General features: G+C 64.2%; 49 protein-coding genes and 2 pseudogenes (2 of these 51 running past the window's edge). 26 read left to right on the top strand and 25 right to left on the bottom strand.

Features of this window, described 5'->3' with window-relative positions:
• The 3 genes in view from AC4FS3_RS09205 to AC4FS3_RS09195 are tightly spaced (at most 11 nt apart) and all read left to right on the top strand, a layout consistent with a single transcriptional unit that may run on beyond the window.
• Positions 1-70: the 3' portion of an ABC transporter permease gene (locus AC4FS3_RS09205; RefSeq protein ID WP_491020299.1), read on the top strand. Its footprint begins 905 nt before the window's first position; only the last 70 of its 975 coding nucleotides appear in the window; its start codon lies off the left edge, out of view; the stop codon is at positions 68-70.
• Between the two features lie 11 nt (positions 71-81).
• Complete coding sequence (locus AC4FS3_RS09200) at positions 82-1,095, top strand: Gfo/Idh/MocA family oxidoreductase (protein WP_491020298.1); 1,014 nt, start codon at positions 82-84, stop codon at positions 1,093-1,095.
• 2 nt (positions 1,096-1,097) lie between these two features.
• Positions 1,098-2,057 carry a sugar phosphate isomerase/epimerase family protein gene (locus tag AC4FS3_RS09195; protein WP_491020297.1) on the top strand — a complete coding sequence of 320 codons (960 nt, stop codon included), beginning with the start codon at positions 1,098-1,100 and terminating at the stop codon, positions 2,055-2,057.
• Positions 2,058-2,201: 144 nt separating this feature from the next.
• Here the strand turns inward: AC4FS3_RS09195 and AC4FS3_RS09190 are convergent, their stop codons facing one another.
• The 7 genes from AC4FS3_RS09190 to AC4FS3_RS09160 form a co-directional block, all read right to left on the bottom strand.
• A complete protein-coding gene (locus AC4FS3_RS09190) occupies positions 2,202-3,245 on the bottom strand; it encodes a branched-chain amino acid ABC transporter permease (RefSeq protein ID WP_491020296.1) in 1,044 nt (347 codons plus the stop codon).
• The gene (locus AC4FS3_RS09185; RefSeq protein ID WP_491020295.1) at positions 3,242-4,120 is read right to left on the bottom strand and encodes a branched-chain amino acid ABC transporter permease; all 879 of its coding nucleotides are present in this window, start codon (positions 4,118-4,120) and stop codon (positions 3,242-3,244) included. The genes AC4FS3_RS09190 and AC4FS3_RS09185 overlap by 4 nt, the downstream gene beginning before the upstream one ends.
• Before the next feature lie 3 nt (positions 4,121-4,123).
• Complete coding sequence (locus tag AC4FS3_RS09180) at positions 4,124-4,834, bottom strand: ABC transporter ATP-binding protein (RefSeq protein ID WP_491020294.1); 711 nt, start codon at positions 4,832-4,834, stop codon at positions 4,124-4,126.
• Complete coding sequence (locus AC4FS3_RS09175) at positions 4,831-5,616, bottom strand: ABC transporter ATP-binding protein (RefSeq protein WP_491020293.1); 786 nt, start codon at positions 5,614-5,616, stop codon at positions 4,831-4,833. Before AC4FS3_RS09175 ends, AC4FS3_RS09180 begins: the two co-directional genes overlap by 4 nt.
• A gap of 2 nt (positions 5,617-5,618) precedes the next feature.
• Complete coding sequence (locus tag AC4FS3_RS09170; RefSeq protein ID WP_491020292.1) at positions 5,619-6,947, bottom strand: ABC transporter substrate-binding protein; 1,329 nt, start codon at positions 6,945-6,947, stop codon at positions 5,619-5,621.
• A gap of 30 nt (positions 6,948-6,977) precedes the next feature.
• The gene (locus AC4FS3_RS09165) at positions 6,978-8,075 is read right to left on the bottom strand and encodes a class II histone deacetylase (RefSeq protein WP_491020291.1); all 1,098 of its coding nucleotides are present in this window, start codon (positions 8,073-8,075) and stop codon (positions 6,978-6,980) included.
• A 108-nt stretch (positions 8,076-8,183) separates the two neighbouring features.
• The gene (locus AC4FS3_RS09160) at positions 8,184-10,898 is read right to left on the bottom strand and encodes a winged helix-turn-helix domain-containing protein (RefSeq protein ID WP_491020290.1); all 2,715 of its coding nucleotides are present in this window, start codon (positions 10,896-10,898) and stop codon (positions 8,184-8,186) included.
• Positions 10,899-11,226: 328 nt separating this feature from the next.
• Between AC4FS3_RS09160 and AC4FS3_RS09155 the strand changes: the two genes are divergently transcribed.
• Positions 11,227-13,509, top strand: coding sequence for an FdhF/YdeP family oxidoreductase (locus AC4FS3_RS09155; RefSeq protein WP_491020289.1), 2,283 nt, complete (start codon positions 11,227-11,229; stop codon positions 13,507-13,509).
• 32 nt (positions 13,510-13,541) lie between these two features.
• On the top strand, positions 13,542-13,817 hold the full coding sequence (locus AC4FS3_RS09150; RefSeq protein WP_491020288.1) for a hypothetical protein: 276 nt from the start codon (positions 13,542-13,544) through the stop codon (positions 13,815-13,817).
• 6 nt (positions 13,818-13,823) lie between these two features.
• Here AC4FS3_RS09150 and AC4FS3_RS09145 read toward each other — a convergent pair whose 3' ends face one another.
• Positions 13,824-14,210 (bottom strand): type II toxin-antitoxin system VapC family toxin, encoded by a 387-nt coding sequence (locus tag AC4FS3_RS09145; protein WP_491020287.1) that lies wholly within the window; start codon positions 14,208-14,210, stop codon positions 13,824-13,826.
• Positions 14,207-14,455 carry a type II toxin-antitoxin system Phd/YefM family antitoxin gene (locus tag AC4FS3_RS09140; RefSeq protein WP_491020286.1) on the bottom strand — a complete coding sequence of 83 codons (249 nt, stop codon included), beginning with the start codon at positions 14,453-14,455 and terminating at the stop codon, positions 14,207-14,209. The genes AC4FS3_RS09145 and AC4FS3_RS09140 overlap by 4 nt, the downstream gene beginning before the upstream one ends.
• A gap of 157 nt (positions 14,456-14,612) precedes the next feature.
• On the opposite strand from AC4FS3_RS09140, the gene AC4FS3_RS09135 reads away from it, so the two are divergent.
• The 9 genes from AC4FS3_RS09135 (at position 14,613) to AC4FS3_RS09095 (ending at position 25,373) form a co-directional block, all read left to right on the top strand.
• The gene (locus AC4FS3_RS09135) at positions 14,613-15,212 is read left to right on the top strand and encodes a dimethylsulfonioproprionate lyase family protein (protein ID WP_491020285.1); all 600 of its coding nucleotides are present in this window, start codon (positions 14,613-14,615) and stop codon (positions 15,210-15,212) included.
• A gap of 15 nt (positions 15,213-15,227) precedes the next feature.
• Positions 15,228-16,214: a fatty acid desaturase gene (locus AC4FS3_RS09130; protein WP_491020284.1), complete on the top strand. Its 987-nt coding sequence runs from the start codon at positions 15,228-15,230 to the stop codon at positions 16,212-16,214.
• Entirely contained in the window at positions 16,180-18,687 is a 2,508-nt protein-coding gene (locus AC4FS3_RS09125) for a hypothetical protein (RefSeq protein ID WP_491020283.1), read from the top strand. The genes AC4FS3_RS09130 and AC4FS3_RS09125 overlap by 35 nt, the downstream gene beginning before the upstream one ends.
• Positions 18,688-18,694: 7 nt before the next feature.
• Positions 18,695-20,923 (top strand): MGH1-like glycoside hydrolase domain-containing protein, encoded by a 2,229-nt coding sequence (locus AC4FS3_RS09120; protein ID WP_491020282.1) that lies wholly within the window; start codon positions 18,695-18,697, stop codon positions 20,921-20,923.
• 101 nt (positions 20,924-21,024) lie between these two features.
• Entirely contained in the window at positions 21,025-22,095 is a 1,071-nt protein-coding gene (locus AC4FS3_RS09115) for an ABC transporter substrate-binding protein (protein WP_491020281.1), read from the top strand.
• On the top strand, positions 22,092-22,994 hold the full coding sequence (locus tag AC4FS3_RS09110) for an ABC transporter permease (protein WP_491020280.1): 903 nt from the start codon (positions 22,092-22,094) through the stop codon (positions 22,992-22,994). The genes AC4FS3_RS09115 and AC4FS3_RS09110 overlap by 4 nt, the downstream gene beginning before the upstream one ends.
• Before the next feature lie 4 nt (positions 22,995-22,998).
• Positions 22,999-23,778, top strand: a complete 780-nt coding sequence (locus tag AC4FS3_RS09105) for an ABC transporter permease (protein ID WP_233092526.1) — start codon at positions 22,999-23,001, stop codon at positions 23,776-23,778.
• Positions 23,765-24,799, top strand: a complete 1,035-nt coding sequence (locus AC4FS3_RS09100) for an ABC transporter ATP-binding protein (RefSeq protein WP_491020279.1) — start codon at positions 23,765-23,767, stop codon at positions 24,797-24,799. The genes AC4FS3_RS09105 and AC4FS3_RS09100 overlap by 14 nt, the downstream gene beginning before the upstream one ends.
• Before the next feature lies 1 nt (position 24,800).
• Entirely contained in the window at positions 24,801-25,373 is a 573-nt protein-coding gene (locus tag AC4FS3_RS09095) for a cysteine hydrolase family protein (protein ID WP_491020278.1), read from the top strand.
• Between the two features lie 30 nt (positions 25,374-25,403).
• Here the strand turns inward: AC4FS3_RS09095 and AC4FS3_RS09090 are convergent, their stop codons facing one another.
• From AC4FS3_RS09090 to AC4FS3_RS09025, 14 genes are all read right to left on the bottom strand, one after another.
• Positions 25,404-27,263, bottom strand: coding sequence for a family 2A encapsulin nanocompartment cargo protein cysteine desulfurase (locus tag AC4FS3_RS09090; protein WP_491020277.1), 1,860 nt, complete (start codon positions 27,261-27,263; stop codon positions 25,404-25,406).
• Positions 27,238-28,167, bottom strand: coding sequence for a family 2A encapsulin nanocompartment shell protein (locus tag AC4FS3_RS09085; protein WP_249498595.1), 930 nt, complete (start codon positions 28,165-28,167; stop codon positions 27,238-27,240). The genes AC4FS3_RS09090 and AC4FS3_RS09085 overlap by 26 nt, the downstream gene beginning before the upstream one ends.
• Before the next feature lie 129 nt (positions 28,168-28,296).
• On the bottom strand, positions 28,297-29,253 hold the full coding sequence (gene epsC / locus AC4FS3_RS09080) for a serine O-acetyltransferase EpsC (protein WP_491020276.1): 957 nt from the start codon (positions 29,251-29,253) through the stop codon (positions 28,297-28,299).
• Positions 29,254-29,308: 55 nt separating this feature from the next.
• Positions 29,309-29,752 carry a rhodanese-like domain-containing protein gene (locus tag AC4FS3_RS09075; RefSeq protein WP_491020275.1) on the bottom strand — a complete coding sequence of 148 codons (444 nt, stop codon included), beginning with the start codon at positions 29,750-29,752 and terminating at the stop codon, positions 29,309-29,311.
• 304 nt (positions 29,753-30,056) lie between these two features.
• Complete coding sequence (locus AC4FS3_RS09070; RefSeq protein ID WP_491020274.1) at positions 30,057-30,992, bottom strand: serine O-acetyltransferase; 936 nt, start codon at positions 30,990-30,992, stop codon at positions 30,057-30,059.
• Positions 30,993-31,034: 42 nt separating this feature from the next.
• Positions 31,035-31,709, bottom strand: coding sequence for a hypothetical protein (locus AC4FS3_RS09065; protein ID WP_491020273.1), 675 nt, complete (start codon positions 31,707-31,709; stop codon positions 31,035-31,037).
• Entirely contained in the window at positions 31,706-32,374 is a 669-nt protein-coding gene (locus tag AC4FS3_RS09060) for a carboxymuconolactone decarboxylase family protein (RefSeq protein WP_491020272.1), read from the bottom strand. Before AC4FS3_RS09060 ends, AC4FS3_RS09065 begins: the two co-directional genes overlap by 4 nt.
• Positions 32,367-33,026, bottom strand: a complete 660-nt coding sequence (locus AC4FS3_RS09055) for a carboxymuconolactone decarboxylase family protein (protein WP_491020271.1) — start codon at positions 33,024-33,026, stop codon at positions 32,367-32,369. Before AC4FS3_RS09055 ends, AC4FS3_RS09060 begins: the two co-directional genes overlap by 8 nt.
• 226 nt (positions 33,027-33,252) lie before the next feature.
• The gene (locus tag AC4FS3_RS09050; RefSeq protein WP_491020270.1) at positions 33,253-34,467 is read right to left on the bottom strand and encodes an SfnB family sulfur acquisition oxidoreductase; all 1,215 of its coding nucleotides are present in this window, start codon (positions 34,465-34,467) and stop codon (positions 33,253-33,255) included.
• Positions 34,464-35,630 carry an FMNH2-dependent alkanesulfonate monooxygenase gene (ssuD, locus tag AC4FS3_RS09045; RefSeq protein WP_491020269.1) on the bottom strand — a complete coding sequence of 389 codons (1,167 nt, stop codon included), beginning with the start codon at positions 35,628-35,630 and terminating at the stop codon, positions 34,464-34,466. Before ssuD (AC4FS3_RS09045) ends, AC4FS3_RS09050 begins: the two co-directional genes overlap by 4 nt.
• Positions 35,631-35,758: 128 nt before the next feature.
• Positions 35,759-36,571, bottom strand: a complete 813-nt coding sequence (locus tag AC4FS3_RS09040; protein WP_491020268.1) for a MetQ/NlpA family ABC transporter substrate-binding protein — start codon at positions 36,569-36,571, stop codon at positions 35,759-35,761.
• Positions 36,572-36,597: 26 nt separating this feature from the next.
• Positions 36,598-37,257: a methionine ABC transporter permease gene (locus tag AC4FS3_RS09035; protein ID WP_491020267.1), complete on the bottom strand. Its 660-nt coding sequence runs from the start codon at positions 37,255-37,257 to the stop codon at positions 36,598-36,600.
• Complete coding sequence (locus AC4FS3_RS09030) at positions 37,247-38,299, bottom strand: methionine ABC transporter ATP-binding protein (RefSeq protein ID WP_283178944.1); 1,053 nt, start codon at positions 38,297-38,299, stop codon at positions 37,247-37,249. Before AC4FS3_RS09030 ends, AC4FS3_RS09035 begins: the two co-directional genes overlap by 11 nt.
• On the bottom strand, positions 38,296-39,699 hold the full coding sequence (locus AC4FS3_RS09025; RefSeq protein WP_491020266.1) for an LLM class flavin-dependent oxidoreductase: 1,404 nt from the start codon (positions 39,697-39,699) through the stop codon (positions 38,296-38,298). The genes AC4FS3_RS09030 and AC4FS3_RS09025 overlap by 4 nt, the downstream gene beginning before the upstream one ends.
• A gap of 499 nt (positions 39,700-40,198) precedes the next feature.
• Between AC4FS3_RS09025 and ssuD (AC4FS3_RS09020) the strand changes: the two genes are divergently transcribed.
• A complete protein-coding gene (ssuD, locus tag AC4FS3_RS09020; RefSeq protein WP_491020265.1) occupies positions 40,199-41,374 on the top strand; it encodes an FMNH2-dependent alkanesulfonate monooxygenase in 1,176 nt (391 codons plus the stop codon).
• A 13-nt stretch (positions 41,375-41,387) separates the two neighbouring features.
• Positions 41,388-42,800: an FAD/NAD(P)-binding protein gene (locus tag AC4FS3_RS09015; protein WP_491020264.1), complete on the top strand. Its 1,413-nt coding sequence runs from the start codon at positions 41,388-41,390 to the stop codon at positions 42,798-42,800.
• A gap of 73 nt (positions 42,801-42,873) precedes the next feature.
• Here the strand turns inward: AC4FS3_RS09015 and AC4FS3_RS09010 are convergent, their stop codons facing one another.
• Both AC4FS3_RS09010 and mgrA read right to left on the bottom strand, forming a co-directional pair.
• Positions 42,874-44,142, bottom strand: coding sequence for an SfnB family sulfur acquisition oxidoreductase (locus tag AC4FS3_RS09010; protein WP_491020263.1), 1,269 nt, complete (start codon positions 44,140-44,142; stop codon positions 42,874-42,876).
• A 234-nt stretch (positions 44,143-44,376) separates the two neighbouring features.
• Positions 44,377-45,426: an L-glyceraldehyde 3-phosphate reductase gene (gene mgrA, locus AC4FS3_RS09005; RefSeq protein ID WP_491020262.1), complete on the bottom strand. Its 1,050-nt coding sequence runs from the start codon at positions 45,424-45,426 to the stop codon at positions 44,377-44,379.
• A gap of 405 nt (positions 45,427-45,831) precedes the next feature.
• Between mgrA and AC4FS3_RS09000 the strand changes: the two genes are divergently transcribed.
• The 10 genes and pseudogenes from AC4FS3_RS09000 to AC4FS3_RS08955 all read left to right on the top strand — a co-directional run.
• Complete coding sequence (locus AC4FS3_RS09000; protein WP_491020261.1) at positions 45,832-46,464, top strand: 3'-5' exonuclease; 633 nt, start codon at positions 45,832-45,834, stop codon at positions 46,462-46,464.
• A gap of 690 nt (positions 46,465-47,154) precedes the next feature.
• Entirely contained in the window at positions 47,155-48,147 is a 993-nt protein-coding gene (locus AC4FS3_RS08995; protein WP_491020260.1) for a BMP family protein, read from the top strand.
• Positions 48,148-48,153: 6 nt separating this feature from the next.
• On the top strand, positions 48,154-49,554 hold the full coding sequence (locus AC4FS3_RS08990) for an amidase (protein WP_491020259.1): 1,401 nt from the start codon (positions 48,154-48,156) through the stop codon (positions 49,552-49,554).
• Complete coding sequence (locus AC4FS3_RS08985) at positions 49,551-51,068, top strand: ABC transporter ATP-binding protein (RefSeq protein ID WP_491020258.1); 1,518 nt, start codon at positions 49,551-49,553, stop codon at positions 51,066-51,068. Before AC4FS3_RS08990 ends, AC4FS3_RS08985 begins: the two co-directional genes overlap by 4 nt.
• Complete coding sequence (locus AC4FS3_RS08980; RefSeq protein ID WP_283178934.1) at positions 51,058-52,107, top strand: ABC transporter permease; 1,050 nt, start codon at positions 51,058-51,060, stop codon at positions 52,105-52,107. The genes AC4FS3_RS08985 and AC4FS3_RS08980 overlap by 11 nt, the downstream gene beginning before the upstream one ends.
• The gene (locus AC4FS3_RS08975; protein WP_491020257.1) at positions 52,104-53,048 is read left to right on the top strand and encodes an ABC transporter permease; all 945 of its coding nucleotides are present in this window, start codon (positions 52,104-52,106) and stop codon (positions 53,046-53,048) included. The genes AC4FS3_RS08980 and AC4FS3_RS08975 overlap by 4 nt, the downstream gene beginning before the upstream one ends.
• Positions 53,049-53,057: 9 nt before the next feature.
• A complete protein-coding gene (locus tag AC4FS3_RS08970) occupies positions 53,058-54,353 on the top strand; it encodes an amidohydrolase family protein (protein ID WP_491020256.1) in 1,296 nt (431 codons plus the stop codon).
• Between the two features lie 229 nt (positions 54,354-54,582).
• Positions 54,583-56,020 (top strand): annotated as a pseudogene (locus AC4FS3_RS08965) (dihydroxy-acid dehydratase domain-containing protein); the annotation flags it as partial.
• Between the two features lie 25 nt (positions 56,021-56,045).
• Positions 56,046-56,255: pseudogene (locus AC4FS3_RS08960) on the top strand (gfo/Idh/MocA family oxidoreductase); the annotation flags it as partial.
• Positions 56,256-56,685: 430 nt separating this feature from the next.
• On the top strand, positions 56,686-56,961 hold the start of the coding sequence (locus AC4FS3_RS08955; protein WP_491020255.1) for a substrate-binding domain-containing protein. It continues 303 nt past the right edge of the window; only the first 276 of its 579 coding nucleotides appear in the window; it begins with the start codon at positions 56,686-56,688; its stop codon lies off the right edge, out of view.

Genomic DNA, 56,961 nt, shown 5'->3' with positions numbered 1-56,961 from the left:
ACTGGGGCTGATCGTGGTGGCGGCAGCGCTTGGCGACCGGCTGCTGCGGCAATGGGCAGTGAAACGGTAGGAATGACACAGATGGTTGTAAGAATTGGGATCATCGGCGCAGGGATGATGGGCGCGGATCATGCAAAGATCTTCGCCGAGGATCTGGCGGGGGCAGAACTGCGGCAGATCGTCGATGCCGATCCGGCCCGCGCCCGCGCCCTTGCCGGCCGCTTCGGTGCGGAGGCCGGCACCGACCCCGGGGCGCTGATTGCAAGACCGGATATTGACGCGGTGCTGATCGCCAGCCCCGATTTCACCCATGCGCCCCTGACGCTGGCCTGTCTGAAAGCCGGCAAGGCGGTTCTGTGCGAAAAACCATTGTCGCCTCTGTCCGTCGAATGCCTGCAGGTGATGGAGGCTGAGATCGCCGGGGGTGTGCAGCGGGTGCAGCTTGGCTTCATGCGCCGCTTTGACCAGTCTTACCAGGAGATGCGCGCGGCGCTTTGCGACGGGCTGATCGGGCGCGCGGTGATGATGCATAATTTCCACCGCAATGTCGAAAACCCGGCCGCCGATTTCACAGCCGATATGGCGATCACCAATTCCGCGCCACATGAATTCGACGTGGCCCGTTTCGTGCTGGGAGCGGATTATGTCGCCGTGACGGCCTTCACGCCGCAGCTCGCGAGCGGCAAGGTCGGCCCCGTGGTGATGGTGCTGGAGACGGATCAGGGCCAGGTCGTCACCATCGAGGTGAATAACAACGCCGCTTACGGCTATGACGTGCGCGGCGAGCTGGTCGGGGAAACAGGTGCGGTTTCGCTTTCTGCCCCACTGCATTCGCGCATCGACCGCGGCCTGCAACAGGTCACCACCTATGCCGCCGACTGGCGCCCGCGCTTTGCCGAGGCCTATCGCCGTCAGAACCGCGCTTTCATCGACTTTGTCCGCAGCGGGGTCTTTCCGGCGGATGGGGCCAGTGCCTGGGATGGGTATGCCGCCTCGGTGATTGCCGAGGCCGGGGTGACCTCGCTGAAAGAGGGGCGACGGGTTGTCGTCGAAATGATCGCGCAGCCGGAATTCTACCGCAAAAGGACAGACTGACCATGAAGCTTGGTTTCGTAACGGACAGCCTCGGCGGTGACAGCTTTGAGGGCGTGCTGGAGACGGCGGCCCGTCTCGGTGTCGCGGGGCTGGAGGTCAATACCGGCGGCTGGTCGACCGCGCCGCATTTCGACCTTGCGCTGATGGCGCGCGATGCGGGCGCACGAAAGGCCTTCCTGAAGGCCTTTGCAGATCGCGGGCTGGAGCTGATCTGCCTGAATGCAAACGGCAATCCGCTGCATCCGACCGAGCCGCATCAGGCGGAATGCCTGCGCGACACCATCCGTATTGCGGGCGATATGGGGATCACGAAGATCGTGACCATGTCGGGCCTTCCCGCCGGGCGCGAGGGCGATCTGATGCCGAACTGGGTGGTGGCAAGCTGGCCGCCCGAGACGCAAAAGATCCTCGAATGGCAATGGCAGGAAAAGCTGATCCCGTTCTGGAGCGGGATATCTGATCTGGCGACCTCCTCGGGCGTGTCGCAGATCGCGCTCGAGATGCATGGCAATCAATGCGTCTATAACGTGCCCTCGCTTCTGAAGCTGCGCGACGCAGTCGGGCCGGTGATTGGCGCCAATCTCGACCCGAGCCATCTGTTCTGGATGGGGGCCGACCCGCTGGCCGCAGCCGGGGCGCTAGGGCCGGCAATCTTCCATGTCCATGCCAAGGATACTTTCCTCAACGCGCCGAAACAGGCCACGACCAGCCTGCTGGAAAACGGCGGTCTGATGGATATTCCGGCGCGCAGCTGGTCTTACATCACGCTTGGTTTCGGCCATGGCGAGGAATGGTGGCGGCACTTCTGCTACCGGCTGAAGATGGCGGGTTACGATGGCTGGCTTTCGATCGAGCATGAGGATGTGCTGCTGAATTCGCTCGAAGGGCTCGGGAAATCCATCACGCTTTTGCGCAATGTGATGCCCGCGCGCGATGCGGATTTCCGGCCACAGGCCATCTGACTTCCCGGGATCCGGGCGCTTCTTTCCCCGGCCGGGCTGCTCCCTTTGCCCGACCCATGGCGGGGGCCTGTTCCTCACGGGCCCCCGCTGCCCGCACTGGATTGCCCGCCGATGGGGGACGGTGATTTTCCCGGATCCGGATGGTCAGACCGGCCCGGTATGAGGCGGGGGCGCAGGTGATGCATCCGGTCTCTGACCGCGCCCCTGGTCGCGCCTTTGGCCGAACCTGAAGCGGATCCCGGCAAGCCCTTTGGGAAAAAGGATCACGCAGCCCGCCAGCACAAGCCCGATGCCGATCTCGCGCCAGTCGGACACTTCGCGCAGCCCCTCATCGGCCCACATCAGCAGCGCGGCCCCGATCAGGGGTCCCCAGGTGGTGCCAAGCCCGCCGACCACGATCATCGCAAGGATGAAGAGCAGCATTGCAAAAGCGAAGGCGGTCGGCCCGACCACGCCGAAATGCGCGGCATGAAAGGCGCCGGCAAGGCCGGTGAAAAAGGCGGAAAGGCCAAAGACCCAGAGCTGATAGCGCATCCGCGAGACGCCGCGTGCCAGCGCAAGGCCGGGATTGTCGCGCAGGCCCCGAAAGGCCAGTCCCAGCGGGCCATGGATGATCGCGATGCAGAACAGCTGCGCGGCAAGCAGCAGCACCAGCCCGGTATAGTAATGCCCGACATACCATTTCGAGCCGAAAAGATCGCGAAAGCCCAGATCCCCGAACCGCGAAAAGCCGCGCGCGCCGCCGAACAAAGGCAGGCAGCCCGAGGCGGGGGTGGTGAAACAGGCGGTGTCATTCACGACCAGAAGGTACATGACCTGGCCGATTGCCAGTGTCAGCAGCGCCACATAGGGGCCTTTCAGCCGCAGGCAGGCAAAGCCGATCACCAGCGAGACCCCAACCGTCACCAGGGCCGCCAGCAGCATCGCGGCGGGCAGCATCAGCCCGATATAATAGGCCAGCATCGCGGTCGCATAGGCACCGACCGCGAACAATGCCATCTGCGCCAGCGAAAAGATCCCCGCGACGCCGAGGACAAGGTTCCACTGGCTCGCCACCACCGCCCAGATGAAAAACACCGTCAGTTGCGTCAGCACATAGCGGGTGCCGGTCAAAAGCGGCACCGCCAGCATCAGCAGAAACAGCACCAGCGCAATCACGACATCGCGTCTGACAGGAGACCGGATCATAGCCGCACCACTTCTTTCTGGCCAAAGACGCCCTGCGGTCTCCAGATCAGCACCGCGATCACAAGGCACAGAAGGATCGCGAAGGCATATTGCACGCCGAAAATGTATTGGATGACTGCCTCTAGCATGCCGATGGCAAAGGCGGTCAGCGCGGCACCCGGCACATTCCCCAACCCCGCCACGACACAGATGATGAAGGCTTTCAGCATCGGGTCCGCCCCCATATTCGGCAAAAGCCCCGACATTGACGAGATCATGATCCCCGACAGCGCCGCCAGCGCGCCCGAGAGCATCAGGATCGTCAGGTAGATCCGGCGGATCGGCACCCCCATCAGCTGCGCCGCATCGCGGTTCATCGAGGTCGCCCGGATCGCCCGCCCGAGGCGCGAGCGGTTCAGCATTCCCGCCACCAGCACCAGCATCAACAGCGCCGTGACAAAGATCAGCACATTTTGCCAGGGCAGGTTGACCTGGCCGATCATGATACCACCTTCAAGCTTAAGGCTCTGCGCCTGGGGTTGCGGGCCAAAGGTCTTGAGGATCACGCTTTCCAGCATCAGCCCGATGCCGATGGTCGCGATGAAAATGCGGGTCTCGAACCCTTCGCCGCCCAGCATCGGCCGCGCGGCGGCGACAAAGATCAGCCCGCCCGCGATCGCCCCCGCCGCCATTGCGGCCAGCGCGGCCAGCGGCGCAGGCCAGCCCATCGCCTGCATCGCCCACATCGCGATATAGCCGCCAAGCGCCAGCAGACCGCCTTGCGCCATGTTCAGCATGTTCAGCGCGCCGTAGATCAGCGCAAGACCAATGGTCGAGACCGCATAAACCGCCCCCAAAGTCAGGCCGGAAATCAGGATCTGGGTTGCAACATCCATGGCTCAGCCCCCCAGATATGTGGCGAAGATTTCCGGCGATGACAGGAATTCCTGTCCCGTGCCCGACCAGGCAAGGACGCCATTGTCGAGAAGATGCATCCGGTCGGCCATATCGGCGATGCGGATGGCGTTTTCCTCGACCACCAGAATGGTGCGCCCCGATTTCGCCAGCGCCTGCACCAGTTCATAGATCTGGTCAATCACGATGGGGGCAAGCCCGAGAGAGGGCTCATCAAGCATCAGGATCCGCCCGCCCGCCATCAGCCCGCGCCCGATCCCGACCATGCGCCGTTCACCACCTGAAAGGGTAGAGGCGGTCTGGGTCTGACGGTCCCTCAGTTTCGGCAGCAGCGTAAAGACCTCATCAAGGCGGCGCGCCTCGTCGCGCGCGGCTTCGGGAAGGTAGGCACCCATCCTGAGATTATCGAGCACCGACATGCCCGGAAACAAGAGATCGCCCTGCGGTACATGGATGATGCCTGCCGCGACAATGCGGTCGGGCCGCGCTCGGGTCAGCGCCCGGCCGTCCAGGCGGATCTCTCCGGCGCGCGCCCGGGCAAGCCCCGAAATCGCGCGCAGAACCGTGGTTTTCCCATGCCCGTTCGGGCCGACAAGGGCCGCGAATTCGCCCTCTTTGATCGTCAGCGAAATACCCCGGATCACCCGCTGCACACCATAAGCGACTTCGAGGCCGCTGATCTCCAGAAGGCTCATGCGCCCACCCTCCCGAGATGACCGCGCAGCCGCTTGGATGCGCCGGCCCCCAGATAGACATCGACCACGGTGGCATCTTCGACCAGCCCGCCGGGCGGGCCTTCGAAAATCTTCTCGCCGTGATGGAGGATCATCACGCGCTCGGACAGGCCCACAAGGAACCGCATCACATGCTCGATCAGGATGATCGTCACGCCGCGCGCTTTCAGGCGGCGGACGCAGTCCATGATCACATCGGTTTCGGCATGGGTCAGGCCGCCGACCGGTTCATCCATCAACAGGATCTTCGGATCGGTCGCCAGCGCCGAGGCGATCATCAGAAGCTTGCGGTCTATCACCGGCGCCTGTCCGGCCAGGGTTCCCGCACGCGGCCCGAGACCCACGAAGTCCAGCGCCTGATCGGCTGCATCGCGCATCTCACGCGAAAGCCGCAGCCCGGGCATCGCCCGCGCGCGCCGCCCGAACTGCGCCGCCAGCCGCACATTGTCGCGCAAGGACATTGAATCAAAGGCCGCATTCAGCTGAAAGGTCCGCGCGAGGCCGTGCTGGCAGATGCGGTCGGGGGCGTCAGCGGTGATCTCTTTTCCAGCCAGCATCACCCGCCCAGCGGTCGCGGGCGAAAGACCCGAGAGCACGTCAAACAGCGTGGTCTTGCCCGCGCCATTCGGCCCGCCGATCCCCAGCACCTCGCCGCGCCGGACCGTGAAGTCCAGCGCGTTGACAGCTTTCAGCGCACCATATTCTTTGGTCACCCCCTCGCAGTCGAGGATCGGCTCGGACACGGTCATTTCAGCCAGGACGGTTTCACATAGGGGCCGGTCGCATAGGGCCAGGGGGCGATCAGCTTACCGCCCACGGCCGCATCCTGGATTTGCAGGAACTGATGCGGCATCCCGAGCGAGGGGTCGTTGACCTCAGTCGGGAAGGCGCGGGCGGCGTTGTTTGCCGGGTTCATCCGCGTGGTGCCACAGACGCCGCGATAGATCAGGTTTCGCATCCGGTCGGCGACCAGGCGGTTCTGATCTGGATTGTCCGGCTCTCCCGATCCGCCCGCCAGCGCCGCGCCCACGGCCCAGAGATACGCGCCATCATAGGGCTGCGCGCCGGAATTATGCCCGGCAGTCTCGCCAAAGCGTTCCTTGTAGCGTTTCTCGAAATCGAGCCCGATCTCATCCTGAAGATCGCCCACCAGGGTGGCATAGATCACCCCTTCCGAGGCCTTTCCGGCAATCTCGCGGAAGGCGGGAACCATCGGGCCATATTGCATATAGATCAGCGAATTCGTGGGGTTGGGGGCGAATTGCACCATGAATTGCGCCAGATCGGCGGGGAAGAAATGGGTGATGCAAATCACTGCAGGCGGGTCTTCGCGCAGTTTCGCGAGCGTCGGCCCCCATTCCGAGATCGGCACGGAAACCGTCTCGAACATGGAAATCTCCCAGCCATATTCGGCGGCGCGTTCCTTGACACCATTGGCGATATTCGCGGCATAGACGCCCGCCGAAAGGATCACCGCCATCTTGTTATTGGGACGCTCGAACTCCTTGTTCGCCTCCAGCGATTTGAGGAAGTCGAGGAAACCCGGCCCGTACCAGTATTCCGCAGCACAGCCCTGGAAGGAGCCGAAATAGCGTTCGGGGTCGGATTCAATGAGGCTCGTATGGCCAAGCGTCGCGTCATAATGCACATAGATGATGCCGCTGTCGGCGATCACATCGGGGATCGCCGAGCCCGAGCCGACATTATAGCCGTTGATCACCGCATGGACGCCATAGCGGTCGATCAGACGCTGCACGGCCTGGACATTGGTCGCGTCACCCATCTGCTTGGTGTCTTCGAACTGTGGCTCCAGCGGGCGGCCCAGAATGCCACCAAGCGCGTTGATCTCGTCACAGGCCATGATCAGACCGTTGCGAAATTCGACCCCGTCAGCGGCGGCGAAATCCGTCAGGGGGGCCGCCTGGCCGACCGGGATCGCGCTTCCCTGCGCGCGGGCGCCGTCATTCATGCCCGCAAGCATCGCGCCCGCCGCGCCGCCAAAGCCCGCGACGCCCTTGAGGAAAGTCCGCCGCCCGGGGATCACATTGGGGGCTGCCAGTTTCAGCGTTTTCATGATCATTTCCCTGTTGTTTTATATGTGTTTTTATCCGATCGCGTCGAGCAGGGCCGCCGCCCCGGCAATCATCGCGGCCTGATGTGGCTGCAATTCCTGCTGGCCCCAGCCTGCATGTTCGGCCCAGGGATCGGTGACATGGGTGCGGATGCCGCTCATTTCTTCCAGCACCGCAAGGCCGCAATAGGGGGCATACATCGCCGAATAACCGCCCTCATGCGACATCAGGAGGCGCCCGCCGCACAGCCGGTCTGCGGCCTCCATCAGCATGGCGGTCATCTGGCGATAGCCTTCCGAAGTCACCATCATCCGCCCCATCGGATCAACCGCGCAGGCGTCAAACCCTGAAGGCACCACAATCAGATCGGGCCTGTAACGCTCAAGCGCGGGCAGGACGACACGGCGGAACGCTTCGATATAGGCGCCATTGCCGCAGCCCGGCGGCAGCGGGATATTGAGGTTGTAGCCCTCGCCCTTGCCGGTGCCGCGCTCGGCATGCAGGCCGGAATGGGTCGGGTAGAGCCGGTCTTGGTGCAGTGAGATCGTCAGCACATCGCCGCTGTCATAAAACGCATCCTGGGTGCCGTTGCCGTGATGGACATCCCAGTCCACCGTCGCGACGCGGCCCAGACCATGCGTGGCCTGGGCATGCATGATCGCCACCGGCACATTGCCGAAAAGGCAGAACCCCATGCCGATATTGCGCTCGGCATGATGTCCAGGCGGGCGCACCAAGGCATAGGCATTCTGCACCTGGCCCGTCAGCACCGCATCCATCGCGGCAATCGTGCCGCCCGCCGCAAGCAGCGCGATGTCGAAACTTCCGGCGCCAAGCGGCGTGAGGTATGAGGCATCGCCCCAACCCGCCTCGCTTATCGCTTTGATCTTCGCGATATGGTCGCGGGTGTGAAAGCGGGCGATCTCATCCTCGGTCGCGGGGCGCGGTTTGATCGGCGCGAGGTAATCCAGCAGGCCAGAGACCTCGAGCAGATTGCGGATCCGCCGCTTGGTTTCGTGGTTTTCGACATGTTCGCCAGGCTGCACCGTCAGGCCTGGCGGGAAAACCAGGTTCCAGTTCTGGGTATTATGCCAGTGATACAGCTCATGCGACACGAGGCCGGTGGTCATCGCGCGTTTCTCCCGCCCAGTGATTCTCAGGTCTTGCGGGGAGGAGGCTAGGCGAGGGTCAAAGGGGACGCGCCTCCCTTAGGGGTGGGGGGCGGCGAAAAATCTTCACTACCCTTTCGGGTGGGGGCCCGGGCGGTCTCCCCTGGCCGACAAAGCCAGCACGGCCTGGATGCGGCTGGAGACACCGAGCTTGGAGAAAATATTCTTCAGATGCCATTTCACCGTATCCATCGAAATCGCAAGCTGTTCGGAAATCTCGCGGTTCGAAGCCCCGGCCTGCAAGGCCGCCGCGACCTCGGCCTCTTTGGGCGACAGGAGCGGTGACGCGGCCTGAGCCTGTGGCCCGGTTGCAGTTGCAAAGGGAGACAGCCGGGAATGAAGGCCCGTGACAAAGGCGGAAAGCGCCACATCGCGCGACCAGGACGGGATGCGCGGCCTTGCCCAGTCCATCACCCGCGCCAGCGCTGCACCCTCATCGAGCAGGCTGCGCAGCGCACCCTGGCGAAAGGCGGTCTCGACTGCTTCGGAAATCGCATTCAGCGCCGCCATGCGCTCGCCCGCGTTCAGCGCGGCGATGGCATTCACCGCCTGAACCTGCACCAGCCGCCTGAGCCGCCCCGAATAGCGCAGCCGCCCGACGATGCCGGTCAGGCGCTCATGCGCGGCGGCGGGATTGTCTTCGGCGATCAGAACCCGTGAAAGCGCGATCTGTTCCATCTCATGCGCGGTCGAAGGCGCGCCGGGGCTCTCACTGCTGTCTTCGCTGACGCCGCGTGCCAGCAGCACCCCCCGCGCCAGCGCCGCATTGCCGCCGGCCAGCAAGAGCCGGACATGGTCATTCAGCGCCGCGGCGACCAGCCGGCGGTAATGGTTGCGGGCGCCGGAAACCTCGGCCTCGGAAAGGATCGCGATTGCGGCTGCCGTCTCGCCCCGCGCCGCCGACAGCCGCGCGGCAGAGAGGCGCACCGTCATCTCATGGACCACAAGGCCAAAAGCCTCCATCTCGCCGCGATGGTCGGCCAGGTGTCGCGCGGCGGCGTCGAGATCATCGCTTTCATAGGCAAGCTCGGCCTGGAAGACCGCGGCCATCGCCTCGGCATAAGACCCCGCGCCAAGCGCCTCGCGTGCCATATCGGCGCCAGAGGCGAAATGCTGCCGCGCGATTTGCAGATTGCCGGCGGATTTCTCGATCAGCCCGAGGATCAGCTCGGAATAGGCCATACCGAAGACCGATCCTGCCTGTTCATGCGCCGCGCGGCCCCGGCTGCAGGCGAGGCGCGCGGGGCCAAGGCTGCCCAGCGAATATTCGCAAAACCCGAGCACATTGTTCAGCGTGCCGCGCAGGAAATGCTCCTGACGTGGCAGGCCGGGCAATAAGGCCAGCGCCATCCGCCGCGCCCGGGCAGAGCGTTCTCCGGCAGAAAGCGCCCCCACCCCCAGCACCTGCATCTCGGCCCAGAGCGCGGCATGGGTCTCGCGCGGCAAAGCTGCGTCAGACTGCATCTGGCGCAGGAGATCGCGGGCGGCGCGCACGCAGGTCAGTGCCCGGCGTGGGGCGCTGGAATGGAAATAGACCCAGGCCTGGGCCAGCAACAGACGCGGGCGGCTGTCATTCACCCCCGGCGGCAGCCGTTCCAGCCAGGCGCGCAGCCGGGTGATCTGGCCGAGCTTGACCGCCGCCATGCAGCAGGTCTCGACCAGTTCGGCCGCGCGCAGCGTATCACCCGCCGCCAAGGCATAATGCACCGCGTCGATTTCCAGGCCGCGCGCCGAAAGACAATCGGCGGCAGCGCGGTTCAGCGCCGGGGCCAGTTCGGCGGTGCAAGGCAGGCTGCGCAACAGATCGGCAAAGAGGTGATGGTAGCGGAAGGTCGTGCGCGAGGGCGTCAGCGCGACAAGGAACAGGTTCGCCTGGTCGATCCGCCGGATCATCGCCGCCGCATCCTGATGCCCGGTCACCCGCGCCGCCAGATCGGCATCGAACCATTCCAGCACCGCGCTGCGGCTGAGGAAATCCATCATATCGGCGGGCAGCCGCGACAGCACCTCCTGGCCCAGAAAGGCGGCGATATCACCGCCTGCGCCGGAAAACCGCGCCAGAAAGCCGGGTCGGTCACCTTCCTCATGCATCGCGAGACCGGCGAGTTGCAGCGCCGCGATCCAGCCCTCGGTCCGGGAATGGAGCGTCGTCAGCTCAGCGGGCTCCATCGTGAGCCCGAGGCTTTCATGCAGGAAATCCGCCGCCTCGGCCCGCGAGAAGCGCAGCGCGCTGTCGGGGATGCGGACCAGCTGACCCCGCGCCCGCAGATGCGCCAGATGCAAAGGCGGATCGCTGCGCGAGATCAGCACGATATGGAGCCGGGAGGGCGCGTGGTCGATCAGCGATTGCAGGAAGGCGAGCGCTTCCGCAGAGGTCAGGCGGTGGAGATCATCGAGCACAAGGACCAGGGGGCGCCCCGCTGCCAGAATAGCTGCGACAAGTGCCGCCAGCGCGCCGGTCGCAGAAAGGGATTCCGAAGTGATCAGGTTTTGCAGAGCTATGTCAGGCGCGGGCAAGGCGCGCCCGACCGCACGGATCAGATGCAGGATGAACGATCTGCCGCTGTCGGCCATCGGATCCAGCGAAAGCCAGGCGAAACCCGTTTCCTCAAGCCGGGCGCCCCATTGTGCCACCAATGTCGTTTTTCCAAACCCTGCCGGCGCGCGCAGGACCGTCAGCGGATGCGCCAGCGCCTGATCCATCAGCGCAAGGGCCGCCTCGCGGCGCAAGAGCGTCGACCGTAAGAGCGGGGGGTGAATCTTGGTGTCTATAACGGTCGCCATGTGCCGCAGTCCGGCGGGAATGCCGGCATTTGTCAACCTAGGCCCGGGGGTTACGCCGGAACATGGCGTCACAACCACTGGCAAGAAAGACACATTCCTGATGGGAAAATAAGCAAATGTCGTATGACTGCCTGAAAAGGCGCATCTGGCCCTTGGAATTCCCGCATCCTGCGCTATTTCACCGGGGCAACCCTTGCGCTTTTGCCTTGCCCGCCGGTCTTTGACCGCTGTGGACAGGCGGCCTCCGGCAGCAGTCAGCCATAAATCCGGCCTTATTTTCCCTATCCCGCGATGGGGGAGGGGGCTTTGCGCGCGAAAAGGGGCCGTCATGGGCAAGAACGAGTTTATCGGCAAGTCTTCGGCGGCGGCTGGCGGCTGGGGCGCGCTGAAAAGCTGTGGCAAGCGGCTGCTTGCGACCGGCAATCCCCTGGCCGGCGCACGGACCATGCTCAGGGCGAACCAGCCCGACGGATTTGACTGCCCGGGCTGCGCCTGGGGCGACCCGGAACATGGCTCTTCGTTTGAATTTTGCGAAAACGGCGTCAAGGCGGTGGCCTGGGAAGCGACCCAAAAGCGTGTCACGCCTGATTTCTTTGCCGCCCATAGCGTGTCTGAGCTGCGCACCTGGTCGGATTTCGATCTGGAGCATCAGGGCAGGCTCACCCATCCGATGGTCTATGAGGCGGCCAGCGACCGCTACCGCCAGACCAGCTGGGACGAGGCCTTCACCGCCATCGGCGCCGCGCTGAAGGCGCTGGATGATCCCGACCGGGCGGAATTCTACACCTCGGGGCGGGCCTCGAATGAGGCGGCGTTTCTGTACCAGCTTTTCGTGCGGCTTTACGGCACCAACAACTTCCCCGATTGTTCGAATATGTGCCATGAGGCCTCGGGGGTTGCGCTGACCGAAGCGATCGGGATCGGCAAGGGTACTGTGCTGCTGGAGGATTTCGAAGCGGCGGATGCGATTTTCGTGATCGGGCAAAACCCCGGCACCAATCATCCGCGTATGCTCGCCGATCTGCGGAAGGCGACCGCGCGGGGTGCGAAAGTGGTGGTCTTCAACCCGCTGAAAGAAAAGGGTCTTCAGCGTTTCGCCGATCCGCAGAACAAGCTGGAAATGATCTTTGGCGGGTCAGAGCCGACCTCGACCGACTATTACCAGCCGCGCCTTGGCGGAGATATGGCGGCGGTCAGGGGAATGGCGAAACTGGTTTTCGCGGCGGAAGAAGCCGCGCTGGCCGAGGGGCGGCCTTCGGTGATCGACCACGCCTTTATCCGGGAACACTGCCAGGGGTTCGAGGCCTGGAAGGCCGAGGTCGATGGCACTGCCTGGGATCAGATTCTCGAACAGTCCGGCCTGACGCTGGAGGAAATAACCCGCGCGGCCGGGGTCTACCTGGCCGCAGATAGGGTGATCTGCACCTGGGCGATGGGGGTCACACAGCACCGCCATTCGGTCGCGACGATCCGCGAGATTGCCAGCCTGATGTTCCTGCGCGGCAATATCGGGCGGCCCGGCACGGGGCTTTGCCCGGTGCGCGGCCATTCCAACGTTCAGGGCGACCGCACCGTCGGGATCAATGAGAAAGCCCCGAAAGCGCTGATCGATGCGCTGGAGCGCGAGATCGGTGTGAAGATGCCCCGCGCGCGCGGGCATAACGTGGTCGAGGCCATTGGCGCCATGATCTCGGGCCGGGCGAAGGCCTTCATCGGGCTTGGCGGCAATTTCGCGCGCGCCACGCCTGACAGTGATCTGGTGGCAAAGATCCTGCAAAGCCTCGATCTGACGGTGCATGTCGCGACCAAGCTGAACCATTCGCATCTGCTTCCGGGGCGGCTGTCTTACATCCTTCCCTGCCTTGGTCGCACAGAAATTGACAAGAATTCCAAAGGCATCCGTCAGATCGTCACGGTCGAGGATTCGATGAGCATGGTGCATGGCTCGGGCGGGATCAACATGCCGGCCTCGAAAGAGCTGAAATCCGAAGTGGCGATTGTCGCGGGGATCGCGGCGGCGACGGTGGGGTCGGACCATGTCGACTGGGCGGGCCTTGCCGATGACAATGACCGGATCCGCGACCTGATCGCCCGCGTGTTGCCGGCCTTTGGCGATTACAACACAGCCGTGCGGCAAAAGCGCGGCTTCTGGCTGAGGAACCCGGCATCGGAGCGCGAGTTCAACACCGCCACCGGGCGCGCGAATTTCTTCCCCGACCGGCTGCCCGATCAGACCGAATGGCAGCAGGCGGGGCCGGGGCGGCTTGTGCTGCAGACCTTCCGCTCGCATGATCAGTATAACACCACGATCTACGGTATGGATGACCGCTATCGCGGGGTTTACGGCGAACGCCGGGTGATCTTTATCAACCCGGGTGACCTGGCCCGGCTGGGCCATGGCGCGGGTGATCTGGTCGATCTGACCAGCGAGGCGGCGGATGGTGCGATCCGGAGGGCCAGTGGCTTCCGCCTCGTGCCCTATGACATCCCACAGGGCTGCATCGCCGGCTATTACCCCGAACTGAACCTTCTGGTGCCGCATGATGCCTGGGGCGAGGGCAGTTTCACGCCGGTTTCCAAGTCGATCCTCGTGACGCTGCACCCGCAATGAGCGCCGGGGCCGATCCCAGTGAAGAGCGCTTCATGGCGCTCTGCGAGGCGGTTGCCGGGCGGGGGCCGTCGATGATGGCGGCAATGTTGCTGGCCACTGCGCATCTGGGGATCTGTGCCGACAGCCGCAGTTTCGCGCGGATTTTCGGGGTGGAACATGCGCTTGTCCTGCGCGAACTGGTGGCGATGGAGGTCGAGACGCGGCTGGTGACGATCCTGCGCCGTGACCGCAGCCAAAGGGTGCATTATGCACCCGGCGCGGCCGCAAATGATCTGCTGGCCCATGCCGAGGCCGCCATTGCGGTCTGACGCCGCTTAAATCTCCAGCACCGGCCCGCCATAGGCGAGCACATAGCGGTCCTGGGACAAAAGGCGCATCCCCTCTGCCGCCGCCTGGGCCACCAGCAGCCGGTCGAACGGGTCGCGATGCAAGGGCGGCAGGGTCGCGAGCGCGAGGATATGTCGCCCTTCGATGGTCAGCTCCTCATAGCCCGCTGACAGCAGGCCGGCCCTGAGCACCCCTGGATCGGTGCGGAAGTCCGGTCGGTCGAGGCCGCGCTTGATCGCCACCTCCCACATGCTGGCGACGCTGAACCAGAGCCGGTGCGCCGGATCTTCGATCAGTGCCAGCGCCCGGGCCGGGATCAGATCCGGTCGCGCCGCCACCCATAACAGGTAATGGGTATCGAGCAGCAGATTCACGGCTGAGATCCCGTGTCATCCTCAAAGAGGCCACGGATCAGATCGGCATCGCGGTGATCGAAATCATCGGGCACGTCGATCTGCCCGGCGAGAAAACCGGTGCGGCGTGGCGCATCCGTCTCGATCATCACCACCTTGACCAGGGGCTTGCCCGCGCGGGCGATGATAAAGGGCTCCCCCTGCACGGCCTCTTCCACGAGGCGCGAGAGATGTGTCTTGGCTTCATGCATATTGACGGTTTTCATCACAGCGCCCCGGTCTGACTTAGTCTGTTAAACTTAGTCTGTTTCTTACGTCATGACAAGCTATGCGCGTCAGGCTCACAGAACCATTGCCGCGGGCCTTTTGCCCTCCTATCATTTCGCATGACAGAGCCGCTGCGCTCTGAGCTGCGGCCAGCCGATGAAAGGCGCGACTGTGACATTGTACAACCGCCCCCCCGAAGTTCAGAATTTCATAGAGGTGACGCTGGCACTCATGGCGGACCTGGCTGCGACGTCTGAGGCAAAGGCGGCGCTCGCGGGCATCCGCGACGGCGTGAAGCGGGTCGATCCGCAGGCCCCGCGCAGCCCCGGAAGACAACCCGCCTGCGCGCATCTCGGGGCTGCGCTTACCCATGCCGCGCAAACCCCGCAGCTCGCCCCGCTTTGCACGGCGCTGGAGGCCGCCGAGCCGCATCTCGAATGGACGGGCGAAGAGCGCAATGGCCTTGCCTCCGGGAGCTATGCCGAAATCACGCTTCTGGGCCCGGGCGGCCATGAAGAGCGGCGCGATGTCTGGCTGGGTCTTTCGCTGCTGGCGCCACATGTGCGCTACCCCGATCACAACCATGCGCCGGAAGAGGTCTATCTGGCGCTGTCAGAGGGCGATTTCTGGCGCGAAACCTCTGGCTGGTTCACGCCCGGAACCGGAGGCACCTTTTACAACCAGCCCTCGGTCCGGCACGCGATGCGGTCCGGCGCGGCGCCTTTACTGGCGATCTGGGCGCTGAGGCGTGTCTGACACGGTGCTGCTGCCATGAGCGGGGCCAGTGAGCCGCAGCGTCTTCCGGTGCTGCCGCGTGAGATGCTGGTGCCGCCGCGGGTCGAGGCACCTACCTGGGGGCTGGTCGTGCTGTGCTACGGCGGCTGGCTGGCGGCGGGGGTCTGGCTCTGGCCGGCCCTGCCCTGGCTTGCGCTGATCGTGATGGGCGTTGCGGTGGCGCTGCAATCCTCGCTGGCGCATGAGGTGCTGCACGGCCATCCGACCCGGAACGCAGGGTTGAATGAGACCCTGGTCTGGCTGCCGATCGGCATTTTCTACGCCTATCGCAGCTATAGGCTGACCCATCTTCAGCACCATAATGACGAGCGCCTGACCGACCCCTATGATGATCCCGAAAGCTACTATGTCGCGCTTTTCACCTGGGCGCGGATGCCCGGAGTGTTGCGGCTGGTGCTGCGGGTCAACAATACGCTGCTCGGGCGGGTGGTGATTGGCCCATGGGTTGCGGTGATCGGTTTCACCCTGGCAGAGGGCCGCCGGATTTTGGCGGGTGACGCCAGGACCCGCAACGCCTGGGCGCATCATCTGGCGGGGCTGGCGGTGGTTCTGCCCCTTATTCAGTTCGGGATGGGCATTCCGGTCTGGCTCTACATGCTGGGGCCGGGATGGATCGGGCTCGGGCTGATCGCGATTCGCAGCTATTGCGAACATCAATGGGCCGAAGACCCGAATGGGCGGACGATCATCGTCGAACGTTCGCTCCTCGCGCCGCTGTTTTTGTTCAACAACCTGCATTTCGTGCATCACAAATTGCCGCGCGTGCCGTGGTATCGGCTGCCCGGAGCCTATAACGCTGCACGGGATGAGTGGCAGCGGCTGAATGGCGGCTATGTCTTCCCCAGTTATTACAGCATATTGCGCGCCTATGCCTGGCGGATGAAGGAAAATGTCCCGCATCCCGCCTGGCGGCGGGAGGAGACAGGCAGTGCAGAACCGAGCAGAGATGACAAAGCTGTCTGAAACAGGCCGCCCCGCCGCCTATTGGTTCTGGTCCAGCCTGCCCGGGCGGGATTCCATGCTGTCCCAGCTGACAGAGTTCCGTGACGCCGGGTTCAGTCGCATCTATATCCAGGCACGGCCTTCAATGCCCTTGTCGCTCTACCTGTCGGACGGGTTTCTCGCGGCCTATCGCGACGCGGTGGATATCATGGGCAGGCTCGGGCTGAAGGCCGGGCTTTATGATGACTATGCCTGGACCAGTGGTCAGGCGGGGGGACGTGTGGTCGATGGCGCGGATCACCTGCGCGAACGTCATGTTTTCTGGGCCGTCAGCGCCGGGGCCGAGGCGCATATTTCCGGGATTACCGCGACTCTTGGCGCAAGCCTTGGCCCGGCGGTGCGCGACTGGATCCATGAGGGCGGCCATCCGGTCTGCGCCGATTGGGATCTGGCCGCGGCGGTGATCCTTCACCCCGATGGCCGTGTCGAGGAGGGGGTGGCGCGGCTGACCTCGACAAGCGAGACCGGCGTCACGGCGCGGATCGACCACCTCCCCGAGGGCGCGCGCTGGATCCTCTTTGCTGCGACCCGCATCGCCAGCTCGCGGGTGATCAATTATCTGCTGCCCGAAGCCGGTCAGCGCTTTGTCGAGCGTGGGCTGCAGCCCTTTGCTACCGTTCTGGCAGGGCTGATCCCCGGCGTGGTGGATCAGTTGTTTTTCGACCAGCCCGCCCCGGTTCTCTACCGCTGGAACGAGGCCGAGGGGAACCTGCTGAACAGCTTCCTGTGGTCTGAAGACCTCGCAGCCGGGATTGCGGCGCGGGGGGCCATCGGTCCGCAACTGGTCGCGCTGCTCTTTGACACCGGGCCCGGGACCTCTGCCACGCGCAGCCATATCTGGCGGCTTTATACAAGGCTGATCGGGGAGGCGTTTTTCGCGCCGGTCCGGGCGTTTTGTGACCGCAACGGCCTGGCGCTGACCGGGCATGAGATTTTGCCGCATGTCGCCTCTTTCGCGCTGAATGGCGGGTTTTCCTCGATTGATCCGCGTGTGGCGCTGGCGGCGGATTTCTTCGGGATGGACGCATGGCGTGATATCACGGCGGTCGATGTCAACAACCTCGGCCCGCAGCTGGCGCCGATGCTGGGGGCCAGTATCGCCCGCGCCTCCGGCCGGCGCGGCTGTCTGACCGAGCTTTACCTGACAGCGGAGCGCAGCGAGGCCCGTGCCGCCGGTCAGTGGGAGATTACGCCCGCCGCCCTGCGCGCGCAGATGATCCGGCTGCATCTCCTGGGCGCGGGCCAGGTGATCCTGCATGCGCTTTATGCCGATGCGGGCGACGGGCGCTGTGAGCCGCTGGCCAATATGCGCTTTGATTTTGCGCCGGGCTATAATCTGCAACCCTGGTGGGGGGTGATGCGGGCGCTGAATGACGAGATCACCGGGCTTGCGGGGTTTCTCGCGGGCGCGGTTCCGCAGGCACAGGTTGCGCTTTTCTACCCTTACGAGACCGCCCTGACGGAAGGGCCGCGCCATGATCATGCCCGCCTGTTCGGCGCCTGGGCCGAGGCGCTCTGGCAGCTTGGTCAGCCGCCGCTGATCCTTGATGAGGCGGGTCTTCAGCGCATCACCCCTGGCGCCAATGGGCCGGAGCTTTATGGCAGCCGCCTTGCGGCCCTTGTGCTGCCAGCGGTCACGGGCTTTGCCGATCCGGCAAGTCAGGCCCGCATTGATGCGCTGCCGCTGCCGGTCTGGCGCGGCGCGCCGGATCTGCCCGGGCTGCACCGCTTCCTCGCCGACGAAGGGCCGGTGGTCACGCCTGAGCCCGGTCTGTCCCGTGATCTGGTTTCCCATCTGGCCGGGCGCGATGCGACGGGCGCATGGCGTCTGGTTCTGTTCAATGACAGTGCTGCGCCGCTCCGGGCGCAGATCAACCTCGGCGGCGGGTTTTACCATAATGATGCGCCGGAGGCACTCGCCGGGCTCGATCTTTACCTCGAACCGCAGGAATTGCGCTGTCTGCGGCTGCGCGAGGCTGGCTTGCCCGAAGATCCGGCCAGGACGCTGACCGAGCCTGTGCCGCGCTGGCATCGCGACAGGCTCGACAGCGCCTGGACCCTGCAAACCCGGGGCGAGGCGCGTCAGATCAGCGTCTGCCGGGGCTGGCAGGATCAGGGCGATGCGGATTTCTCGGGCATCGGGATCTATGAGACCCGCTTCACGCTGGCAAAGCCTGCCGCGCCGCTGCTGGAACTGCCAGGTCTCGCCTGCGCGGCGCAGGTCTTTCTTGACGGGCGCTATGTCGGCCGGATCTGGCACCCGCCCTGCCGGCTTGCCCTCGGCATGCTGGATGCGGGCGTGCATCACCTCAGGCTTGAGATTGCCAATACCGCCGCGAACCGCTTCTATGCCGGCACCCCCTGGCAGGGCGCGCTCTGGCCCGATGCTTCGGGGCTGACCGCGCCGCCTGTGCTGCTGACGCCCGTTTCGTGAGGCCCCGATGTCGATGACCACGACCCTGCCGCTTTCGCGGCTCTGGTTCACCTGGGGCGAGCGGCCCGCCGAGATGATCTTTCAGCCGCTGGGGCTCAGGGTGACGCCGGTCCTTTATTCGACAAGGGCGCGCAAGACCTCGCTGATCGAGCCACGGGCGGATGTGGTGCGGCTGGGGGCGCATCGGGCGGATGGCGGTTTCGCGGGGCTCGAGACCGAATTCGCCGGCACAAGGATCGGGTTTCAGGCGGGAGCCGTTGATCCTTTCGTTATCCGTGGTGCCTGGGAAGCGCGTGAGACCGGCGAATGGGGGGCGAGGTTCTGGGTGGTGCTGGCGATATCCGCCGATGGGGCGGAAGCGCGGTTCGACAATGCGGCGGGGGCGGTGCTGATCCGCATGGGCCATCGCTGGGCCGCGATTATCAGCCGCGATCCGGCGATCGTCGTATCCGGCCACCCGGATCTGGGCGCTTTGCGTGAGGATCTGGAAGAAAACGGCTATTTCAGCCTGGAGAGCCGGGCGGAGGCCGCCCCTTTGCTGGCATTGCGTTTCAATCTCGACATGATGCGAGACGGCGCCTGGGCGGCGGCGGTGGCCGACAGCGAACTTCTGGCTGTGGCGGGGGCAAAAGCCGCGCTGGCCGCACCGGCGCCTGTACCCGGGTCGCTGCATGAGGGGGCCGCCGCCGGTGCGCTGGAGGCCATTCGCGACATCACCGGCTGGAACACGGTCTGGGACACGGAAAATCATCGCCCCTATACCAAAGTGACGCGGATCTGGAATCTCGGGCGCTATGCGGTCTGGTATAATGACCAATGCTATGCCGCGCTGCTGGCGGGCGTGCTGGACCCCGATCTCGCACGGCAGAATATGGCAGTGGCGCATGGAGGCGCTACGCCGCAGGGGAATATCGCCTGTATCGTGACGTCGAATGACGCCTGGGTGGATCGCAGCCAGCCACCGCTTGGCGCGCTGGTGGCCTGGTCCCTGTTCCTGCGCCTGGGCGAGCGTTCGCTTCTGTCGGCGCAATATGAGATTTTGCTGAGAAACCATCGCTGGTGGCGGCGGGAACGCGACCCGGATTCGAGCGGCCTGAACTCTTGCGGATCGTCGGATGTCGGCGCGGCGCTCTATCAGGGGACCCATTTCGGCGCCCGGAATGAGACGGGGATGGATAACAGCGCCACCCATGATGAGGCCGTCTGGCAGGCAGAGAGTCGCAGCCTCTCGACCTGGGATCTGGGGCTGAATTGCGTGGTTGCGCTGGATGCCGAGATGCTTTCGCTGATCGCGGCAGAGCTGGGCGATACCGCCACCGCGACCGAGATGCGCGAAATGGCCGGGAAGCATCGCCGGCTGATCCGCGAACAGCTCTGGGACGAAAGCCGCCAGATCTTTGCCAACCGCCAGCGCGGCGGGGCATTTGTGAAATCGCTGTCTCCAACCAGCTTTTACCCGCTTTTATGCGGCGCGGCGGATGCCGGCCAGCAGGCGGCACTGATGCGGCATATGGAGGATGCGGAGACCTTCCGCAGCCCCTGGCCCCTGCCCAATGCCACCCGCGACGATCCGGCCTATCAGGACAATGTCTATTGGCGCGGACGGGTCTGGCCCAATGTAAATTACCTGGTCTGGCTGGGCCTGCACCGCGCCGGCGAGACCACGCGTGCCGCGGGTCTCGCAGCGGATAGCCTGGCACTTTTCCGCAAGAACTGGGACGAGGCGCGGATCGCGGGCGAGAATTACAGCTCCGAAACCGGCGAGGTGCTCGACCAGGGCGATGCCGATGGGTTTTACGTCTGGGCGGGGCTGTTGCCACTGATGGCGGTCGAGGAAATCTGCGGCTTTTCCCCCTGGACCGGGTGGAGCCTGCAAAACGGGCCCGATTGCCGCATGGGCCCGCTGGAAAGCCCGCTCGGGCCGGTGGTGGTGAGCCGGGAAGGGGGGGTGCTGACGCTGTCAGACCCGACGGGCCAGGCGCGGCTGGTCAGCGATATCGCGGGTCCGCTCAGGCATATCCGCTTTGGCGAGGGCTGTTTCAGCTGTGAAATTCCCGCCTGCGAGGCGGGCCGCCTGAGCCTGCCGCAGATCCGGAGGTCGGATGTGCTGGCGGTCGAACTGGATGGCGCCCCGCTGCGCCAGGACCCCGGCGATGGCCCCTTGCAGCTGAGCCTGTCGGCGACCAGAGCCGCCCGGCTTTCAATCTGGTTTCGCAATCCCCGGCATGGTGCTTGACAGGGACGGAGTTGCGCTGTCCCTTGCGGGGCAAGATCGCAGGAAGATCAAAGGCCCGGAGCCGTTCGCGCCCGCATGGCCTTCAGGGAGGGAGACGGGAAATGAAACTCAGCAGACGCGCAATGGTGCAACTGATGGGCGGCACGGTGCTGGCAACGACGCTGCTGGGGCCGCGTCGCGCGCTGGCGGCGACGAAGATCACCGTGCTGAACTGGCAGGGCTACGGCACCGACGAGAAATGGGCGCTTGAGGCCTTTACCGCGGCGACCGGCATCGAGGTCGTGCATGATTATTTCAATTCCGAAGCCGAGATGATCACCAAGCTGGCGACCAATCCCGGGGCCTATGATGTGGTTCTGATCAACTCGGCCCGGATCGCACAGGCGGCGGGGCAGGGGCTGATCCAGCCGGTCGATTTCGAAAAGATCCCGAATGCGGTGGGCCTCGCGCCAAAGCTCAAAGACCATGACAATATGCAATATGAGGGCGAGACCTTTGGCTGCGCCTGGGTCTGGGGGATGAACGGGCTGGGCGTCCGGGATGGCAAGACCGATCCCGACAGCTATGCCGCGCTGGCGGACCCGGCCTGGGCGGGCAAGGTCGCGCTGTTCGATGATGCGGTGACCGCTGTGGGCCTTGGAGCACTGGCGACCGGTCAGGACATGAATGACCCGAAGGATCTGGAGGCGGTGAAAGGCTTCCTGCAATCGGTGCGCCCGAACCTGCACAATCTCTGGACCTCGGAAGACCAGTGGAACAAGGCATTCGCCGCCAATGAGTTCGATCTGTCGGTGGCCTGGTCGGGCGGCGTTGTCCGCTCGTTCCGCAATGGCGGTCTGCCGGTGCATTTCGTGGTGCCGAAAGAGGGTGCGATCGGCTGGCTCGACGGCCTCGCTGTGCCGACCACCGCGCCCGATGTCGATGCCGCCCATGCGTTCATCAATTACATGATCGACCCGGATTTCTATTTCCGCTGGGCGACCGAGGTGGGCGCGCCGGCTTCGGCCAATGTCGATGCCATGGCAAAGCTGCCCGAGGATGACCTGATGAAACAGGTCCATAAGGCGGAATATATCGACACGATGTCGATCATGTCTGCCCTGCCGGATGCGCGGCGCGACACATTCAACGCGCTCTGGCAGGAAATGAAAGCCTATTACGCCGCGAAATGAGCGCAGGCCCCGCCACCACAGCCCCCGCCCTGAACATGGGCGGGAGGCGCCTGCCGCCCTGGGTTGCGACCACGGCGCTGCTTTTGCCCGCCTATGGGTGGCTGCTGATCGCGATCTTCCTGCCCTTGGGCGCGATGTTCCTCTTTTCCTTCATGACCGCCACACCCATCGGCAACAAGGAAATCGGCTACACGCTTGATCAGTATAAAATATTCTTTACCCAGCCCTATATGTGGCAGGTGGCCTCCTGGACCTTCCAGATCGCTTTCGCGACTACGCTGATCTGTGCCGTGACCGGATTTCTGGCCGCGCTGGCGCTGGCGCGGTCGGGCCTTGGCCGGTCGCAATGGGTGTTTCTGATCCTGATCCTGCTGCCATTCTGGACCAATGGGCTGGTGCGGATCTTCTCCTGGACCATGGTGATCCGCGAAGGCGGGTTTCTTGACGCGGTTGTGCAATTTATCCTGCCCGAGGCCGCATCGGTCGGCTTTCTCTATTCCCGCCCGGCAATCGTGCTGGGCCTGGTGCATGGCTATCTGCCCTATATGGTCCTGACCTGCTATATCGCGATCTCGACCATTGATGATGCGATTGTCGAGGCGGCGGAAAGCCTTGGCGCGCGGTGGTGGACGATCCTTGGCCGCATTCTGATCCCGATGGCAGCGCCGGGCCTGATCGCCGGATCGGTGCTGATCTTCGTGCCGGTCGTCGGCGCGTTTATGGAGCCGCGCATCCTTGGCGGCCCGCAGGGCGTGACACTGGGCACCGTGATCGAGGACAGTTTCACGCAAGGCTTCAACTGGCCACAAGGGGCCGCGCTTTCCTTCATGCTGCTCGCGGTGGTTCTGGCAATTTTCGCGACCTTCTCCGGCGTGTTGCGCCGCAATGCGGAGTTGTGAGCGGATGAAAGCCTTTGGTCGCGTCTATCTCTGCCTGTTGATCTTCTTCCTCTACCTGCCCATCGGCGTGATGATCGCCATGGGCTTTAACGCGTCGCCCTATTACCAGCTGCCATTTGAATTCTCGACCCGCTGGTGGCATGAGCTGTGGCAAAACGCCGAACTGCTCGAGGCGGGGAAGAACTCGGTCATCGTGGCCATAATCGTGACGCTGATTGCGACGCCGGTCGGAACCGCTGCCGCCGTGGCTCTGCATCGGCGCGAGTTTCCGGGGCGGAATTTCCTGCGCGTGATGCTGCTTCCGCCCATCGCCATCCCCTGGCTGATCACCGGCACCGCCATGCTCGTGATGTTTTACTGGAGCGGCATCGGTCGCGGCTTTCACGCCATGCTGATCGGCCATGTCGCGCTGGCCATTCCTTACGTGGTGCTCGTGGTCTCGACAGGCCTGCAAACCATCCGCCAGGATCTCGAAGAGGCCGCGATGAGCCTGGGTGCGACGCCGCTTTTCGCCTTTTTCCGGGTGACTTTGCCGTTGCTCACGCCCTCGATCATCGGCGCGGCGCTGTTTGCCTTCGCGGTCTCGCTCGATCAGTTCGTGATCTCGTATTTCCTGGCCACACCCGGCTATACGACGCTGCCGGTGAAAATCTATTCCGCGATCCGCAAAGGCTTCACCCCCGATATCAACATCATCTCGACGGTGCTTTTGCTCGCATCAATGGCGCTGGTGCTGATCTATTTCATCTTCTCGAAGTTCGGAGCGAAAGATGTCCGACGTTAAGCTGACGGGCATCGCCAAATCTTATGGCGGCAGCCCGGTTCTGACCGATATCACCGTCGATTTCCCATCGGGGAGCTTTACCAGCCTCCTCGGCCCGTCCGGCTCGGGGAAGACAACGCTTCTGAGGATCATCGCGGGCTTTATCACACCCGAGGCGGGCCAGGTGACGATCGGCGGCGAAGACGTGACCCGCATCCCGGTCTGGGCCCGCAATATCGGCATGGTGTTCCAGTCCTACGCGCTGTTCCCGCATATGAGCGTGCGCGACAATGTCGCCTTCGGCCTTGGCCGGCGCGGGGTCAAAGGTGCTGAAGCAAAGCGCCGCGTTGATGAGGCGCTGGAGATGGTGCGGCTGCCGGGCTTTGCCGACCGCCTGCCGAAACAGCTTTCCGGTGGCCAGCAGCAGCGCGTCGCGATGGCCCGGGCGATTGTGACCGGGCCGAAGGTGCTTTTGCTGGATGAGCCGCTTTCCGCGCTGGACCGGCGGCTCAGACAGGAGATGCAGGTCGAGCTTCTGAGCCTGCAACGCGAGATCGGTGTCACGACGATCTTTGTCACCCATGATCAGGAAGAGGCGCTGACCCTGTCGGATCAGGTGGCGATCCTCGACCGTGGGCGCATCGTGCAGATGGGTGCACCGGCGGCAATCTATGAACGGCCCGCCACCCGCTTTGCCGCCGAATTCCTTGGCGATGCCAATTTCTTTGCCGGTCGGGTAGAAGGTGGCGCGATCACAGTCGCCGGACACCGCATCACCGCGCCGGGCCTGCCCGAGGGCCGCGACGTGACACTGGCGGTCAGGCCCGAAAAGATCAGCCTTGATGCCACCCATGAAAACCAGGTGCGGGCGAAGGTGCTGAACGCGATCTATGCGGGCGCGAACCTGACCTATCTGATGGAAGGGCCGGGCGGCCAGCGGCTGAAGGTCTTTGCGCAAAATGCCGATGGTGTGATCCTGGCCAATGGCGCTGAGGTCACGCTCAGCTGGCCCGCCGCGCATACGATCCTGGTGGAGGGCTGAGATGCGCGACACGCTTCATATGGTCATCGACATGCAGCGGCTGTTTGATGAGGAAACCGTCTGGCATACGCCGATGCTGCGCGAGGTGCTGCCGAATGTGCTGCGGCTTTGCGAGGGGTTTCGCGGCCAGAACGCCTTTGCGCGTTTCGTGGTTCCCGAGACGGCCGAGGCGGCAACCGGCACCTGGGCGCGCTATTATCAACGCTGGGATATGCTGACCGGCGAAAGGATTGACCGTGCTCTGCTCGACCTTGTGGCGGAATTGCAGCCCTTTGCGGCGAAAGCGCTGGTGATCGACAAGCTGGTCTATTCGCCGTTCAAGGTCGCGGGCGTGACCGAGCGGCTTTTTTCAGACGGGATCCGCCATATCGTGTTTTCCGGGGTGGAAACCGATGTCTGCGTGCTTGCGGCGGTGATGGATGCGATGGATCTGGGCTTTGACGTGACGATTGTCACCGATGCGGTCGGCAGTTCCGCCCGCGAAGCGCATGAGGCGGCCCTGCGCCTGATCTACCCGCGCTGCGAGGATCAGATCCGGCTGGCGACGACTGACCAGATCCTCAGCGAAAGATAGCCCGCCCCGTGCCTTCGGGGCGGGCCTGTTTCAATGCGGCGCTTTCGACAGTCGCTGCACCACTGCGATGAAGCGGTCGACCTCATCGCGCGTGTTGTAAAACGCGAGCGAGGGCCGCACGGTCGTCTCCAGCCCGAAGCGGCGCAGGATTGGCTGTGCGCAATGATGGCCGGTGCGCACCGCGATACCTTCCTCATTCAGCGCAACGCCCACCTCATGCGTGGTATAGCCTTCCAGCGTGAAGGACAGAACCGAGGCCTTCTCGCGCGCCGTGCCGACCAGCCGCACACCTCTGATCGGGCGCAGAAGATGGGTCGCGTAATCCAGCAGCTCATTCTCATAACGGCCGATATTTTCGATCCCCCAGCCCTCGACATATTCCAGCGCGGCACCAAGGCCGACCGCATCGGCGATGTTCCCGGTCCCGGCCTCGAACTTATTCGGCGCGGGCTGAAAGCGGGTGCGCTCGAAGGTGACATCCTCGATCATATTGCCGCCGCCTTGCCAGGGCGGCATGTCGTCAAGGATCTCGGCCCTGGCCCAGACCGCGCCGATGCCGGTGGGGCCGAAAATCTTATGCCCCGAAAAGACAAAGAAATCCGCGCCGATATCCTGGACATCAACCCGCATATGGCTGATCGACTGTGCGCCATCGACCAGCGCCTTTGCGCCATTCCGATGCGCCAGATCGACGATCTCTTTCACCGGCACCACCGTGCCAAGTGCGTTCGAGACCTGCGTGACCGCGACAAGCTTCACCTTCGGCCCCAGGAGGCGCTGATACTCCGACAGGATCACCTGGCCATCCTCATCAACCGGGATCACCCTGATCTTCGCGCCGACCGCCCAGGCGAGCTGCTGCCAGGGCACGATATTCGCGTGATGTTCAAGGTTCGAGACGATGATCTCATCGCCCTCGCCGATATTCTTTGCGCCCCAGGACTTGGCGATCAGATTGATCGCCTCGGTGGTGCCCCGGGTAAAGATCACCTCATTCACCGAGGGCGCATTGATGAAGCGCCGCACGGATTCCCGTGCCTTTTCATAGGCATCGGTGGCGCGGGCGGCGAGCTCATGCGCGGCGCGATGGATGTTCGAATTCTCATGCTCGTAGAAATACGAGACCCGTTCGATCACCTGGCGCGGCTTTTGCGTGGTGGCTGCATTGTCGAACCAGACGAGTTGCCGCCCGTTCACCCGTTCCTGCAGGATAGGGAAGTCGCGGCGCACGGCATGGACGTCAAAGGCCCCGCGCTGCGGCTGGCTTGCCGGGGCCGGGCGCGCGGGCGCCTGGTTGTCTGCCAGCAGTGCGCGCAGATCATCGGCCCCGGGCAGGCCGAAACTGCGGGCCGAGACGAGGTCCTCTCGCGGCACATCCGGCGCTTTGGACTGGGGCGCGTAGGGGGTAGCATCGGCGAGGAAGTAGAAGGGCGTTGCGCTGTCCGTTGTGGGTGCTGCACGCGGAGAGACCTGCGGCACGCCGAGCGAATGGCCTCCGAACCTTCCGTTCAGCGCGGATGGCACGATGGCGGCGTGATCGGGCAGGCCGTTTGTCGCCACCGCTTTGGGCGCCAGCGAGGGCGTTGAGGCCAGCACCGCCGCGCCGTCCTGCGGGTTGGCTGGCGCGGCATTTGCCCCGGGCGCGAAGGCCCCGGGCAAAGCTGGGCCATTTGCCAGCGGCCCGGGCGAAAAGCCCGCCGGCTGCGGATTGGCAGGCACCGGGTTTGACGGCAAATGCCCGCCAGAAGACGGTCCCCCATTCCCTGCCGCGCCCGGAAGCGCGGCAAAGAATTGCGAGGCGAGGCTCGTCAGGGCTGCCACATCGGGCAGACCCTGCGGCACGACATCCGGCGCGGGAAGCGGGTTACTTATAGGTGTCGGGATAGTCATGGAACTTGCCGATCTCCACATCATCCAGCACGGCCAGGGCATCCGGCGATTGCACGACGAGGCTGCAATAAAGGCTGATCAGGTAAGACGCGATCGCCGAGCGGTTGATCCCCATGAAACGCACGGACAAGCCCGGCGCCTGTTCGCCCGCCAGCCCCGGCTGGTAAAGGCCGACCACGCCCTGGCGCTTGTCGCCAACCCGGATCAGGAGGATCTTGGTCTTGCCATCGACCACCGGCACCTTGTCGGAGGGGATGATCGGAATGCCGCGCCAGGTCAGGAATTGCGAGCCGAACAGCGACACGGTCGGCGGTGGTACACCGCGCCGGGTGCATTCGCGGCCAAAAGCGGCGATGGCATCGGGATGGGTCAGGAAAAACGCGGGCTCTTTCCAGACTTTCGCGATCAGCAGGTCGAGATCATCCGGGGTCGGCGCGCCGGTCAGCGGGTAGTTGACCTGATCGGGGTGGACATTGGCCAGCAACCCGTAATCCGGGTTGTTGATCAGCTGGCCTTCCTGGGTCTCTTTGATGGTCTCAATCGCCAGGCGCAGCTGCTCTTTGACCTGGTCAAAGGGGCTGGAATAGAGATCCGAGATACGGGTGTGAACGTCGACGATGGTCGAGACGCCATTGAGAAAATACTCGCGCGGGGTCTCATCGTAATCGACAAAGGTCTGCGGGAGTTCAGATTCATCTTCGCGCGCGGTGCAGGCGACATGCACATCCTGCGGGTTTTTCACCGTGTTCAGCCGGTAGATCCCGGCCTCGACCGGCAGCCATTGCAAGAGATGGACAAGCCAGCGCGGGCTGATTGTTGAAAGGATCGGAACAGTTTTGGTGGCATTTGCAAGCTGCCGGGCGGCGTTGTCGCCAAGCGCAGATTGCGGGGAGAGATCGGCCATAAGGCGCTCCGCTTGAGGGGGTGGGGGAGGAGAGGCGTGAAACTGTGTTCTCTTTTGTATATCTTTGGTGGAATAAACTTCCAATTCAATCAATTTGTGTAGAATATTTTGCCATAAACGGGAGGGGGGTCAGGCAATTTTGACATGTCCATTCTCTGGCTGCCCCTGCGATTGCGATCTGGCCTGCGACACCATGCTTCTGGGGGGGACATCGCCGGTGATCCAGACATTGCCGCCAAGGACCGATCCCTGACCGATGGTCACCCGGCCCAGCACCGTGGCGCCGGAATAGATCACCACATCGTCTTCGATGATCGGATGGCGGGGCAGACCTTTGACCACATTGCCCTGTATGTCGGTGGGAAAGCTTTTGGCGCCCAGCGTCACGCCCTGAAACAGCTGCACCCGGTCGCCGATGATGGCGGTGGCGCCGATCACGGTGCCGGTGCCGTGGTCGATGAAAAAGCTCTCGCCGATGCGGGCGCCGGGATGGATATCGATGCCGGTCTCGCCATGTGCCATCTCGGCAATCAGCCGCGCGATCAGCGGCAGGCCAAGGGTGAAAAGCCGATGCGCGAGCCGATGGTTGATCAGGGCGCGCAGACCCGGATAGCACAAAAGCACCTCATCAACCCCGCGTGCAGCCGGATCGGCGCGGAAGGCGGCGACAACATCGGTGTCGAGGACCCGGCGAATCCCGGCCAGGCTCTGGATGAATGCGGCGACGATGGCCGGGGCGGCATCGGGCGCAGGCGCTGCGCCGGGGCCAAGATAGCGGCGCGCCCAGTCAAGCTCGCGCGCGGTTTCGCGGGTCAGGTCCTGCGCGGCGCGCGCGAGGGTGATTGCAATGAACTCATTCTCGTTCTCCTGGCGCAGATCGGCCGGGCCAAGCCGCATCGGGAACAGAACCGCCCGCAGATCGGTGACAATCGCCGCGACACGTTCGGGTGAGGGCAATTCGCGCGGCCCCGCCTCTTCAAGGCGCAGATGTGAGACGCGCCAGTCATGGCGGGCTTCGGCGAGGCCGGCGATGGTCGCCGAAATATCTTCCGCGAAACCGTCATGGTCGCGGGCAGGGATGGGCATTGCTGTCTCCGTAAAACCAGGGATGGCGTGGCCCGGGGGCCGGAAGGGCGGCGTTTTAATCCTGGTGCCAGGGCAGGCCGTGAAAGCGCCAGCCGTCGGCGGTGCCGCGGTGGCCGGCGGCATCCAGCTCGCCCTCGAAGCCCTCGGCCACGCTGAAGGCCTGGGTCCAGCCGGCTTTGGTCAATGCCCCGGCCGCCAGCGCCGATCGTTTGCCGCTGCGACAGATAAGCAGGAGCCGTGCCGTCTTATCCGGCACCAGCGCCGCCACCTGGCGGGCGAAATGCGGGTTGCGGTTCATCGCGGTTCCGGTCGCCCAGGCGACATGCAGCGTGCCGGGAACGCGGCCGACATAGGCGCGCTCTTCCACTGTGCGCACATCGAGGATCACCGCCTCGCCGCGCGAGACAAGATCCCAGGCGGTGTGGGGCGCGATGACCCCGGCAAAGCCATCCTGCGCCACGGGAACCGCGGAAAAGCTGGTATCGGCACGAAGATTCATCATCACACTCCCAGTTTTCTGGCCCTGGCTGCGGGGTCCGCAAACCGCCGGGCCGGGCCCGCAACGGGGTCAGGATAGCGCTGGAAATCCCCGGTCAGGAACAGGTTTTCGCCCCGTTTTGCCCACGGGCACCAAACTTGGAACAGGCCGATTGCGGCGCCTGCGGAAGAGATAAAATTTCTCTTCCGCGCGCAGCGTTTGGGGAAGGGGCGATCTGCGGCTGCCTGGAGCTGCGCAGGCCTCAGCGCCGGAAATTCCCGCGAATCTGTGACTAAAACCGTTCAATGGGGCCTGACGAGCGCCTTCAGCCCGGAGCGACCCGCAACATCGGTCGCGCCTGTGTGACCATCGCGCCAGGGGCCACGTCTTCCAAAAGCCAGACGCCGCCGCCGATTACTGCGCCCTGGCCGACCGTAATCCGGCCAAGGATCGTCGCCCCGGCATAGATCACCACATCATCGCCGATCTGCGGATGGCGCGGCTGCCCTTTGATCAGCGCCCCGGTGCCATCGTCCTGGAAGCTCTTGGCGCCCAGCGTCACCTGTTGATAAAGCCGCACATTGCGCCCGATCACTGCCGTCTCACCGATCACCACACCGGTGCCGTGGTCGATGAAAAACGCCGGCCCGATTTTTGCGCCGGGATGGATGTCGATCCCGGTCACGGAATGCGAATGCTCGGCCATGATGCGGGCGATCATGCGGATGCCGGCGCGGCTCAGCTCATGCGCGATGCGGTGATGCAGGATCGCGGCCACACCGGGAAAGCAAAAGGCGACCTCGTCAAGGCTCATCGCGGAAGGGTCGCCCTGCCAGGCCGCCAGAATATCGGTGTCATGCAGATCGCGGATGATCACCAGCCGTTCAAGGAAGGCGCGGGACAGCGCCTCGCCCCGGGCATGTGACGCTGCCGCGTCGGCATCGGGGGCCAGCATCAGCTCGGTGATGACAAGATCGGCAAGGCGCAGACGGATCGAGGCCAGCATCTGCGCGATGAAGGTATCCGTGGCCTCGGGCGCGAGGTCCTGGGGGCCGAAATGGCGCGGGTAAAGCGTCGCAACGATGTCGTTCAGCAGTTCGATGATGGCGCGTTTCGAGGGCAGGCGCGGCGTCGGGCGCCCGTGATACCGCCGCTGCTGCGAGACGATGCGCAAAAGGCGCAGCCGTTCCGTCAGGCGGGCGATCAGCGCGGCATCATCCGCCGCCTGATCACCGATGGTTTCCCCCGGGGCTCCGTCCATCGAACTCTCCGTCACTGGCACTGTGCGCGCTGCGCCGGATGGCTAACGAATGTGACCCCCGCTGCCAATGGAAGGATCTTTTCTTCTTTGCGCCTTTGGGAGAAGGGATTTCTCCCGTCCCTCCGGGCCGAGCGCACGGGACCAGTCGGTCGGCGGGGCTGTTGCCCCGGCCAGCCGCCCGGGGCGCTGCAGGATCCGCAGTGCCCCGCCCGCGTTCAGCAGGCCCGCAATCTGCGGGCTGATCCGCTGCTGTGCACGCAATGTCGTCAGTCCCGGCAGGCCCGAGAGCAGGAACAGCCCGAAATGGAGATCATAAATCCCGACCCGCCACAAAAGCGGCGCCATGATCAGCCCGGCATCGCTTTCCGGCGCCGTCTGCGGGGCGAGGGGTTCCAGTGCGCGCAATTCCTGGCGCAGGGCGTAGATGGTCAGGTCCAGATCGGCCGGAAAGGCCGCAGGGTCGATCGCCGCCAGCTGCGCCTGGGCGGATTGCACGGCCCCGAGCACTGGCATGGCAGTTCCGGGCATATCCGGCAGCGCGGCGAGCAACGCAGCGCCATCATGCAAGGGTACCGGATCCGCATCGGGCGCTAAGAGCGCCGGCAGCGGGCCGCACTCATCGCGCAGGACAGGAAGCTGCCGCGCCCGCAGCACAAGCTGCACCGCATCGGCCAGGGTATGATCTGCCGGGGCGATCAGGCGCCAGGGTTTACTCATGGCGAGACGCTCCGACGGGGTTCGGAATCAAGGCGACGGCTCTCGCCGGTGGCCAGCGCGAGGCGGGCATTCCAGGCCGCAAAGCCTGCCACCAGGATCAGATCGGTGATTTCCTGATCGTCAAGCTTTTCCTCCTCCAGTGTCCAGAAGACCTGGCGGCTGGCCCTGACCGGGATCGCCGCCAGCGCCGAGGCTGCCGCGATCACGCCGCCAGAGCGGCCCCCGAGCGGGCTTGGCAGACCCTCTTCCAGCAGAACCTCGACCTCGCGCTTGCGCCTCAGGCCAGCAGCCGCGCGCCGGGCATGGGCGGCGGCGGTGAAGAAACAGCCGATGCGGCGCGCGACAGCGGTGGCCGCGAGATCGCGCTCCCCCTGGGCAAGCCCGGCGCCACGGCGGCGGGCGAGAAATTCCGCTGACGCTGTAAGGACGGGCCCCGCATCCCCGGCCAGCACGGCAGGCAGAAAGGCAACCGGCTCGGTCTCGACCGCCGGCACCTGGATTGGCGTCGGGAATGCCGCCTGCGCGGGTTTGCGGGGTCGCCATTCGTGGCGACGGCTGGTGAAACGGTCAGGCAGGCGGGACGCGGGCGGCTCAGCGGACGGTGCCCCGCAGGGGGCGAGGCCCTGGCCCGGAATCCCCGGTTCGGGCAGCAGCGGGTCAGCCATAGGCAAACCCGGCGGGCCGGTCCTGGCCGGTCGTGCCTGTGCGCTGCAAATGGCGTGCATGTGCATAAGCCCTGAGGCCGCTGACCACCGGGCTCAGCGCGCCGATCCAGGCAATCAGCCGGTTCAGAGCCAGCGTCTCGGCGGGCAGCCAGCCGGCCCGTTCCAGCGCTTCATCTGCCGCCGCAGTGATGTCGCGCGGGTGCAGCGTCACCAGATGTGCATGTTCCAGCGCCGCCGACAGGCGCGCCCCAAGGCGCAGCCGCAGCGGCGGATCGGCGCGCCAGGCCGGCCCGTCCAGATCCTCGGCCGAAAGCGGGCCGGGGGGCCAGGTTCCGTAAGGCCCGGGCAGAGCCGCGTTCTCCGCCTCTTCCGCGATCAGGAGGGCAAGCTCGCTGTCCGCCGCCTGAAGCAGCGCGTGAAGATGGGTGCTGACAGCCTCTTCGCCATGCAGATGCGCGGTGAAAGCGGCAATCGCCAGCGCCTCGGTTCGCGCGGCGCCGCTGTGACGCAAGAGATCCTGATACCCTGATTCAAGGCCTGCCAGCAATTCTGGCCGGTTGCGCAAGGCGCGCAGGATCGGGCTGCCCGGCGGCACCGCCGCCAGACGTTCGGCAAGGGTTGGCCGATGCAGCAAGGGTTCGTGGCGGGACATAGTTCTTCCTCTCGCATCCGGGAACAGGCGGGTCTGAGGACAGTCTCGCATAAACACGATAAAATAAGACGTGTTTATTTCGGGCGGGTGGAGAATAAGCGGGCGGCGAGGGCGGGTCTGCGGGGGAAATTCGCCCCTGGCGCGTGAGGAGCGCGCGCAAAGGACAGGGGCGCGGGAGAATCACCTTCCCCCGCGCCCCTTTCGCGTTGCGCCGTTTTCATCGATCTCAGTTCCAGTCGTGGCGCGGTGGTTTCACGCCATTCAGCGCCCAATTGCCCACGAGGTGATATTTCCAGCGCACCGGATCATGCAGCGTATGGACGCGCGCATTGCGCCAGTGGCGGTCAAAGGCGTGTTTTCGTAAGGAAGACCTGGTGCCGCCCAGCTCGAACAGCCGGTTGGTGGCTTCGATCGCAACCTCGGTGGTCAGCACCTTGGCCTTGGCCACTGCGACCGAGGCAAGGGCCACATTTTCCTCATCCGGCGCCGGTTTCGCGGCATCAAGCACCCGGCCCGCGCGCTCCAGCAATGCCTCGGCGGCGGATTGACGGATCTCGAGCTCCCCGATCCTGAGGATGGTCAGCGGGTCTTCCGAAGCGTGTTCGACCGCGGCATCGATCCAGGGTCGGGCCTGCTCGCGTACAAAGGCGATTGTGTCCTCCAGCGCGGCGCGCGCAATGCCCGCATCAATCGCCGCAGTGGTGATCTGCGCGAAAGGGCCGGCAAGGGTCGGGGATTCGTAGGATTTGTAACTCGGGATCAGGTTGAAATCCTGCACCCGCAGCCGTTCCAGCAGCACCGTGCCGCTGGACGTCGTGCGCTGGCCGATACTGTCCCAGTCATCGACCACCACGAGCCCCGGCGTCTCGCGCGGCACAAAAGCCAGCTGTGCGCGATCCTGATCATCCAGCGCCAGAACGCCGAGATAATGGGCGTATAGCGAGCCGGTGCAATAGCCCTTGCGGCCCTCGATCACATAGCCCTCGCCGTCGCGGGTGAGGCGGGTTTGCAGATCGGCCACGTTTTTGCCGCCGGTCTCAGACAGCGCATTGGCGAAGCGATGACCTTGCAGCACGAGGCCGAAATAATGCCGCTTCTGCTCTTCCGTCCCTTGCAGTCGCAGGTCTTCGAGGAGGCAGTAATGATTTTGCGGGATCTGCCCCAGCGATGGGTCCGCCGCCGAGATGATCGCGATCACTTCGGCCAGCGTCGCGTAAGACACCTCGGCCCCGCCATAGGCTTTGGGCACCTGGATGCCCCAAAGGCCCGAGTTCGAGAAATGGTCGACCACGTCGGCGGGGACCTGGCGGGTGGCATCTCGCTCTGCCGCGCCGGGACGCAGGAAGGCCGCGACCTCATGCGCGATCCGGATTGCCTCTGCATCATCGCGGATCACATGGGCGGCGGGCGGGTTGATCGGATAGCTCGCTGAAAGGGTCATGCTTTGGTCGCCTTCACATTGCCGCCATGGCCGCCGCCGCCAAAGACCGCAGGCGCGCCGAAGGACGGGCGCAGCGGAGCGGTCGCCGGTCTGATGTCAAGTTCGGGGAACAAAAGTTCCGCGACCGTATAGGCCTCTTCCAGATGCGGGTAACCCGAGGCGATCACGGTATCGATGCCGATCTCCTGGTATTCGCGCAGCCGTGCGGCAACCGTGGCGGGAGAGCCAACCAGCGCCGTGCCTGCGCCAGAGCGCACGAGGCCCACCCCCGCCCAGAGGTTCGGCGAGACCTCAAGCCGGTCACGGCGGCCCTCATGCAGGCGGCGCATCCGTTCCTGACCCACTGAATCCGACTGGGTTTTCTGCACCGCCTGGGCATTCGCGATGGTCTCATCCGAGAGGTGCGAGATCAGGCGGTCGGCGGCGGCCCAGGCTTCCTCATCGGTTTCACGCACGATGAAATGCAGTCGGATACCAAAGCTGACCTCGCGCCCCTTTGCCGCCGCCGCCGCGCGCACCGCTTTGATTTTCTCGGCCACCTGGGTCGGGGGCTCGCCCCAGGTCAGGTATTTCTCGACATAATCGCCGGCAAAATCATGAGCGGCCTCGGACGACCCCCCGAAATACAAAGGCGGGCGCGGCTCCTGGAAGGGCGGCAGGCCCAGCTTTGCATGATGGGCCTTGATATGTTTGCCGTCGAGATGCGCCTCGCCGGTTTCGAGCAGGCTGTTGAAGACGTCGAAGAACTCGCGCGCATGGGCATAGCGCTCGTCATGCGGCAGGAAGATGCCGTCCCCCGCCAGCTCTGCCGGCGCGCCGCCAACCACGATATTGAGCAAAAGCCGCCCGCGCGACAGCCGGTCGAGCGTCGAGGCCAGTCGCGCGTAATAGGCCGGTGACGCGGTGCCCGGGCGCACGGCGACAAGGAATTTCAGCCGTTCGGTATGGGCGGCAAGATCGGCCGCGAGGATGAAGCTTTCCTCGCAGGCGACCGAGGTTGGGATCAGTACGCCGGAATAGCCTAAGCCATCCGCCGCCCGGGCGATCTGGCGGAAGTAATCCGGGTCTCCTGGCCGCGCGCGCAGGTCGCTGCCCAGATAGGCGCCATCGCCGGAGGAAGGGATGAACCACAGGAAGTCCAGCGGTTTCTGCGGGTTGGTCATGTGAGGCTCCGGCGGGGTGATTGAGAAACTGTCTCCTGCCAGAGGTAACCCTGGCAGGAGACGGACGGCGCGCAGGCATGAGGAGGTCACGCGCCCCGTCTTTACGGGTTTGTATGCGCGCGAAGGCGTCAGAAGGCGGGGAAGATCTGGCCCTTGTAGCGGTCGAGGATGAACTGGCGGGTCTCGTCGCTGTTCAGCGCTTTGGCGAGGATTTTGATGCGCGGATCTTCGGTGTCACCGGGGCGGGTCACGAGATATTCGCTCCAGACGTTATGACCATCCTGGCCATTGTCGATGAACAGCGCCTTATCGATATCAAGACCGGCTTCGAAGACGTAGTTGCCGTTCAGCGCGCCCAGATCGACCTCATTGAGCGCGCGCGGCAGCAGCGCCGATTCCAGCTCGACGATATCGAGGTTTTTCGGGTTCTCGGTGATGTCCTTCAGCCCCGGCAGCGGGTCATCGGGCGAGGTCAGCGATTTGAATTCGCCCAGTTTGATCAGTCCCAGCTGTTGCAGGAGCAAGAGCCCGCGCCCGCCATTGACCGGGTCATTCGGGATCGCGACTTTCGCGCCGTCTTTCAGCTCATCCAGCGAGGAGATTTTGGTCGAATAGGCGACATAGGGCTCGATATGGACCGGCACGATGACGGTCAGATTGTCGCCGCGCTCGCGGTTCCATTCGTTGAGGAAGGGGCGATACTGGTAGTAATTGCCGTCAAGCTCGCCCGAAACCAGCTGCGCATTGGGCTGGATGTAATCGGTGAAGACGCGGATATCGAGGTCGATGCCTTCTTTCGCGACAATCGGTTTCACGAATTCGAGGATCTCGGCATGGGGGATGGCGGTGGCGCCGATCACCAGCTTTTCCTGTGCCTGACCCGCGCCTGCAAGGCCGAAGGCAGCGGCGGCGGCAAAGGCCAGGGTTTTCAGTTTTGACATAGAATTATCCTTTGGAATGAAGCGGTTCAGCGGCGCGTGAAACGGGTGACGAGGCTGTTCCCCGAGGCCTGGATCAACTGCACCAGCAAGATGAGGACCACGACGCAGACCAGCATGATCTCGGTCTGGAAGCGGTGATAGCCGTAGCGGATCGCCAGATCGCCTAGCCCGCCGCCACCGATGGCTCCCGACATCGCGGTGTAGTCGACAAGCACAATTGCGGTGACGGTGACGGCGGCGATCAGGCCGGGCAGGGCCTCGGGGAGGACAGCGCGAAAGATGGTCTGGGCAGGCGAAGCGCCCATTGCAAGGCTTGCCTCGATCACGCCGCGATCCACCTCACGAAGCGCGGTCTCCACAAGGCGTGCGAAGAAGGGCGAGGTGCCGATCACCAGCGGAAAGATCACGCCGCGAATGCCCAGCGAGGTGCCGGTGATCAGGACCGTGACCGGCATCAGGACGATCAGGAGAATGATGAATGGCACCGAGCGGATGATGTTCAGCACGAATGACAGCGCGCCATAGCCGATGGGCTTTGCGAAAGGCTGCCCCTTGCCGGTGACGAACAGCAGGATACCCAGCGGCAGTCCGATCAGCACCGTAAGTGTCAGCGAGATCCCGACCATGGTCAGGGTCTGGCCGAGCGCGGTGCCGATATCGGCCCAGTTGATCCGGTCAAACCACATGGAGATGCCTTTCGCGTTCCCCGCCACGTTCTGCAGCCGTCGGGCCGCCGCCGATCAGCTCGACCGTAACGCCCGAGGCGCGCAGGGCTGCCACCGCCGCCCCGCCATTGCCGCCGGACAAAGCCACCGCGAATTGCGCATAGGGTGTCGTGCGGATATGGCCGACACGGCCGCCGAGAATGGCGAAATCGCTGCCGAAATCGCGGGCGATGCGCCCGAGGATCGGCTGATGCGCCGTGGCACCGGTCAGGGTCAGCCGCAAGAGCTGGCCTGTCGCCTGTGTGGCGGGAACCGCATTGTCCCCCTCGGCCTCGCGCACCAGGGCGCGGGTCACGGGATGGGCGGGATGCAGGAAAACAGTCGTGACCGGGCCTTCCTCGACCACGCGGCCCTTTTCCAGTACCGCCACACGATCACAGGCGCGGCGGATCACCTCCATCTCATGAGTGATCATCACGATGGTGACGCCAAGCTCGCGGTTGATTTCCTGCAACAGATCCAGCACCTGGCCGGTGGTCTGCGGATCAAGTGCGCTGGTTGCCTCGTCGCATAAAAGCACCTTCGGGTCATTCGCCAGCGCGCGGGCGATGCCGACGCGCTGTTTCTGCCCCCCCGAAAGCTCGCGCGGGTATTTTTGCGCGTGATCCGCCAGGCCGACCCGATCCAGCAGGGCCGCGACTTTTGCCGTGATCTCGGCCCGGCTCAGCCGCCCGGCCAGCTCCAGCGGATATGCGACATTCTTTGCCACCGTCCGCCCGCTGAGCAGGTTGAAATGCTGGAACACCATGCCGATCGAGCGGCGCAGATCACTCAGCGCAGTTCCTTTCGCATCGGTGACCCGCGCGCCGTCAATCAGCACCTCGCCCGAGGAGGGGCGTTCAAGCAGGTTGATCAGCCGCACCAGTGTCGATTTCCCGGCGCCTGATGCCCCGATGATGCCGTAAATCTCGCCCCGACCGACCGAAAGGTCGATACCGTGCAGCGCAGGCGCCGCGCCGCGCTTTGAGGCAAAGCTCTTGGTGACTGCCTCGAGACGTATCATTCTGCGGCACTGCGCGCGGCGGCCTCGGCCAGTTTCACCGCCTCGATATCGCGGTAGCGTTCGGCCGGGTGGTTGACGGGCAGATAGGGGCCGGCGCCGAACAGCTTTTCGCGCAGGGTTCCGGCCTTATATTCGGTCGGATAGGCGCCGCGCTTTTGCAGCTCGGGCACAACCAGATCGACGACATCTTCAAACGAGCCCGGCGTTACCGCATAGGCGATGTTGAAGCCATCGACATCGGTTTCCGCGACCCAGTCCTGCAGGATATCCGCGATCTGCGCCGGAGAGCCGACAAAGACCGGCCCCTGGCCACCGATGCCGCCATATTTCGCCAGCTCATCCACGGTCCAGACCTTGTCCTTGCCGCCAAAGGCATCAAGCATGGAATGGATCGCATTGGTCTCAACCTTGCGGATCACTTCGCCGGGCTGGTAAGCGCCGAAATCGACCCCGCTCCAGCCCGACATGAAGACCAGCGAGCCTTCATATGAGATGTATTTGCTGTAATCCTCGAATTTGGCGCGGGCCTTTTCCTCGGTTTCATCGGTGATGATCGTGATCAGTGTATAGACATAGATCTGCTTTGGGTCGCGGCCCTCTGCCGCCGCGCGGGCCCGGATATCGGCGACATAGTCTTTCAGCAGCGCCTTTGACGGCGCGCCGACGAAGACGCATTCCGCATGGGCCGCCGCGAAGGCCTTGCCCGGGCCCGAGGCCCCGGCCTGGTAGATCAGCGGCGTGCGTTGCGGCGACGGTTCGGTCAGCCCGTAACCTGGCACCTCGAAATATTTGCCCTTATGGCCGATCTCATGGACTTTGGCCGGATCGGCGAAAACGCGGCCTTCGGCGTCTTTGACAACCGCGCCTTCCTCCCAGCTGCCTTCCAGCAGCTTGTAGATCACCTCGAGATATTCCGAGGCGACCTCATAGCGGTTGTCGTGCTTTTTCAACCCGCCCTGACCGATGTTTTTCGCCCCGCTCTCCAGGTAAGAGGTCACGATGTTCCAGCCGACACGGCCCTTTGAGTGGTGATCCGCCGTCGCGATACGGCGGGCGAAAGTATAGGGGTGCTCAAATGAGGTGGAGGCGGTGATCCCGATCCCCAGATGCTCGGTCGCAAGCGCAATCGGCGCGGCGAGCTGGATCGGGTCATTCACCGGGATCTGGGCGCCATTCCGGATCGCGCCCTCATTATTCCCTTTATAGACATCGTAATATCCGATCACATCGGCGATGAAGATGCCGTCGAACACGCCGCGTTCCAGCGTGCGGGCCAGATCCTGCCAGTAGTCGAGATCCTTGTATTTTATCGACCGGTCGGTCGGATGCGCCCAGAGACCGGGCGACTGATGGCCGACGCAGTTCATGTCAAAGGCGTTGAAGCGGATCTGGCGGGTCATCTTGCAGTCTCTCATCTGATCGGCGGTCGGATCGGCAGGGAGATGCCGGGCAGCCGGTTAAACACGACATGTTGTGCCGTGATTACCGCGCCTGAGGGGCCGGAGGCGATTCCAAAGCCCGGCCCCCAAAGAGAAGGATCTCCTGGCGGGGCCGCCCCGTGCAGCCTGGATTTTCTTTGTCACAGGCAAGGATTTGACAGGGGTCTTATGACTTTCAAAGGGTTATGCCAAATCGGCGCGGCCAGAGACTCATGGCTGATTTTTCGCGCTACCAGGCGGCTTCCGCCTGATTTTGACCTGCAAAGGGAAAGGGCATTCCCTGTCAGGAGATTAGTTTTCTCTGGCAGAGGGGGGTAACAGGGGCTGTATTCTGCGCAGAAAAGGCCTTTGGAATGGCCGGAGGGCCGCTGCTCCTCGTATAAATCAATCATATATCTGACGGGCTGCACCCCTCAGGCCATAGCCCACACCGCCCCCACATCGCCCAGGAAGTCGCGACATGAGCCACCCGATCGAGGATACCCCGCCCCGTCAGGCCAACCCTCCCGCCAGCCCTGAGATCTTCTGGTTCCTGCCGACCTCGGGCGATACGCGCTATCTGGGCACTTCGGATTTCAGCCGCCCACCCGAGAATGGCTATATCCGCCAGATCGCGATCACCGCGGACCGGCTGGGCTATGACGGGCTTTTGATCCCCACGGGCGCAAGCTGCCAGGACCCCTGGGTGACAGCGGCGAGCCTGATTGCCGAGACGAAGCAGATCAAGCTTCTGGTCGCTTTGCGCACCTCGATCATGGGGCCGACGGCCTCGGCGCGCCAGGCGGCGACGCTGGATCAGGCACTTGGCGGCCGGCTTTTGCTGAATGTGGTGCCGGGCGGCGATGCGACCGAGCTTGCGGCGGATGGCGTCTTTCTGAAACATGACGAGCGTTACGAGGCCGCGGATGAATTTCTGACCGTCTGGCGCCGGATCCTCGCGACCGATGCGCCGGTCTCGTTCAAGGGCAAGCATCTCAGCGTCGAGAACGCGCGGAATTTCCACCCTCCGGTGCAGCGGCCCTATCCGCCTTTGTATTTCGGAGGATCCTCGCCGGCAGCGCATGATCTCGCCGGGAAACATGTCGATGCCTATCTGACCTGGGGCGAGCCACCCGAAGCCGTGGCGGAAAAGATCGCCGATGTGCGGGCGCGGGCTGCAAAGCACGGGCGTCAGGTCCGGTTTGGCGTGCGCCTGCATGTGATCGCGCGCGAGACCGAAGAGGAGGCCTGGGCCGATGCCGACCGGCTGATCTCGCATCTCTCGGATGAGGATATCGCGGCCTCCCAAGCCAATATGGCCAGGATGGACAGCCATGGCCAGGCCCGGATGCAGGCGCTGCATGGCGGGCGGCGCGACCGGCTGGTGGTGGGGCCAAACCTCTGGGCCGGGGTTGGCCTTGTGCGCGGCGGGGCTGGCACGGCTTTGGTCGGCAACCCGCAGCAGATTGTCGAGCGGCTGCGCGAATATCAGGCGCTCGGGGTCGATACATTCGTGCTGTCGGGCTATCCGCATCTGGAAGAGTCCATCCGTTTTGCCGAACTGGTCTTCCCGCTTCTGGGCAAGTCTGCCGTGACCGAGCGCAGCGCCCAGACCGGCGGGGCCTTTGACATCCGCGCGCGCGCTTCGGCCAGCTGAGAGGGGCGCTGAAATGACCGAACAGCGCCCGATCACCGCCCCTGAAGGGCGGCATGTCGCCATCGTGGGGGCCGGGCTTTCCGGATCGGCGCTGGCCTGGCATCTGGCCCGGCTGAGCCCCGACGACACATTGCGCATCACCCTGATTGATCCGAGGCCCGAGCCTGGCAGGGGGCTCGCCTATTCTACGCCCGACCCGGACCACCGTCTGAACGTGCCGCATGTGAAGATGACACTCGACACGTCTGAGCCGGATCACTATGCGCGCTGGCTGGCATCAGACGCCGCGCCTGCCTTTACGGCGGACGCGCTGCGCCCTGACGGTGCGATTTTCACACCGCGTGCGGTGTTTGGCGCCTATGTGCTGGCCCATTTGCAACCCTTTCTCGATGCCGGTCGGATCGTGCATTTGCAAAGCCGGGCCGTCAGCGCCACGCGCGCCGCTGGTCGCTGGCAGATCGGGCTTGAGGACGGGCGCGTGATCCTGGCTGACGAAATGGTGCTCGCGGCAACCCATCCCGGCCCCGGCCTGCCGCGCGGGCTCGAAGCCCTCGCCGGGACGTCCGCGCTGATCGCCGACCCCTATCTGCCCGCTGCGCTGGACGGGATCGGCCCTGAGGAAGAGCTGCTGATCATCGGCTCGGGCCTGACCGGCGCCGATATTGTTGCAAGCCTGACGCGGCGCAATCACAAGGGGCGGATCCGGCTTTTATCGCGATCAGGGCGGCGCTCGCAGCCGCATGGGCCGGTCCAGGACGAGAGCCGCGCCGATTTCACCCTTGATCCGCCGGGCACGGCACTGGCGCTTTTGCGCCGTATCCGGGCTGAGCTGGTCATTGCCGCAAAGGCCGGGCTGACCTGGCATCCGGTCTTTGACCGCCTGCGAGGCCAGGGCCCGCAGATCTGGGCCGCGCTGCCGCTGCCCGAGCGCCGGCGGCTCTTGCGCCATCTGCGCGGGCTCTGGGATATCCACCGCTTTCGCATTGCACCGCAGACCCATGCAAGCCTGCTCGCAGCCGAGCGGTCAGGCCAGCTGGTCGCGCTGGCCGGCCGCGTGACGGGGCTTGAGCGTGAGGGCGCGCGGCTGCGCATCCGCCTGCGGCTGCGCCGGGGCGGCGCGCTGTGCGTCACAGCGGATCGGGTGATCCTTGCCACCGGACCGGCACATGGGGCGGTCACCGCGACCAACCCGCTTTACGCCGATCTTGCGCATCAGGGGCTGATTGCGGTCGATCCGCTGGGGCTTGGGCTTTCGGCGACGCCGGAGGGTGAAGCGATTGATGCATACGGTCAGCCGCAAAGCGATCTTCTGATCGCCGGACCGCTGGCCCGCGCCGCCGTGGGCGAGCTGATGGGAGTTCCCGAAGTGACCGCCTGGGCCGAGAAGCTGGCGGCAAAGCTGGCACAGGCGCCGGTCCCCGCCTGACCAAAGCCCCTGCCTGATCACGGCTGGATCTGAAAACGCCCCGGAGCTCCGGGGCGTTTTGCGATTTAAAGGGTCAGTTCCAGGGATGGCGCGGCGGGTTGACGCCATTCAGGTAGTAATTGCCGACATGGTAGAATTTCCAGCGCACCGGATCATGCAACGTATGAGTGCGGGCATTGCGCCAATGCCGGTCCAGCGCATGCTGCGCCAGCGTCGAGCGGGTGCCGCCCAATTCAAACAGCTTATTGGTCGCGTCAATTGCGACCTGAGTGGTCAGCACCTTGGCCTCGGCGGTCTTAATGGTCGCGTCTGTCACGTTTTCTTCCGTCGGATCGGCAAGGCCCCGGTCGATGGCGCGTCCGGCGATCTCGAGCAGCGCATCGGCGGCGTGAAGGTGGATCTTCAGCGTGCCAATGGCCTGAATCGTATAGGGATCCTCGCCCGCAGTCTCTTTGCCGCTGTCGATCCAGGGCCGGCTTTGGGTGGTCACAAAGCGGATCGTCTCGTCAATCGCGTTGCGCGCGATACCGGCATCAATCGCAGCCTGAATGATCTGCGAGATCGGCCCCTGTACCGTCGGCACCACCGAAACATCCTGGAGTTTGACCGCGCGCGCCTTCGGCACCCGCACATTCTCCAGCCGGACCGAACCGGATCCGGTGGTGCGCTGGCCAAAGCTTGACCAGTTATTGGTGATCGTCAGCCCTTTGGTTTCGCGGTCGGCAAAGACGAGATATGCGCCGTCATCCCCGATCGCAACGATTGGCACGATATGCGACAGGAGCGCGCCGGTGGTGTAGAACTTCTCGCCATTCACCACCGCCTCGTCGCCCTCGAAACTGACGCGGGTCTTGAAATCGACCACGGTCTTGCCGCCGAATTCCGAGAAGGCATTGCCAAAGCGCAGCCCCTGCAACGCCCAGCCAAAGATCTCACGTTTTTCGGCATCGGTTGCGTCAATATCGATCAGCCCGAGAATGGCGATATGGTTCTGCGCGATCTGCGCCACCGACGGATCGCCCGAGGCGACAATCGCGATCACCTTCGCAAGTGTGGCATAGGACAGGCCCGGTCCGCCATATTCCTTCGGCACGATGATCGACCAGATGCCACTTTGCGAATAGAGATCCAGCTCGCGCAGCGGCAAAAGCCCCTCGCGGTCGCGAAGCGCAGCATCCTTGGCCAGCTCTGCCGCCAGCTCTGTCGCGACGCGGATCGCATCGGCCTCGTCTTTCAGCACATAGGCCGGCTCGGACGGGCGCGGGCGAGCGGGCACCGGGTCATCGGAATTGACACGCGGATGCAGGCTATAGTCGATCTGGTTCCCGGTCAGAGAGCCCATGGCGGTTCCTTTTCACAGCAGGGTCCGGACCCGATGCCAGATAAGGGCAAATGGCCAAGACATTGATATGTCAATAATTTGCTGATGAAATTTGCCCGTAATCCGGGTATCGGGCAAGCCGTGCCCGTTCTTTTCCGCGCGCCTGCGCGGGCGGTTTCTTCTTTGCTCCGGCCCGCTGCGAGAGAGTTGTTTCCCTCGCAGCGTCCGATGGTGAATCAGTCTGGGCGCGCCGGCTCAGATCGCCTGGTCATGGGACGGCTTGTCCCAGAGATTAACGCCGCCATCGACCGCATGGAGGTCGATTTCCGCCAGCTCTTCCGGGCTGAAATCCAGGTTGTCCAGCGCCGCGACATTTTCCGCAACCTGTGCCGCCGTGGAAGCCCCGATCAGGGTCGAGGTCACACGCGGATCGCGCAGGACCCAGGCCAGCGCCAGCTGCGCAAGGCTCTGGCCACGCCGTTTCGCGATTTCATTCAGTGCGCGCGCGCGGGCGAGGTTTTCGTCGCTCAGATGTTCAGGGCGCAGCGAGCCGCCGCCCGCCCGGTTCACCCGCGCATCTTCGGGGATGCCGTTCAGATATTTGCCGGTCAAAAGCCCCTGCGCCAGGGCGGTGAAGGCGATGATGCCGGTGCCGGTCTCTTCAACGGTGTCGAGAAGATCCTTTTCAATCCAGCGGTTGAACAGGTTGTAAGACGGCTGGTTGATCAGAAGCGGCACCTGGCGGTCGCGCAGAAGCGCCGCCATCTCGCGGGTTTTTGCGCCGGAATAGGACGAGACGCCGACATAAAGCGCCTTGCCCTGTTTCACCGCCGTCGCCAGCGCATCCGCCGTCTCTTCCAGCGGGGTTTTTGCGTCGAACCGGTGCGAATAGAAGATGTCGACATAATCAACGCCCAGCCGTTTCAGGCTCTGATCGAGGCTCGACAACACGTATTTACGTGAGCCGCCGCCCTGACCGTAAGGCCCCGGCCACATATCCCAGCCGGCCTTGGTCGAGATGATCAGTTCATCGCGATGCGCCGCCAGATCCTCGCGCAGGATACGGCCGAAATTGATCTCGGCCGCGCCATAGGGAGGGCCGTAATTATTGGCGAGATCGAAATGGGTGATGCCGTGATCAAAGGCGCTGAAGACGATCTCGCGCTGTGTCTCAAGCGGGGTTGTATCGCCAAAATTATGCCAGAGCCCCAGCGAAAGCGCCGGCAGTTGCAGCCCGCTTTTGCCGGTATAGCGGTATTTCGCACGGTTGTTGTCATAGCGGTCAGCGGCGGGGATATAGCTCATCTCGGGCTCCGGAGATCTGCGGCCATTTGCACCGCCCTGCACAGCCAGGACCGGGCAAATGTCGGTTTACATATCACGGCCATTCCTAGCGCTCCGGACCCGCAATGGCTATTGGTTTTGACGCCTCCCGGTGCGAAAGCTGCATCTTCGCGCGCGCCGACACGGGCTCGTCCGGCTTTATGGAAGGCAACAAGAAAGATGCGGAACTGCAACCTGCGCCGGTTGTAGCGCACGCCGCTTTCGCCGACTGCTTTTGGGGGGCAGATGTAGCGCGCCCTGTCCTGAACCGGAGCGGGGGGCTGGTACGGCGCGGGGATCATCCTTAGAAACCGCATAGCCCGGAAACGAAAGCGCGACACAGCCGGATTGCGGCGTTCATTTCGAACGGGGATGGAGATAGTTCTGATGCCTGACCACACCATCATCGTCCCGGCCGGCCCGTTTCGGTTTGTCGCTCTGGATGTCGAGACGGCCAATTCGGATCCTGCGAGCATTTGCCAGATCGGCATTGCCGGTGTCGGACAGGACGGTTCGGTGACCGTGTTCAGCACTCTGGTCGATCCGGTGCAGCGGTTTTCGGGGTTCAACGTGCAACTGCACGGGATCGGACCTGACCACGTGGCGGGTGCCCCGAGATTCCCCGAGGTGCTGCCGCTGATTTCACCGCTTCTTCAGGCGCATCTCATCATTCAGCACAGCACCTTTGACAGCAGGGCCATCAGTGGCGCATGCCGCGCCGGGGGGCTTCCAGATCCTGGCTGGCAATGGGCGAACAGTGTGACGATCGCCCGCCGGGCCTGGCCGGAATTCTGTGGCAATGGCGGACATGGCCTTGGCCATCTGAAAAAGGCGCTGACGCTTGATTTTGCCCATCATGATGCCGGCGAGGATGCCAAGGCTGCGGCACTGGTTGTCCTGCGGGCCGAGGCAAAGACCGGAATGTCGCTGGAAGACCTGATTGCGCCGCCGCGCAGGCCCCCGGCCCGCAGGCCCGGGAGCCTCAGCTCCAGGCAGGAAATCAAGGTGGTGCAAGCCTGACAGCAGAGCTGGCAGGGGGCAGAAAGCCTCTTTGGCGCCGTTGAACATGACGGATTTTGACCCTGCCAAAACGGAAAGCTCCAGCTCCGGCGGCGGCATTGCGAGGTCAGAGAACAGGAGGGCGGCGCACTTCCCTTCCATCGGGCGGCCTGACGCCTGAGCCCATAGAGCGCGATGCGCCGGACATCGCTCCGATCAGCCAAGCTCTCTCGCACGCAACCTCGCCTGAGAATCCCATGCCCGCGTCTCTCATCGCCTATGCGGCCGCCCTCGCGATTGCCCGCCGCGCCTGGGGGCGCCTTCAGGACCCCCGAGCGGCTTGGGGCCGGCATGGTTCGGCCCCCAAAAGCCGATGATCGAAAATGCTACCCGCCCATCTGGTGTCTGCAAGGCTTTGGCCTTCGGGCGCGAACCGGGGTGATGAGGGCGTATGCGCTTTCCCCCGTCAATATGGCAATCCAGGACCAGATGCCTTCACCCTGCAACTGTTTCCCGCCTGTCCCAATGGCGGGGCCCCGATGAAGAGGGGGGAGACTGCACACACAGCTAATCTGATCGGGCGGTAAAAATTTATGCGGCAGAGGGGCTGTCTCTTGCACGAGACGCATGGCAATAGACGAAACCGTTGACTTGCGGGCCTGGGGCTCTCACCACTGGACAAAGCAACAGGATCAGCCACAGGGGGCCATCATGACCAGGGATCTTCGTCTTTCACGCCGCTTTCTTCTGCAATCGGGGATGATCCTCGGTGCGTCCTCGCTGCCTTTGCTGCGGCCAGCCTATGCGGCAACGCCGGTCAGGGTCGCGGGCGTGCATGGCTCGCCGGTGGAAAACGCCTGGAATTCGGTGCTGCATAAGGCGCTTCTGGAAGCGGCAGCTGATGGCACCATCGAATACACCTTCTCCGAAGGGATTTCGGCCACCGACTACCCGCGCGCGATGCGGGAATATGCCGAAGCCGGCAATCAGCTGATCATCGGCGAGACCTTCCCGGTCGAACGTCAGGGCCGCGAAGTCGCCGCCGATTACCCGGATACCGCCTTTGCCATGGGCTCGTCCGGCGGGCCGGAAGGGGATAATTTCGGCACATTCGGCACCTGGAATTATGACGGCGCCTATCTCGCGGGCATGCTTGCAGGCAAGATGACAAAGTCGAATGTGGTGGGGTCCGTCGGTGCCATCCCGATCCCGGAAATCAACCTTCTGATCAATGCCTTCGCCGAAGGCGTCAAGGCGGTGAACCCCGAGGCGAAACATCTTGTCGCCTGGATCGGCACCTTCTTTGACCCGCCGAAAGCCCGCGAGGCCGGGCTTGCGATGATCGATGCCGGCGCGGATATCCTCTTTGGCGAACGGATCGGCACGGCGGATGCCGCCAAAGAACGTGGCGTCAAGGCCGTCGGCTCGCTGATCGACTATACGCCGATGTATCCCGACACGGTTTTCGCCAATGCGCTCTGGGGCTTCCGTCCGATCCTGAATGCGATTGTGGCCGACGTAGCGGCGGGCAATCCGACCGGCAAGGATTATACCCCCTTTGGCCTGATGAAAGAGGGCGGCAGCGATATTTCCTATGTGGCCGGTGTGGCGCCTTCCGAGGCAGAGGCCGAGATGGAGAAGGTCCGGGCCGAGATCAAGGCCGGCAGTTTCACCGTGCCGCAAAACTTCGACGAGCCGAAGTAAGCCCGGATGGGATCAGATGCGACAGCTTTGGCCTCGGCGATCCGCCGGGGCCATCTGACGGCGGCGGAGGCGATGGAAGCCTCTTTCGCGCGCGCAGAGGCATGCGCGGAACTTGGCGCGCTGGCGCATCTGAACAAGCCGCGCGGGCGGGAGCTGGCGAGCGAGTTTGACGCGCTTCCCCGCAATGCGCCGCAGCGATATGCGGCCTTTGGCGGCGTGCCGCTGGTGGTCAAGGATCTCGGCGCGCCGTTTATGGGCTTTCCGGTCTGTGCCGGATCGGCGATGTTTTCGCGGGGCGGCATGGGCGAAGACAGCCAGCTGGCCGCAAGGTTCCGGGCGGCGGGGCTTTGCCCTTTCGCGCTGACAACGGTGCCTGAATTTGGCCTTTCGCTGGCGTCGGAGCCTGCGGTCGGGCCGGTGGCGAGAAACCCGCTGGACCCGCAGCTCTCACCCGGCGGGTCTTCGGGCGGGGCCGCGGCGGCGGTTGCGGCGGGGATCGCGGCGATCGCCCATGCGACCGATGCGGGTGGCTCGATCCGGGTGCCGGCAGCGGCCTGCGGACTTGTCGGGCTGAAGCCCGGGCGCGGATCAGTGCCGGGCGGCCCGGGCTTTGGCAACCATCTCGGCGGCATCGCAAGCGAGCTGGCGATCTGCCGTTCTGTCCGCGATGCGGAGGCGATCTTTGCCGCCGCGACCATCGGCGGCGCCCAGGGGCCTTTCGCGAGCCCCTTGCTGGAAGAGGCGAAATCAGGCCCCCTGACCATCGGGCTTGTCACTGATATCGGCCCGGACTGGCCGGTCGACGAGGCGAGGGCAGAGGCAGTCGAAGCGGCGGCGCGGGTTCTGGCGCGGAACGGCCATCGCATCCGCCCGCTTGAGGGCGAGATGGTGACGGACCTTGCCGTCCGCAGCGGGCGTATCTTTGCCGATATCGTCTCGATCAATCTCGCGGAACTCTCGTCGCGGCTGGATTTCAGCCGGGCCGAACAGATGACCCGGGTGGTGGTGGCGCGGGGCCTTGATCTTACGGCAAGCGCGCTCTGGGCCAGCCTGAATGAAATGGTCTATGTCGCGCGCGATCTGTGGCGGATTTTTGACGGGGTGGACCTGCTACTGACGCCGATGCTGTCCGGGCCGCCGCTGCCCGCTGGATCCTTTCCGACCGAACATTCGGATACGGATCTGCATTTCGACCGGATGGCACGGTTTGCTCCGCTGGCGAGCCTTGCGAATATCTCTGGCGCGCCCGCGATCACGCTGCCCTTCGGCGCCGATGCTGCAGGGCTGCCGCTGCCGGTGCAGCTGATTGCGCCGATGGGGCAGGAGCGGCTGCTCCTCTCGATCGCCGCCCGGCTCGAGGTTGAAGAGCGCTGGACACATCCCTTTGCCGTCGCGGGGCTGACATGAGTGAAACCGTTCTCGACATCTCCCAGGTCAGCAAAAGGTTCGGCACGACGCTGGCGAATGACAATATTTCGCTGAGCCTTGAACGCGGTGAGATTATCGCCCTTCTGGGCGAGAATGGCGCGGGCAAGACGACGCTGATGTCGATGCTCTTTGGTCATTATACCCCTGATTCCGGGCATATTTCTGTAATGGGTCGACTGCTGCCGCCTGGGCGACCCAGGGCTGCGATCCGCGCAGGCATCGGCATGGTGCATCAGCATTTCTCGCTGGCCCCCAATTTGTCCGTGATGGAAAACGTGATGACCGGCACCGAGAGCCTCTGGCGGCCCTGGTCGGACCGGGCAAAAGGCCGGGCGCGTCTGATGGAGATTTCCGCGCGTTTCGGGCTGAAGACCGACCCCGATGCGCGGCTTGGTGATCTGTCGGTGGGCGAGCAGCAGAGGGTCGAGATCCTCAAGGCGCTTTACAATGACGCGAAGATCCTTGTGCTGGATGAGCCGACCGCGGTTCTGACCAATGTAGAATCCGAACATATGTTCGCAAACCTCAAGGATATGGCGCGGCAGGGGCTTTCGATCATCTTCATCTCGCATAAGCTTGACGAGGTGATGGCGACCGCTGACCGGATCGTGGTGCTGCGCGGCGGGCGTGTGGTGGCAGAGCGCCGGGCGGTCGAGACCTCAAAGGCGGAACTTGCCGGGCTGATGGTCGGGCGCGAGGTGAGGCGGCCTCTGCGCGAGCCGGCCACCCCGGGCGATGTGGTGTTGGAGGCGAAAGCCGTCACCCTGCGCGAGGGCGGCGTCGAGCGGCTGAAAGCGGTCGATTTCCATCTGCGCGCGGGTGAGGTGCTGGGGATCATCGGGGTCTCGGGCAATGGTCAGGCGGCGCTGGCGCGGCTGACCGGCGGCCTTGCGCGGCGCAGCGCCGGCGAGATCACGTTGTTTGGCCAGCCGGTCGGCGATCTGACGGTGCGCGAGGTGGTGGGCGCCGGGATCGGCCGCATTCCCGAAGACCGCAATCATGATGGCGTCATTGGCGAAATGGCGATCTGGGAAAATGCGGTGCTGGAACGGCTGCCGGAATTCACCCGGCGCGGCCTTGTGGACCGCAAGGCGGGGATGGAATTCGCACGCCGGATCATCGAGGGCTTTGATGTGCGCGGCGGCACGCCTGCGAGCCGGATCCGGCTCTTGTCGGGGGGCAATATGCAAAAGCTGATCCTGGGGCGGAACCTGATCGAACATCCCAGAATCCTGGTCGCCGCGCAGCCGGCACGGGGCCTTGACGAGGGCGCGGTGGCGGCGGTGCATGAGCGCATCCTGGACGCGCGCCGCGCGGGGACGGCGGTGCTTCTGATTTCGGAAGATCTTGATGAGGTGATGGCGCTTGCAGACCGCATTCAGGCGATTACCGGCGGAAGGCTGTCGCCTCCGGTCCGCCCGGAAGGGATCACTGCGCGGCAGCTTGGCCTGATGATGGCCGGCGAATGGGGAGCGGCAGAACATGCGGTTTGAACGGCGCGAACAAATCCCGCCGGCATTGGCGGTGCTGACGCCCCTGATCGCGGTCGCGATTTCGCTGGCGCTTGCGGGCGGGCTGATCGCGCTTGCCGGTGCGCCGGTTCTGACCGCGTTTGGCAAGATCATCACCGGGGCATTCGGCTCGAAGCTCGCGTTGACAGAGACGCTGGCGCGCACGGCGCCGCTGATCCTGACCGGGCTTGCGGCGGCGGTCGCCTTTCGCGCCCGGCTGTGGAATATCGGGGCAGAGGGGCAGCTTTACCTTGGCGCTATCGCCGTGGCGGCGGCGAGCGCGCATCTGTTCGGCGGGTTGCCGGGGGTGGTGCAGATCCCGCTTCTGTTCGTGACCGGCGCGCTGGCGGGGATGATCCTCCTGCTGATCCCGCTCTGGCTCCGGCTGCGGTTCCAGGTGGATGAGGTGGTGACGACGCTGCTTCTGAACTTCGTGGCGCTTTTGGTTGTCTCGATGCTGATCGACACGGTGCTGAAAGACCCACTCGCATTCGGCTGGCCGCAATCGGTTCCGGTTGCCTCGCAGGCCGAACTGCCAAAGATCATCCCGCGCTCGCGCCTCCATATCGGGCTTGTGGTCGCGGTTGTGCTGGCCTTTGTGGTGCATTTCATCCAGTCGCGCACGGCTTTCGGGCTGCAATCGAGGGCGGCGGGGCTGAACCCTTCGGGCGCCGCTTTCGCGGGTGTGCCACTGGGGCGGACGCTGGTGCTGGTCGCTATGCTGTCGGGGGGGCTTGCCGGGCTTGCCGGTGCGGTCGAGGTGATGGGGATCACCTCTTATGTCACGACCGAACTGTCGCCCGGGTACGGCTATTCAGGGATTGTGGTCGCGATGCTTGCCGGGCTGAACCCGCTTGGCGTGGTGCTGGCGGCTTTGTTTACGGCGGTGATGTTTGTCGGCGCCGATGCCATGAGCCGCTCGCTCGCGGTGCCGTCTTATATCGCCGACGTGACGGTCGCGCTCTCTTTGCTGACCATGCTGGTCGCGATCTTCTTCACCCAATACAGGATCCGCAGATGAGCGATATTCTCGATATCCTCGCCTCGGCAGGGCTTTGGGCGGCGGTTCTCAGGATCGCCACGCCGCTGATCTTCGCCACGCTCGGCGCGTTGTTAAGCGAACGGGCGGGGGTTCTGAACCTTGGCATCGAAGGGATCATGACCTTTGGTGCGATGATCGGCTGGTTTGCCGTCTGGAATGGGGCCGATCTCTGGACCGGGCTCTTTGTTGCAGCTTTGTCGGGGATGGTGTTCGGGGCGCTGCATGCCGGGCTGACGGTGACGCTGGGGCTGTCGCAGCATGTCTCGGGGCTGGGCGTTACGCTCTTCGCCTCGTCCTTCAGCTATTATCTCTTTCGCCTGCTGGTCCCGGTCGAGGGCACGCCGCCGAAGATCATCCCCTTCCAGCCGCTGCATATTCCGGTGCTCTCCGATCTGCCGTTTCTTGGTCAGGCCGTCTTTACCCAGACCGCGCCGACCTGGCTCGCGATTGCGCTGGCGCTCGCCCTGGCCTTCACCCTTTTCCGCACGCCCCTTGGCCTTGCGATCCGCATGACCGGCGAGAACCCGCATGCCGCCGAGGCCCAGGGCATCAACCCGATGGTGATGCGCTATGGCGCGGTGATCGCCGGATCGGCGCTGATGGCAATGGGAGGTGCCTTCCTGACGCTTTCCGCCTTTGACAGTTTCATCCCGACCATGGTCCAGGGCCGTGGCTGGATCTGCATCGCGCTGGTGGTCTTTGCCTCCTGGCGGCCGGGGCGGGCGCTGGCGGGTGCGCTTCTCTTCGCGTTTTTCGACGCCTTCCAGTTGCGGCTGCAAACCGTTATGGGCGGCGCGCTGCCCTATCAGCTTTTCCTGATGGTGCCCTTCGTGCTGTCGATCCTCGCGCTTGCGGTGATGGCGCGTCGCGCGCGGGTGCCCCAGGCATTGATGCAACCCTATCGGCGCGGCGAGCGTTAAGGAGTGACCATGTTCGACACCATCATCCGGGGCGCCAATCTGCCCGACGGCCGCAACGGCTATGATATCGGCATCCGCAAGGGTGAGATCGCGGCGGTGGAAAAGCAGCTGCCCGCCGAAGCCGGTGAGGTGATCGACACTGCTGGCCGTCTGGTCTCGCCCGCGTTTTGTGACCCGCATTTCCACATGGATGCGACGCTCTCGCTGGGGCTGCCACGCATGAATGCTTCCGGCACGCTGCTTGAAGGGATCGCGCTCTGGGGAGAACTGCGGCCCATGCTGACCCGTGACGCGCTGGTCGAACGTGCGCTGCGCTATTGTGATCTGGCGGTTTCCCAGGGGCTTTTGCACATCCGCACCCATGTCGACACCTCTGACCCCCGCCTGGTGACCGCCGAGGCGATGCTTGAGGTGCAGGACCGGGTAAAGGACTATATTGACCTTCAGCTCGTGGCCTTCCCGCAGGATGGCTATTACCGGATTCCCGAAGGGGTGAAAGCGCTGGAGCGCGCGCTGGATATGGGCGTGGGGATCGTCGGCGGCATCCCGCATTTCGAACGCACGATGGAGGAGGGGCGGCTCTCGCTGGAAGCCCAGTTCCGTATTGCAGCTGATCGCGGACTGCCGGTCGATATACATTGCGACGAGACCGATGATCCGCTTTCGCGCCATGTCGAGACCATGGCTGCCCTGACGATCCGCTTTGGCCTGCAAGGCCGGGTCAATGGCTCGCATCTGACCTCGATGCATTCGATGGACAATTATTATGTGTCCAAACTGATCCCGCTGATCGCCGAGGCGCAGATGACTGCGACGCCGAACCCGCTGATCAATATCATGCTGCAGGGCAGACATGACAGCTATCCGAAACGGCGCGGCATGACGCGGGTGCGCGAGCTGATGGCGGCGGGCGTCAATGTCTCGCTGGGCCAGGATTGCTGCATGGATCCCTGGTATTCGATGGGGTCAGGCGACATGCTCGAGGTCGCGCATATGGCGTTGCATGTCGGTCAGATGGGCGGGATCGCCGAGAAACATCAGATCTTTGACGCGGTGACAGTCAATTCGGCAAAGACCATGGGGCTTGACGGCTACGGGCTTTCGCCCGGATGCAAGGCCAATCTCGTGATCCTTCAGGCGGCGGATGTAACCGAGGCGATCCGGCTGAAACCGACCCGGCTTTACGTGCTGCGCGAGGGCCGCGTGATCAGCCGCACCGCGCCGCGCCTGCCGTCATTGTCGCTGCCCGGTCGCCCGGCGCAGATTGATCCGGGCCTTGATTACCTGCCGCCCGGCAAGAGCTGAGACCCTCCGGCGACGCCGCCGGCCAGCAGCCTTTTGCGCAGATGCAGCGCGAGCGGTGACAGCGGGCGGAGTCTGAGATCAGGCAGGTGGCAGCGTGAGACCCGGATCGGCGCAGCACGTTGCTGCATGATCCATTCGCAGTTATGGCGCACGGCCAGCGTCACCACCCGCGCGCTGGAAAGCGGATGGCCATATGCCTGAGCAGACAGGGATCCGCGCGCATCTCGGCGGGCATATGCGTGATCTGGCCAACGAGGTGAAGGCGGGGATCCGGGAATCTGGCGGCTTCCCGCTCGAGGTGCCGATGTTTTCGGCAAGCGAAATCTCCTTCCGCCCGACCGCCATGATGTATTGCAATATCGCGACGGTGGCGGTTGAGGCGCAGATGCGCGGCCAGCCGATTGACGGCGCGGTGCCGCTGGGCGGTTACGACAAGACCAAGCCGGGCCTGCTGATGGGTGCGAGCTCGACCGATATTCCGTCGATTTTCGTCACCGGTGGTCCGATGCTGAACAGCTATTTTCGCGGCGAGCGCCTGGGGGTTGGTACCCACCTGTGGAGCTTCTCAGAAACCGTCAAAGCGCGCGAGAGGGCCAGGGAGGACTTCCTTGAGGCCGAGGCTTCGATGAGCCGCTCGACCGGCACCTGCAATACGATGGGCACCGCCGCGACCATGGTCTCGATGGTCGAGGCTTTTGTTATGGCGCTTGCGGGCATTGCCGCGATCCCGGCGGTGGGGTCGCGTCGTCGTGTGATGGCGCAGATGCCGGGGCACCGCATCGTCCAGATGGCCAAGGACGACCTGAGACCCTCTGATATCATGACGAAAGAGGCATTCGAGAATGCAATCCGCACCAATGACGCAATTGGCGGATCCACCAGCGCCGCGGTTCATTTGCCGGCAATTGCGGGGCGGGTTGGCAACGACCTGAAGCCGGACGTCCGGGACCGCTGTCGGCGCGACGCCGTGACCATCGTGAACCTGATGCCTGGCGGGCAAAGACCTCATGGAAGAATTCTTCTATGCTGGCGGTCTGCCAATTATCCTGAAGCGGCTCGGCGAGGCCGGCAAACCGCATAAGGTCGCGCTGACCGTCTGGGGCGCGACGGTCTCGGATAAAGTCAAGGCCTCTGCAACTGGAACGAGGACCTGATCCTTGCGGCCCACATGCGCCTGACCGCCCAGGGCGGCGTCGCTGTGGCCAAGGCGAAGAGCAATGACGAGGCGCTCTACGTTGACGAAACCTGTGTCATGGGGCTGAAGAATTGCGGGCCCGGGGCCTGTCCCGGCATGGCCGGGGTCGGCAAATTGGGACTGCCTCCCAAGGTTATGCGCAAGGCGGTCACCGATGTGGCGCGGATCTCTGACGCGCGGATGTCGGAGACGGCCTGTGGCACCGTGGTCTTGCATAACTTACCCGAGGCGGCGGCGGACGGACCGCTTGCGGTGATACGGAATGGCGATATGATCTCCCTTGATATGCCGAACCACGCTCACGCTGGAGATTTCTGACGAGGAACTGGCGGCACGCCTGGCGGAATGGGCGCCCACGGCCGCGCCGCCGTCTTCTGACTACGCCTGGCTGTATAACGACCTTATCGGCGGCGCGGATACCGGCGCGGAGCTTGACTTCCTCATGGGCTGCCGGGGCCGCGACGTGGGTTAGGACAGTCATTGAGATGGGAACGGCGATGAAAATAGCCCTGGTTGGCATTGGCAAGATCGCGCTCGACCAGCATGTGCCGGCGCTGAACGCGAGCCCTGACTGGGAAATCGCGGCGACGGTATCGCGGTCCGGGACGGTTCCGGGGGGCGAGGCCTTCACGCGGATCGAAGACATGCTGGCGGCGCGGCCCGATATCGGGGTCGTGTCGCTGGCGCTGCCGCCGGTGCCGCGCTTTATGCCAAAATGGCCCGCCTTGTTGAGGCCGGTCTTTCCGATATCGACCTGCGCCCGATGGTGCTGGTGGCCGATGCTTTCACGCTGGGACAGCAAAACAAGGTGGCGGCTTTTGAGTTCTGAGCCCGCAGGGGCCGGAATAAGTATCCGGTGTCTTGCGCGCCGGTGACGACCAGGACCGGACCAGGACCAGCCGACACCCCGTGGGAGGATACCGTGACCATCAGAACGTTCCTTGCGGGCGTTACGATCGTCGCGCTTGGCGCCGGCGCTGCCATGGCCCAGTAAAAAGTGATCGGCTTCTCGCAAATAGGGTTGGAATCGGGCTGGGCGCGGCAAAGACCTCTCTGACCAGATCGTAACAGGAAGCGGGCTGCTACCAGCTGCAGTTTTCGGATACGGAGTAAAAGCAGGAAAATCAGATCGCGGCTTTGCGGTCTTTCATCGCCCAGGGTGTTGACGCGATCCTGATCGCGCCGGTCGTCGCCACCGGTTGGGATGCCGTGCTGCAAGCCGCCAGAGAGGCCGAGATGGCAGTTGTGCCGCTGCAGCGTATGGTGGAGAGCGCCCCGTCGCTTTACCTGACGGCTGCCGGCTCGAACCTTATTCAAGAGGGCGAACTGGTCGGCAAATGGCTCGCAGACACTGTTGGCGACAAGGAAAGACGTATTGCCGAGCTGCAAGGCATCAGCGGCTTTTTCCTGGCC

It is taken from the genome of Pseudogemmobacter sp. TB195 (assembly GCF_058313095.1).
This window is presented reverse-complemented; position numbering and strand designations above follow the sequence as displayed.

What these genes read in the sequence shown, in the direction of transcription:
- AC4FS3_RS09200 (WP_491020298.1), top strand. Translation starts at nt 82, where the DNA reads ATGGTTGTAAGAATTGGGATCATCGGCGCAGGGATGATGGGCGCGGAT.
- AC4FS3_RS09195 (WP_491020297.1), top strand. Translation starts at nt 1,098, where the DNA reads ATGAAGCTTGGTTTCGTAACGGACAGCCTCGGCGGTGACAGCTTTGAG.
- AC4FS3_RS09190 (WP_491020296.1), bottom strand. Translation starts at nt 3,245, where the DNA reads ATGATCCGGTCTCCTGTCAGACGCGATGTCGTGATTGCGCTGGTGCTG.
- AC4FS3_RS09185 (WP_491020295.1), bottom strand. Translation starts at nt 4,120, where the DNA reads ATGGATGTTGCAACCCAGATCCTGATTTCCGGCCTGACTTTGGGGGCG.
- AC4FS3_RS09180 (WP_491020294.1), bottom strand. Translation starts at nt 4,834, where the DNA reads ATGAGCCTTCTGGAGATCAGCGGCCTCGAAGTCGCTTATGGTGTGCAG.
- AC4FS3_RS09170 (WP_491020292.1), bottom strand. Translation starts at nt 6,947, where the DNA reads ATGAAAACGCTGAAACTGGCAGCCCCCAATGTGATCCCCGGGCGGCGG.
- AC4FS3_RS09165 (WP_491020291.1), bottom strand. Translation starts at nt 8,075, where the DNA reads ATGACCACCGGCCTCGTGTCGCATGAGCTGTATCACTGGCATAATACC.
- AC4FS3_RS09160 (WP_491020290.1), bottom strand. Translation starts at nt 10,898, where the DNA reads ATGGCGACCGTTATAGACACCAAGATTCACCCCCCGCTCTTACGGTCG.
- AC4FS3_RS09155 (WP_491020289.1), top strand. Translation starts at nt 11,227, where the DNA reads ATGGGCAAGAACGAGTTTATCGGCAAGTCTTCGGCGGCGGCTGGCGGC.
- AC4FS3_RS09150 (WP_491020288.1), top strand. Translation starts at nt 13,542, where the DNA reads ATGGCGCTCTGCGAGGCGGTTGCCGGGCGGGGGCCGTCGATGATGGCG.
- AC4FS3_RS09140 (WP_491020286.1), bottom strand. Translation starts at nt 14,455, where the DNA reads ATGAAAACCGTCAATATGCATGAAGCCAAGACACATCTCTCGCGCCTC.
- AC4FS3_RS09135 (WP_491020285.1), top strand. Translation starts at nt 14,613, where the DNA reads ATGAAAGGCGCGACTGTGACATTGTACAACCGCCCCCCCGAAGTTCAG.
- AC4FS3_RS09130 (WP_491020284.1), top strand. Translation starts at nt 15,228, where the DNA reads ATGAGCGGGGCCAGTGAGCCGCAGCGTCTTCCGGTGCTGCCGCGTGAG.
- AC4FS3_RS09120 (WP_491020282.1), top strand. Translation starts at nt 18,695, where the DNA reads ATGTCGATGACCACGACCCTGCCGCTTTCGCGGCTCTGGTTCACCTGG.
- AC4FS3_RS09115 (WP_491020281.1), top strand. Translation starts at nt 21,025, where the DNA reads ATGAAACTCAGCAGACGCGCAATGGTGCAACTGATGGGCGGCACGGTG.
- AC4FS3_RS09110 (WP_491020280.1), top strand. Translation starts at nt 22,092, where the DNA reads ATGAGCGCAGGCCCCGCCACCACAGCCCCCGCCCTGAACATGGGCGGG.
- AC4FS3_RS09105 (WP_233092526.1), top strand. Translation starts at nt 22,999, where the DNA reads ATGAAAGCCTTTGGTCGCGTCTATCTCTGCCTGTTGATCTTCTTCCTC.
- AC4FS3_RS09100 (WP_491020279.1), top strand. Translation starts at nt 23,765, where the DNA reads ATGTCCGACGTTAAGCTGACGGGCATCGCCAAATCTTATGGCGGCAGC.
- AC4FS3_RS09095 (WP_491020278.1), top strand. Translation starts at nt 24,801, where the DNA reads ATGCGCGACACGCTTCATATGGTCATCGACATGCAGCGGCTGTTTGAT.
- AC4FS3_RS09090 (WP_491020277.1), bottom strand. Translation starts at nt 27,263, where the DNA reads ATGACTATCCCGACACCTATAAGTAACCCGCTTCCCGCGCCGGATGTC.
- AC4FS3_RS09085 (WP_249498595.1), bottom strand. Translation starts at nt 28,167, where the DNA reads ATGGCCGATCTCTCCCCGCAATCTGCGCTTGGCGACAACGCCGCCCGG.
- epsC (WP_491020276.1), bottom strand. Translation starts at nt 29,253, where the DNA reads ATGCCCATCCCTGCCCGCGACCATGACGGTTTCGCGGAAGATATTTCG.
- AC4FS3_RS09075 (WP_491020275.1), bottom strand. Translation starts at nt 29,752, where the DNA reads ATGAATCTTCGTGCCGATACCAGCTTTTCCGCGGTTCCCGTGGCGCAG.
- AC4FS3_RS09070 (WP_491020274.1), bottom strand. Translation starts at nt 30,992, where the DNA reads ATGGACGGAGCCCCGGGGGAAACCATCGGTGATCAGGCGGCGGATGAT.
- AC4FS3_RS09065 (WP_491020273.1), bottom strand. Translation starts at nt 31,709, where the DNA reads ATGAGTAAACCCTGGCGCCTGATCGCCCCGGCAGATCATACCCTGGCC.
- AC4FS3_RS09060 (WP_491020272.1), bottom strand. Translation starts at nt 32,374, where the DNA reads ATGGCTGACCCGCTGCTGCCCGAACCGGGGATTCCGGGCCAGGGCCTC.
- AC4FS3_RS09055 (WP_491020271.1), bottom strand. Translation starts at nt 33,026, where the DNA reads ATGTCCCGCCACGAACCCTTGCTGCATCGGCCAACCCTTGCCGAACGT.
- AC4FS3_RS09050 (WP_491020270.1), bottom strand. Translation starts at nt 34,467, where the DNA reads ATGACCCTTTCAGCGAGCTATCCGATCAACCCGCCCGCCGCCCATGTG.
- ssuD (WP_491020269.1), bottom strand. Translation starts at nt 35,630, where the DNA reads ATGACCAACCCGCAGAAACCGCTGGACTTCCTGTGGTTCATCCCTTCC.
- AC4FS3_RS09040 (WP_491020268.1), bottom strand. Translation starts at nt 36,571, where the DNA reads ATGTCAAAACTGAAAACCCTGGCCTTTGCCGCCGCCGCTGCCTTCGGC.
- AC4FS3_RS09035 (WP_491020267.1), bottom strand. Translation starts at nt 37,257, where the DNA reads ATGTGGTTTGACCGGATCAACTGGGCCGATATCGGCACCGCGCTCGGC.
- AC4FS3_RS09030 (WP_283178944.1), bottom strand. Translation starts at nt 38,299, where the DNA reads ATGATACGTCTCGAGGCAGTCACCAAGAGCTTTGCCTCAAAGCGCGGC.
- AC4FS3_RS09025 (WP_491020266.1), bottom strand. Translation starts at nt 39,699, where the DNA reads ATGACCCGCCAGATCCGCTTCAACGCCTTTGACATGAACTGCGTCGGC.
- ssuD (WP_491020265.1), top strand. Translation starts at nt 40,199, where the DNA reads ATGAGCCACCCGATCGAGGATACCCCGCCCCGTCAGGCCAACCCTCCC.
- AC4FS3_RS09015 (WP_491020264.1), top strand. Translation starts at nt 41,388, where the DNA reads ATGACCGAACAGCGCCCGATCACCGCCCCTGAAGGGCGGCATGTCGCC.
- AC4FS3_RS09010 (WP_491020263.1), bottom strand. Translation starts at nt 44,142, where the DNA reads ATGGGCTCTCTGACCGGGAACCAGATCGACTATAGCCTGCATCCGCGT.
- mgrA (WP_491020262.1), bottom strand. Translation starts at nt 45,426, where the DNA reads ATGAGCTATATCCCCGCCGCTGACCGCTATGACAACAACCGTGCGAAA.
- AC4FS3_RS09000 (WP_491020261.1), top strand. Translation starts at nt 45,832, where the DNA reads ATGCCTGACCACACCATCATCGTCCCGGCCGGCCCGTTTCGGTTTGTC.
- AC4FS3_RS08995 (WP_491020260.1), top strand. Translation starts at nt 47,155, where the DNA reads ATGACCAGGGATCTTCGTCTTTCACGCCGCTTTCTTCTGCAATCGGGG.
- AC4FS3_RS08990 (WP_491020259.1), top strand. Translation starts at nt 48,154, where the DNA reads ATGGGATCAGATGCGACAGCTTTGGCCTCGGCGATCCGCCGGGGCCAT.
- AC4FS3_RS08985 (WP_491020258.1), top strand. Translation starts at nt 49,551, where the DNA reads ATGAGTGAAACCGTTCTCGACATCTCCCAGGTCAGCAAAAGGTTCGGC.
- AC4FS3_RS08980 (WP_283178934.1), top strand. Translation starts at nt 51,058, where the DNA reads ATGCGGTTTGAACGGCGCGAACAAATCCCGCCGGCATTGGCGGTGCTG.
- AC4FS3_RS08975 (WP_491020257.1), top strand. Translation starts at nt 52,104, where the DNA reads ATGAGCGATATTCTCGATATCCTCGCCTCGGCAGGGCTTTGGGCGGCG.
- AC4FS3_RS08970 (WP_491020256.1), top strand. Translation starts at nt 53,058, where the DNA reads ATGTTCGACACCATCATCCGGGGCGCCAATCTGCCCGACGGCCGCAAC.